Consider the following 57,671-nt stretch of genomic DNA (forward strand, 5'->3'; position numbering starts at 1 on the left):
TATATTTTGACCATAAAAGAAAATGATTTGTACAAATATTATTACAGTGTTACTAATTTTTCTTCCGTACGCGATAATAATTTAAAAACGGTAAAAGATGCAGGCTTTAGGAATGCCAGCTCCATCTCTTTCATTCCGAACCAAAGACTGGGAATTGGATATTACACGATAGAACTGGCTGTAAGCGATCAGAAACTGAGTTCTAACTCTTATATTTTGAATTCACTTAAAGAAGTGAACCGTATCAAGGAGAAAGGAAGGTTTTATTATACATATGGGAAGTTTGCAACCTTGGAAGAGGCTGTGAAAGTTCAGAAGGAACTGGATGATAAAGGAATTAAAAATACCGTAATTCAGAAAAATTCAAGATAAATGCAAAAGGGCCTTGCAGGATCAAAAGTAAATTAATATTTTTGCAGTCCTCAAAGCAAAGGCCTATTCGTCTAGTGGTAAGGACTCAAGATTTTCAGTCTTGCAACAGGGGTTCGATTCCCCTATAGGCTACTAAAAGAAAATTTTGAAAAGTTTTTAAAAAAAAAGTTTTGTAATTAAAAAAGATTTTTTATCTTTGCACCCAAGTTTTTAGAAAGATATGGCAAATCATAAATCAGCTCTGAAGAGAATCAGACAAAGCGAAAAGAAAAGAGTAATCAACAGATACTACCACAAAACTGCTAGAACAGCTTTGAGAGTGTTGAGAAGTGAGGAGGATAAAGCTGCAGCGACAGTTCAGTTGCCATCAGTAATCTCTTTGTTGGATAAATTGGTAAAGAAAAATATCATCCACAAAAATAAGGCAGCAAACCTTAAAAGTAAGTTGACTAAGCACGTTAACGCTCTAGCGTAACCTTATAAAAATACAAAGACGCACTGGCCCGTTCGTCTATCGGTTAGGACCTCAGGTTTTCATCCTGGTAAGAGGGGTTCGACTCCCCTACGGGCTACTACACACGCTGTAAATCAGTGATTTACGCATAGCGGGGACTAAAACAGGGACTTCAAGTCCCTGTTTTTTTATTATCTCTTTCTTCCATATTGTTGTATTTCTATTTTTTGTACATTTTCATTTTCAAAATTTTTATCAATTACTCTGATAATATTCGTCTTAAATAATTGTGAATTCTCCACCATTCTCTCCTCTAAATAACCCCTACTCTCATTAATTTTCAACTGCATTTCCTTCTCCTCCCTATACTTCTCAACCAATCCCTCCCGAACATTAGGCAAATCCTCCAACCTTTTATCCAATTCAGCAATCTTATCTTCAGTAATTTTTGTCTGCTGTTCAATCTCCGTCACATTCACGCCTTTTTGAGAAAGAATATCAATTTCCTCTTGGACTTTCTCCTTTGTCAAATCAATCGTTTTCTGATAAAATGGAAGCTGGTTTTTCCAGTATTCGGCATTGTCGCCCTCTTCCTTGGAATAGCCTAAGATTCGGTTGTAGTTATGTTGCGCTTTAGTTACTTCTTCCTGAATTTTAATAAAACTGTCATATTTTCGAAGCACAAAAGCAGAATCAGCCAAAAATTTATTTTTTTCGGTTTCAATTTGCTTTTTCATCAGTTCAATTTCTATATTCGCTCTGGTTTCGGGATTCGTGATGATGGCGGTTTTCATTTCCTGCGTGCTGATGTCAGAAATATCTAAAACATCGGCTCCCTTCTTCATTGCCTCCAAGTATCTTGCCTGTTTGGATTGCAATTTTTGAAGCATAAAGACATCAATGCTGTCATTGGTCAACATAAAGTTGATTCTTACATTTTCGTTCCTATTTCCTTGTCGCCAAGCACGACCTTCCACTTGCCGTAGAGAGGTAAAGTTGTACGGAAGAGAAAGCATGTAAATATCCGTCGTATTTTCCTGAAGGTTCATTCCTTCCTGAATCGCCTCGCTTCCGATGACCACCTTTATTTTTCCGGAATTGAAATCATCTTGAATCTTTAAACGGTTTGGTTTGCTGGTTGCTCCGGTGATGACTCCGACTTCTTCCGGTTTGTAGCCGACCTCCCGTACCAAATATTCCCTTAGTTTCGGAAATTCCGAAACAGCTAATTCAGAGTAGATAATCTGTCCCGAATCCGGAATGTCGTTTTTGTTCTGCCGAATCAAATCCATCGTTTGTTTTAGTTTCGGAGAATCCTCTATAAACTCTTCTAAAGACGGTTCTTCTCCTTCATAATAGGGAGAAAGATATGGTGAAATCGCAATCAAACGGGCATTAAGGATATGCGTAAGAATTGCCCCTTTTTGGGTTTCGGTAAAGTTTTCATTGAGCATTTCGTATTGCTCACTCGTTAAATAGTTCTGCTCAATCTTATATTCCTTGTTGATTCGGTTGGGCCGCACCAATTCTGGATTGTCTTCTTCGCCTTTGATATCAATAAATTCAGATAAAAGTTGCTGAAACAGCGAATTGTTTTTAAAACGTCGAACATTCGCCTTGAATTTCACATCACCTTTTGCGTCAATCTCCATGTCGTTGTCTGCCTCCATAAAGGTTTCAAAGAAGGTATTCACATTGAAGTAGCCCGATTCTTCTAATCTCTTGTTCGCAATCAAGGAGAGAATAGAATAATATTCCAGTGGTTTATTGGTAAATGGCGTTGCAGAAAGCAAGGTAACATTTCTACCGTCGTTCTTTTCTTGGATGTATTGCGCAGCCATCCAAGTATTGATACCCAACTTTGAAGTCTGCTGGTTTTGATTTCTAAAGTCTGAAGCAAATCGGCGGTCTTTTATTCTTACTTTTCCTACGATATGGTTCGCGTTGTGGACTTCGTCATAAGTCAGATGGTCAAAACCAAAGTCTTCCCAATCGTAAATCTTGCCACGCTTCATTTTACCCACCAGTTCTTTTTCTTTTTCCAGTTCTTTCTGAAAATCCCTTTCGCTGATGGTGTTTACACTTCTTAATTCATTTTCTGAAATATAGGAGAACTTGGAAGCCAGATTTTGGGTAATATTTTCAGAAAAACCGATATTGTTAAAACCCTCGTAAGTGACGATGGTGATTTCCCCATCCTTGTTGTCGAATTTTGAGAGGTCGAAGTCTTTTCCGAGATTTCCCAAGACATTCACTTTGGCTTCGGGAATGGTTTCAAAAATGGTTTCCACCCACTGTTTCAGAATGCTGTCATTGGGAACGACAATCAGCGGTCTTTTCGCATTTGCTCTTTCCATCGCTTCGTGCATTGACAGGATTCCAGACAATGTTTTTCCAAATCCCACTTCATGTGCAAGTAATCCGACACCTTTCGTGGTCTGCCTTCCGATTCCGGCTTTCTGAACTTCAGTTAATCTAAGTTCTCGACCTTTAAAATTCAAATGGATTTTTGAAAACAAAGGAAACTTTGAATAGTCCGGAACATAGATATTGTTGTAGTTTCGGTTAAAATCATTGACAAAACGCTTCCTTAAAGCGTCCGACAATTCTTCCCTCAAAAATTTTTGAAACAAGTCGTTGGCGGCGACTTTTCGTCTTTCGCGAACCAAGGCATTCCGTTCCTTGTCGCTTCCGGTAACGTTTTCGTTGTCTACAAAACTTCTTACTTCCCAAGATGAAGAACCTGCAAATGCCTCACTGGAAAGCGTTCCGACAAAATCCTTGAATTTTTCTGCAAGATTATAGGGAACCGTTACAGTTTCCGTCTGTCTTGTGTTTTGATTCCAGCGTTCCTTTTCTATGGATCCCAAATCAAACTGGTGGACAAATTCATGATTCGGACTGATTGAGATTTCGTCTAAAGTTTTTGGTTTTGGAAGAACATTGAGGAGTAAATCCTTTTGTTTCTCATATTGATTTTCTGTTCCGCCAACCGAGAACCTGTCCTTAAAGTCTATTTCCAGTTGTTCTAATTTGGCGTAGATATTCCCTTCGGCGTAATAAAAATCGTGAACCCAATTTCCGTCCATATAGTTGGCAAATTGGTAGTGCTTACCGTGATTGTTTAATGTGCCGTCGTAGGAAGTGTCCCGAAATGCCTCAATCTGTTCTTTAGTAATATCGGTACTGTTCTGAAGCGAGGCATTCACAATTTCATCGGCTTTGAAAAATTGGTATTTTAAAACCCCTTTCTTGATTTCCGGTTTGGTCTGAATTCGATATTCCGCATTTTTCTCTTTGTGGGACTGGATAATTTTATCCGCTTTACGATGAATTTCATCAATTTGGTCTTTCGAAAAATTTGGGGGATTATCAAAAATTTGGGTTTGGAGTTTGAAATACTTCTCAATCTCCTTTTCAATTGCGGGAGATTTGAATTTTACTTCATTAAGTCTGGAAAGAACTTGCTCAATTTTATCTTTCGTTTCTGCAAGGTCAATTTCTTCTGTTTTAGCGGGAATGGTGTTTTCTAAAGTTTTGCTTTTTGATTCTCCTTTAGGTTGATCAACCTCCAAAAACAAATCTTCAAAGAGGTTTCCAATTCTTTCGGTCTGCTTTTTATTTTTGAGTTGCTCAATCCTAGATAAGGCGTCCTCTAAATTTCCATAGACATAGTTTTCCAACCTCCCAAAACGGTTGGTTTTCTCTCGGGTTTCCCCTAAAATCCTGTCGGGATGTTTTTCAAAATAATTGGAAATATCTGTAGAAATTTTCTGGGAATTTTTTTGCAGAATAATAATGTCCGTTCCTACCTGAGTTCCGGCAAAAGCACCATTCGGCAGACGAAAACCTTCCAAAATATCTGCATTTTTTAGTTGGGCTTGTCGGTTCAACCAACCCGAAGGAAGCACCATTGCCAAAACTCCATTGGGTTTAAGAGAATCTAAAGACCTTTTGACAAAATAGTCCTCGTATTTGGAGATTTTGGGTTCTTCTCCCAAACCTTTGTATAATCCGCGATGGTCGCCGTAGGGTGGATTACCGATAACCAAATCGTATTTTTCGGCAAATTCCTTCTTGTTGCCTTTCTCTTCGATAAACTCGGTTTCAAAGGAGCGGAGATGGATGTGGGCTTCGGGATGAAGGATTTTCGCAATCTTTGCGGTGGTTTCGTTGATTTCAAAGGCAGTGATATTGGACTTGATTCCCAATTCTTTCACTGCATACAGAAAATTTCCCGTTCCAACGCTGGGTTCCAATACCGAAATTTCCTGCCTGTTCTTAAACTGGTCTTTGATTAAATTTCTGACGGCATCTACAATCCTTGAATCGGTGTAGTATTCATCCAAAATACCCCTGCCTTCTTTAGCTGTTCCGCCACTTTTGAATTGATGACAGATCTCTTTTAAATCCTCGGTAATGTTAAGACTTTCCTTGAGTTTAACTTGCTTATCGCTGGAAACAAAACAAGCTGCGGAAACAACTTCCGCAACTTGTTCATTGGTCAGTTTTTGACCTTTATATTTTGAAATAAGAACCCCTAATGCCTCATTGTTTTGAGTAGATGTTTTTACTATTTCTGCTATTCTATTGGATACATTTCTCCCGGATACGATTCCGCCCAAGGAATGTTCTGCTCCCTCATTTTTTGCAGCATTTTGCGGTTGTGTTCCGTCAACGGGTCCTCGCTCTGGTTTTCCGACCAGATGCTTCCAGATTGTGTCTTCAAGTCCATTTCCAGTATGGTTGCCGTCCACAGCTTGTCCTCCAAAGTGATTTCCGTTTTGCTTGGGTTTGCTTGTTTGGTTAGATTCTCCAGAATTTCGTTGAGAAAGTTCGGCTCCCAAGTGCTGAGTGTCGGAAATTCCTTCGGATTGAGTTCCATCGTCTTCATTTCTTATCGTTTTTTGTTCAACTAAAGTAGTATTTTTCTCTTGAACTTGGAGTTTATTTTTTAAATATTCTTCCAGGTTTTGGTTCCCATTTTCAGAAATTCCATACAGCAGGCGGATGTCCTTGATATTTTTATTTTGAAATTCATTGAGGATTTTTTGTGTAGACCTATTTCCGTCATCATCACCGGTTAGACACAGAAATATCTTTCCGTCGTAGTTTTTAAACCGTTCGACAAAGCTTCCAGTATTTTCATTATAATTGAGTGTTACAAGGGTTCTGCCGTTGTTTTGATTGTTTAGTTTCAAAAGTTCCAAAAACGAATCTTTGTCGTTATCGCTGTTAAAGACAATCAGTTCGTTTTTAGTTCCCTCAATAATGGAAATTTCTGAACTAGAATGATTTAAATAGGATGTCTCACTCACTTTTTCTGTTTTTTACGAAGTGGTTGAACTCAAAAATGTCTTTCGCCGTGTCGTCCCAGTTTTTTCTTGGAAGCAGTTGCAGGCTTACAAAGATGTCGGTCTTTTTATTGTAGGAATCGATGCGCTCCAATCTTCCGCCATAATCCTTTTCGGCGTGTCTGTAGAGGGAATACGGCAGAATCGTGTCTGTCGGATAGATGTAGAAACGGGTATAGTTCCAAGGCGAATTGATTTCGAAGCGTCTGTATTTTTTCTTGAATAACACCGTGTCGGAGAGTTTCCGCCTGTTATTATAGTTCGGAATCATTTCTTTTGAGAATATGGCGCCGTCCTTCTTGTTCCAAACCAATGCGGGTTTTTGTTTTTCAAGAATATCGGAAAGTATGATGTTGCCGTTTTCAGCATCCAATGGATAGCAGAAAGAATCTCTCACGAGATAGGCATTTTGATTCATTTCGGGAAAGGTGTGGTTTGGAACCAGTTCGATAATTTGGTTTTCCGAATAACTCATTTTCGAGATGTGGAAACTCTGCATCTTGTCCAATCCTCTGGAGGCATCAAAATAGACATTGGTAATGAGGTCGATTCCGCCTTTTTCGGATTTGATTTCCTTGTGGCAGGAATTTAGGATAAATACTGAAACGAAAACTAAAAATATGGATTTGATGTTCATAATGATTACATTTTAAAAAAAGCGGCAAATCAAAATTTGACTTACCGCCTTCGGATAATAGTCAGGTATTATTTATTATCGTTTGATGCTCTGTTCCTTCACATGGGCTTTCTCCTGTTTTTCTTCATTTTCCATTCCCTGCAAAGGTTTGTTGGTGTTGATGCGGTTCATGTCGTTGTCGTAAAGGTTCAGGTTCTTGTATTGCGGATTGAGCACTGCTTTTCCTTCCACCACCTTGTCGTCCATTTCAAATTTCACTTTCACCACATTTCCTTTTTCAAGTGACTTGATGGTGTTATCCCTGTATTCCGGCTTTTCGAAAACGAGGTTGGCTTTTTCCACGATTTTGTCGGTATCGACACCGTAGTTTTTGTAGAAATTCTGGAACATATAGTTTCCTTTCTCCGTCTTTGGCTCCTCAAAGTTGAACTGCACGAAGGCGGTTTCCGACTGGTCGCTTTTGGGGTTGTGGAACTCGATTTTCACGCTCCGTCCCTCCAAAAGATTTACGGCTTCTTTTGCGGTAAAGGTATTTTCTCTGTTTACCGAAAAATTGTGGGTGATTTCTTCGCCTTTCTCGTTCTTCAATTTGGCGTCGTAAGAGTTGAGGAAAACACCACCCGTTTCCGTCTTGTTGAATTTCAAGGCAAAATCAACCTTGTTTCCGGGCAGTGCCTTGTCCGAGGAAGTTTTGATTTCGAATTGCTGGTTTTTGGACTTGATGCCTTTTTCCAATTCTTTGTGAAGTTTTTCGTCTTCGCCGAAACCGAGGTATTTAAGCTGATTTTTTAGATAATCTACCTGGTTGAATTCTTTTTGTGTTTCCATAATGTTTGGGGTTTGATTGTTAAAATATTCTTTGTTTTTATTGAGGTGTTGTGTTAAGTCATCTCCGTTCATTTTGGCGTAATCTTTTATAGAAGGCTCTCCAATGATGTCGTCTATCGAAAATCCTGACCTTGTGGCATCCATTTCTTCTTTAAATCTCGAATGAAAATTACTTTGGCTGAATAAATTGCTCCGTTTTTTCTCATCGGGAAGAAAAAGACTTTTAAGGGAATCGATGATTTTTTCTGTTTCCTCATTTCCCTCGTAGGTAAGCAGTTCTCCGCCAACGAATAGCAAAACATGGTCTTCCGGCTTTCGATACAGCTGGATTTTTGAGGCAATCTGGCTGTAGTTCACTTTGTCGTCTTCCGTCAAGGAGATTTCAAATTCGTGCTTGGTATGACCTTCGGAATCGTCAATAAACAGTTTGACGTAATCCTTTTGTGGTGGTTCTTCCATATTTCTAAAATTTTTAGAGTAACTATTATTTAGGTTGTTTTCCGATACGCCGACAATGGGTTCCGCATTCAGATGGTTCTTGCTGAATTTGTCCAAAAGGTGGTCATAGACGTTGATTTTGGTCTTTTCGTAAAGGGAGTGGTAGTTTCCGCTTTCCAATAAAATCGCATCCAAAGCCGTGAACCCCATCAGTTCGAGTTTGTCGCGGTATTCCTTGTACATCTGCTCGTTTACATTGTTTCCATAAAGGATGACACCCGTTCCGGCGTGAATCGTCATCAGTTCGGTCAGTTTCTCGAACTGTCGATGCTGCGGAAGAATGAATTTCCCAACGATGTCGTTCGCATTGTTCAGGATGATGGCTTCCGTCTTGTCGGACAGTCCAAACTTTTGGCTTGAAATGTAGGCGGCGGAATCTTCGGGACTGTTGATTTTGAACGGCTGATAATTGGCGGCAAAAATCTGCTTGTTAAAGGAAAAGGTGCTGACTTTTCCCTGCTGTTGATTTTGCTCGGAAAGTTCCAGAACACGGTCGCTTCCCAAATCTCCGTTGAATACCAAATATTTCCCCGAACGCAGATTGATGACGATGCCGTCTTCCACCTTTATTCCTGTATGGTCGAAAATTTCGTGCAGTCTTTGCAACATGAGTCGGTCATGTTTGCTCGAAATCAGTTGTCCGCTCGGATGGTTGTGGACGAGCGTGATGCTTTCGGGCTGCATTTTGAAGACGTTTCCCGTCAACAACCGTAAATCCACAACGGTGGAAGTAATTCCGCCTGTCGAAAGATGTTGAACGAGATAACTGTCGTCCTTGAATTTGTAGAGTGCAAAGGTGTGTTCCACCGCCTCGTCTTCAAGCGCACGGAAAAGCCAAGCCACATCGTTCACATCAGAAATTTTGGTTCCCGCCATGAATGAAAGACTTTTGTTTTCCGAAAACTGCCGCTCTACGAGCGCAAAGTCATTGGCGTAACCTTGATTGTCCTTTTCCCGTAGGATGGCGGAATTTGGGTCAGCATCATTTCTCCCACTGAAGAGTTTGTACGGTAATATTTCGCCCGCCGACGTTTTGAGATATTGCGTATCCTCGTCCGTCGGAAATTGGAAATTCGTGTTCGGTCCATATTTGCTCTGGTAATTGATCGTTTCTGTTTCCATCTTTTCAAAAATTTATCTGCGGAATCCACGGCGTTTTTCCTGTTCCTGTTCGATTTCCTGTTCGATTTCTTCTTCCTGCTCTTCCCGGTTTCTGTTCGCGTCTTCGTACCTATCCCTGTCATTGACGTTCAGGTCAATTTCGGAATTGCCACCTTTTGAAATCTGCTTCTCATCGGGTGAGATGCTGTTTACGGTGTTGATTTCTCTGGAAACGATGTTCAAGTCGTTGGAAATTTCCTTGGCGATTTCGGGATATTGGTCGATTTTATCCATCAGGAAATTTTTCAGTTTCTGAAGTTCGTTTTTGTAGCGGTTCATTTCCGCGACATCCTTCTTGTCGGCAATGATTGCGGTGAGTTCGGTGGCATTTTTAATGAGGTCGAACTCGGCGACGATGTTGTTTTCCTTGTCGTAGATGAATGCCTTTTTTTCAAGCGAAAGTTTCTTCTCATTTTTGTTTGAAAGGTCTTGAATAGTGGAATACTCAATTCCATCCTTGCTGTTTCTGAGGATTTCGGAGATGCTTTTATCCCGCTCCAGAAAGATGACTTTCAGTCGGGTGTTGTTTTCCGTGAGTTGGAAAGTTGCCCTGTTTTTGTCGTTGTCTGCGACAATCGTGTAGCCCTGCAGAAATTTTTGGATGTCGTCCGCTTTCAGTTTTTTTGAAAATGACAAATCTTCATTGATGATTCCGAACTTTTTAAGTTCTTCGGTAGGTAGGTTTTCAGTTTGCATAGTAGGTTGCTATTAAATTGTTTGCTTTGTTTAGGTCGTTTAAGAAATGGTAGGGATTGATGCTTTGTCCAAACTCCTTTACTGCAAAATGCAGGTGCGGTCCGGTAGAGTTCCCTGTGTTTCCACTTTTCCCGATGATGAAGCCCGCCCTGACTTTTTCTCCGACTTTGTAGTAGATTTCGGAGAGGTGGAGATAGGAGGTTTCAAATCGGTTGAAATGTTTGATTTTGATGTAGTTTCCACCGCCTTTGGAATCCCAACCTGCTTCGGTAATGATTCCATCAAGCACGGCGTGAACATCTTCGTAGTTGGCTTTGAGGTCAATTCCGTTGTGCATTTTTGCAGTGCCGAAAATTGGATGCATCCTTGTTCCGTAAGGCGAAGTCACGCTAATTCTATTGCGCAAAGGCATTGAGATATTTTTCCGTAAACCTTCAAAGGTGGTTTCAAAATCCTTTTCCTGCTTTTTTTCGGGTTGAAAATTTTGCATCAGTTCAAATAGTGAATCTTTCATCTTTTTGTAGTCCACGTTACTTTGATTGTTTCCATTATGGTAGTTTTTAAGCATCGTCTTTAGAGAGTCGATTTGACTCGTTAACATCTTCATTGAACTTTCGGTTTCGTTTTTCAGTTCCGATTTTGGGGTGATGTTGAAGATTTCTTTCCACGATTTTTTCTCCTTTTTTTGGTTGGAATTCTCCTCTTTTGGGGTTTCCATAATTTTAAAGTCTTCCGTTTTGTGTGGTTTTGTCGGCATCAGCGTATTGAATTGAGCCATGGAATAACCGCCTGTTAAAAGGAGAATTGTTAATGTTATTATTGTCGTTCTATTTTTCATTTTTAGTAAATTCATTTACGATTAATTCAACCTCCTTATTGATTTTTCTGAAGTTGGTCATCAGGACATCGTTTTTCCTATTGTTTCCCATTTTGTCGACAAATGAGTAATAGGAAGGCATTTTCACATAGTTGTGTTCTTCCTGTTTGATGGCCTTCATATCCAAATTGATTTTGCCGTTCATCGCCGAAGTTTTGTATTCCTCGGTGTCGTTTTCCTCGCCCTGAGCAATCATTCCGACCATTTCGCCAGTTTTGAGCGTCGCAATTTTTCCTGCAGGAATCATAAAGTCCATTTTCTCGTTGATGCTGGTCGTCGTTCCTTGTTGGGAGATGGATTGGGAATAGGATTTTTGCTTGATTTTTCCGAACAGTTTCTCCAGCCATTCCAGAGTATTTTTGTCCCTTGCGGAACCTGAAAGGATATTTCCAACAATGGCGGAAATGGTGTCGGCAACTTCTTTTTTGTAAAACTGTCGGAGTTGTGGGATTTCCTGAAGTCCCAATAAGACCGCCACTTTGTTGCTCCTTGCGGTCGCCACCACGTTGTCGATTTTATGTATGTAGATGGTGGGAAACTCGTCAGCAATAATTCCTCCCGGCAAATTGTGTTTGGAGTTGATGAGTCGTAAAGTCCTGTTTAAAACCGATGAATAAAGGGCGGAATTGATGTCCTGCGTTCCTGGATCGGATGCCAAAATCAGGATGGAAGGATTCTCCCTGTTCGTAATTTTTAGTTCCACTTCGTCGCCCGAAAACACCCAGAAACTTTCCTTGGTCGCCAATCGTGAGAGAAATATCTTCAAGGTTCCGACCTGTCCCTCCAACTGGTCAAATGCCTTGTTTTCATACGCCGTCTTAAAGGGAGAAAGCAGTGAGAATATTTCCTCGTTGGTAAAAAGTGTGTCAAAAATCTCCTTGTAACTTCGGTTCATAAAGGACAGGATATGTGGTAAATCCGAATATTTTCCGTCCTCGTAGGTGGCAAAAAAGTAGATACTCGACGAAAGAAAGTTGATGGCAGATTGGGTGAAAAAAGCATCGGAGCCGCCTCCCGAACTTGAACCTCCCTTTTGGAGCGACGATACCATTGACTCCGCCATTTCCTGTGCTTCCGCCAAGGTTTGGATGTATTCTTTTTTCAATGGATTTACCCTTTTGGATTTTTCTACCTCGTTCAGATTGATGACATGAAAATCGTATTCATACCCTGAATCTTTGCTTTTCTTCAACAGATAATGGTAGTAGGCAATCTGCGCCAAATCGGGAAACTTGAAATCGTAAATACACAGGCAGAAGCCTTTCGCTATCATTTGCCTGATTGCGGGATTGATGATTCCGAAAGACTTTCCACTTCCAGGCGTTCCAATCACCATCGTCCCACGAAATGGATTGATATTGACCCATCCCTTGTTGATTTTTTTACTGTATCTGAAGAGATATGGGATATTGATCGAGGTGTCCGTTTCTACCAGTTCCTGATTTTGGGCAAAACTTTCTTCCTCTACATTCCATCGGTCTTTTCCCATTTTTTGTTGCATGAGTTTTGAGATGGCGTCTGCTCCCATTTGAAGGATTACTGCACCCAAAAAAGACAATACGGCATAGATGACCTGATAAAGATTCAGTGCAGGAAAAATTTTAGGGAGTTTGGAGTTTCCTGCCTCGTTTTGCCAAACGAGTGAAGAAAAAATCATCAACAAGCCCAATATCATGGGGATTACGATTTCCGTGGCGATGTTCAAATCCTTTTTCTTCTTCGCCTTTGTCCCGACAGCAACCAATCCAATCAGAATCAGGGTCGCAAACTTTGCGTTGATGGGTGGGTAAAAGAAACTCATCTTCGAGAAATTTTTCAATAGATTTGAAACTATAGGAATATCTGCATCGAGGTAGAAAAGCGACGCACAATCCAATGCCACGACCGCATAAACCGCCTTCTGAAGGAATCCGTAAATCTTAATTTGGTGTTGTTGTTCCTGCATTACTTCCTATAAATTGTAGTTTTTTAAAAACTCTTTCTCTTTTTCCTCAATACGGTCTTTACCATAAATCTTCACTGCAATCTCCTTATACCACGCTTTCAGATAAGCCATTTTTATAATTTCCTTTTCTATTTCCTTCTTTGCTTTTCTGAGACGGAATAAAAAAAATATGGATATGCAAGAAGCGATGAAAGCGATGAACGCCAGGAGAAGGACAATAATTAATTCTGTTGGTAATGGGTTCATAACTAAAATGTATCTGCTTTTAAAATATCTGAATAATTCACCTTCATCTCGATGGTTCTTCCCGAGAGTTGTTCCTCAATCAGGCGGATCATCATCACCTTGCTGTTCGGAAAAGTGAATTTTTTGAAGACATAGATGTTTCTGAAATTTTTCCTGAAATGTTTCGGGGCGTAAAGTCTAAAAATCGGTGTCATCTCGATGCTTTGATTGTTGGTCGCCTTGTAGATTTTTTTGTCCTCGATGGAAAATTTTAGGTCTTCGATATCGTAACTCAGGTTCGAGCTGTTTTTGAAGGTCATATCGAGAAAGATGTAGTCGCTGATAACGTACACATTGTTGAGCTGCATACTGAGTTTAAGGTCTTTTTGCTCCCTGATTGGATTTTCTTCCGTCTTCTTCTGGATGATGTCCATCGCAAACTTGGTCAGCTCCAAGTTGGAAAAACGGGTTTTGTCCAGTTCAATCGGCTGCATCTCTTCTGGCTGGATATGGATGTTGGTCACGGTGTTTTTATTTTCCGAATTTCTGTAAATAGCCTTATATTGGGCAATAAAAGACTGACCTACAACGGTTATTATTCCTATTTTGTCGCCATTCAATAAAGAGGTGGTTTTTGCCTTTTCCTTTGGGTCGACGTTGGTAGGAGCATCCGTGATCTTGATTCTCGCGATATTGATGTTCGGTAGATCACCCGTGAGTTTTTGGGTGGACAAATCCACATATTGGATGGGTTCCGGTGAGATGATGTGCAGGTTGACGCCCTCCGTAATCACTAGTTCGGGCAATTCCGAAATGACTTGTTCCTTGGTTGCGGTTTGGGCAATAAAAAGGTTGGATATAAGGAATAATAGGATATTGATTGCTGTTTTCATTTTTATTTCTTTTGTTGGTTTTGTGAGTCTTTAAGCTGTTTTTCGTCGATGAGAAATACATAGGAGTTGTATTTCAGTTTGGCTTTGTTGGTTTTAATGAGGTTGGCTATGGATTTGGAGGTGGAAGTGAACAATTTTGAGCCGATGCTCGTGAAAAATCCCTGTCCGCCCATATCCATCTGTGTTCCCTGTACGGAGTTGCTCCCCATTTCCCGAATCATGTCCCTGAAGACGCTTTCCGGAACATAAAGTCCCTTCAAACCGTCGATATCATAGATGGAAAGGTTGACGGGAAGAATTTCTCCCTTGGTAAATACCGAGACAATCTTGAGGTCAACCCGCTGCATGGAAAATCCCGAGATTTGCCCGTAAAGGATGGAGCCTTTCTCAATTTTTCTGTTGCCGACGAAGATGTCTTCCAATAATCGGAACCGGATTCTGCTTCCCAGAAATCCCTTGTTGTTTTCATCAATGACGGCTTTGATAAAACTGTTCTCATTTTCCCTGTAGAAGGCATTGAACTCGCTGTTGATTCCCGACTTGCCGACATTGAAGGTGGAATTGAGGAACTCGTCCATCTTTTCCTTGTTTGCCTTGAGTTTCTGTTCCGCCAAGAGTTTGGCTTGGTATTCGGGATCCCTCGCTTTTTCTAGGGAATCCATGACGAGCATCTGCTGTTTCAGATATTTTACGGGGTCTTGCTGTGCATTTTGATTACTAGATTTTTGATTTTCTGAAAGTTGCTCATTTTCCTGTTTCCCATTGGACTTGTCGTTCAGCATTCGGATGATTTCAGAAGACCTCTTGAAATCCTTGTCCTCATTTTGCTGTTTTGGATTGTAATAGGAAGAGTTGCCTCCTTTTGACGCCTGCTGATTTTGTCTGCTGGAGACCGCCTTCAGTGAATCGATCTTTCTTTTCTGGTCCAAAGACAACTGGTCTTCATAACTGAGCAGACTGTCCTCTTCCTTGTCCAATCCTCCGAGCATCGTCCTGTTGTCGTCCTTCTTGAAAAAGGCGTCGTAGGCATCGTTCTTCGTCATGATGGAGTCCCGTGTTTCTCCCAGAGACAGGGAAAGTTCTTTCGGCTTGTCCTTTTTAGAGGTGTCCTCTTTGGTAAATTGGGCACCTACATACACAAAGAGCAGCAGGAACGGCAATGCCAGAAGGGGCATCACATATTTTTTTTCCTTAAAGTTGATTTTCTTAATGTCCATGTTGCAGTTCTTGGTATTGGTTGTACAAATATTCTATTCTCAGGCTGTCTTCTTTTTGGAGTTCTTTTCGGTCCCTTTTCATTTTTAAAATTTTGAGTTCATTAACTATTTTCTCCATTTCTTTCTCTTGGTTTTTATTAATTTGCTGGGTCGTGTTGCTTTTGGAATAGAGGTTTGGGGGCTTGATTTTAAATGTCGACTGGCTCGGAAAGAAAATTCCCTGTATCAGCGATCCGATAAAAGACACGGAGAGAAAAACCATCGAATGGGTGAAAAACTTCTTCGGATTTTTTGCCGCCCATTCCAATCCCTTTTTTGCGGTTTGTTTTAGAAAATTTTTCATCTTTAATAGGAATTTTTGGTTTGGTTGGAGATTTCCTCGTTGTCGATAATCCTCCAATTTTTAAGCATCACACCGTGCGGATTGTTTGGACTTCGGATGATGTCCTCAAAGTATCCTTCGGTAATCAATTTTCTTGTAATCACGGCAGACTTTCTGGTAATCATCTGCTTTCCGAAAAAGGAGAATTTCTGTTGCTCCATATTGAGCGAGATGGAATCCGTATGAATACTGACCATGGAACTGGAGGCCACAATCTGGTTGTAGAAGCCTTTTTCCTTGAGATTGGTGTATTCTTTTTTTCCGCTGTCGTCAATGAGGTACAGTGATTTTTGAATATTCTCCTTGATGTAGGCATCATCGGGAGCCAAGGTGAAAAATAGTCGGTGGAACAGTTCAATTTGGGCTTTGTATTCTACGGGTCTGTTTAACAAGACATCGGTCTGCTTTGCCAGTACCGGAACCCCGTTGTCCAAAATGTAGATGGATTTTCTTGAATCCTGAATCATCCGATAGGCAAAGAAGAAGCCCGCCAATACGATAATTACGGCAAATGCTATTGTTCCCAGCGAAACTACCTTGTTGATTTTTATTCTTTGTTCGATATTTTTGATCAGCATCTTATTTATTTTTTGTTGTTATTCATCGCACTGTTGACCATTCCCGATGCGGAACCTGATGCAGCCGATTTTGCTGCTGCTCCCGCTACGGAAGCTCCACCGGTTTTGGCTGCCAATACCGTTGTTTTAGCGGCACTCGCCATTCTTCCAGCAGCACTCTTCATCTTGGTCATCGCACCTGCACCTCCCGCTGTAACAATGGTGTCGGCAATGGTGGGCGTCATCAATACCCCGATTCCCGTCACGATATAGGCGACACAGGTAAAGAGCTGGTTGTAGATCATTCCCGAATTGCTCACATAAACCATCAAGGCATCTAAATTGGTGATGGTTCCATTGGTTAAAAGCGTGTCATACCGCTCAATCTCCATTTCATAACCCGAAGCGATCAGTTGCTGACCAATATTGATGATGGTATAGGCTACAAAGGTGTATAGGTTGATGTTGATGAACTTGGAAACCCAGCTGTACAGCGAGTTTTCAAATCCTGGAACGAGCGCCATACCTACCGCAATAGGCCCCAAAATAATGAGGATGTAGGCCCAAATTTTTTGGATGAAGAAAATAAGGTAGACACAGATTCGAAGGATGGAAAGGCAAACGAACTCGATAATTTCTGCAACCAGTTTTTGGAGCTGGAACTCCATCCGTAACTGCCATTCCTTGATGGGTTGGATGAGTTTGTCCAGTCCCTCGCTGATGTCGAACCAAGAGTCGTCGGCATCTTTGCCGGTGTTGTTGATGACGTCCTGCTTCGCATCCTCGTCGGCTTTCAGTTTGATGACGGCATCGAGTAGCTGCTGCTGTTTCTTGAATCGTTGAATCCTCAAATCATTCACTTCGGACTCAATGTCGCTGAAAATGGCGATTCCCGGTTCTGCAATGGCTTCAAAGGGTGCCTGAATCAGATTGACAAAACCACTCCAATACACCAGGGTAAATCCAATGAGGATTGGTTTGAGCATCGGGGTGATTTCCCATTCCCGGTCGCCCGCCGCCATTTGCCAACCCATGTATCCGAGATACATCAACGCTCCCAGTCCTCCGATCGCCCTTCCAACCAAAGCGGATCCGACAGCACCGTCTTGAACGCTGTTGTCCAGTTTGGTAAAGACCTCCATAAACCATTTCTCAAATGCGCCGTCGCCCTTTAGAAATTGGAGCAGGTTGCTGTAGTCGCCGTCGGTTTGGGCAAAGCCGATTATCGGCAGCAATATTGCCAAGAGGCAAAATAAGGGTGTAGTATTTCTTTTCATCACTAAAATTTATGTTTGTACTGCTGCATCGTGTTGTGGATGATCTGCTTGTCGGAAGCGGGAGTCCAAGCCTGTGGCAATGCATAAGGCGAATGGTTTTTCAGAATATTTTTATAGTCCAAAAGAAGTGTCGTCTTATCGTTGTGTTTCCTTAATTCCTGCACGAACCTTCTCCATTTGATAAGGGTGTCATGGTACATCAAAAAGCGTTTTCCTCTCGGCATATCCATCGACCTCGACATTGAATATTTTTCCTTGATTAAGTCCAATTCCTCCTGAAGTCTTTTTAAAGTTCCCGTGGTATTGAGCGTTTCGTAGGTTTGCTGGTTCTTCAGCCTCCATTCGATAAAGTTTTGAGGATTGTCTGGAAATTCGGTAATGGGTCTGAGCATCCTTTTGTAGTAGAGCAACCAGAGCGGGTCTGCATCGACCGTCGCCGAAGTCCAATGGGCAAAGTCTTGGACGCTTCTTTTATAGATGGTGTCGGATGCCGCCTTTATCTTTTTTGCCTCTTCCTCTTGAAATTTCACTTGGGCAAAACGCTGGTTTTGAAGTCCCGTCGGTTTTAGCGGTCGGATATCTTCTCCATCCTTATAATCCCTGTTTCTGCTGGGAGCCCACATTCCCCAAACGGTGGCATACGCGAAGTTGGTCTGAATCCCCAAAAGGTATTTTGGATAGGGACGCCAATCGCCCCAACTCTGGAACACCATCCTTTTGTGCTGGGCTACGATGGAGGGGTCGTTCAAACGCTTTACGGTAAACTGCCCGAATACGCCGACTGCTGTCAGCAAAAGCGGAACGAGGGCAAATTTTTTAACTAATTTTTTCATCTTTTTAATTGAATATGTATTTGTATTTCTGGATAATGTCTCCGACAATCGCCCTGTCGATATTGAGGTAGTTTCTTAGCACTGGAACCTGGTACAGGTACGGAATCTTCTTGGCGTTTTCTAACCGCAATATGATGTAGAGGATGTTTCCATTGATGTTCCGAACTCGGGTAAACACCTTTTCAATAAGCATCTCCCTGTCCATCGGATCCATCAGGAAATCCTTGTTCTCGTTCAAAATATCCTGCGTGACTTCCTGCTTGAGTTTTAAGGTCTGTTTGCCGATTTCGACATAGTATTTGGAAACCAAGACGGCATATTCTGGATGTTGCGCCGACAAGTCCAGCATTTTGTTGGAGTTGTTCGCTACCTTTCCCAGATATTGGTACAGATAGATTAACTTTTTGCTCTGCGTGAGTGCCGAGTTGACATTTTTTAGTTGTTGGTAGATGTATTCCTGAATGGCGATGACCTGTGCAGTCTTGTTTTTAATGTCGTCGTACAGTTCCTTCTGTTTTTCATAAGAGTTTAGAAATGCCTGCTCGCTTCCCAGCCTTACGCCGTGGTTGGTGGTCATCTGCACCAAGAGTTTGTCGTTGATAACAATCTGCTGTCCGCTTACAAAACCAACAGAAAAAAACAAGATTCCTCCGATAAATAGTTTTCTCATTTTTAAAAGGATTTGATGTTTTTCATAATGTTCTCGACCACCTGTTTGTCCCGATTCACATAGTATTGAAAGGCTCTTTTGTTTCGTAAGACTTTTGCCTTGATGTCCCGAATCTTTAAAAGCATATGGGTAGAATTTCTGCTCAGCGTCTTGACTTCTCCCAAGGCATAATCCAATAAAATCTTGCGCTCCGACTTTTCCATCTGGTTCATTGCCCCATAGGAAACCACAATCCCGACAATCAGCCTCGTCACCATTTGCAGATCATCCACAAACTGAACCTGTGAAGGCAGAACCGCGATGATGGAATAAGGTGCGGTACTGATTTCATGGATAATGGCTTGCTGGTTTTGGGTGATTTTCGTAATCTCCCTGCTCATCGCAATTCCTGTGGGAATCGCTTGAATGGCGAACGATACGATTCGAAGTCTGTCCTGAATTTTGGTCACCTTGTCCTTGAAATTGTTCCACTGGGTTTTGTTGGCAGTTTCCACCGTGGCATTGGCAATTTGGTTTTTCCGCATCTCCTTCTGCCTCTCGTTTTCATCCATCGTCGCCTTGATTTCTAGGTTCATCATCGGAAAGGATACGTTTTCCTGCTGCCAAGACGGCGTGGAGCCGCCACTGGATGAAGTGAGCACAAAATAAATCAGCAAGCCCCCAAACCCCCGAAGGGGGCTTTTTAAAGCGTTAATTATGGGATGTTTCATTTTCATCTTATTTTTTTACATTGTTCCCCTTTGGGGACAGGGGCTAGAAATTTCTTTTGTATCGGTTCATAATATTTTCTACAATTCCCTTGTCGGTATTGATGTATCCTGCAAATGGATTGATGGAGTTCCAGAATCCCAAACGATTGGCTTTTTCCAGTCTTAACTTGATTGCCAGAAGCCAAAGCTTTAGGTTTTTGACATTCTCGGAAATGTTGTGCAATATCTTGTATCGGTCTCCCGCAGTGGCAAGGTTCAGCTCTCCCGAGGCGAGGATGTCGGAGACATCAGTCACTATTTTTATACTCTGTTCATAGGTTTTCTGTGAAGCCTTTACCCCGAAAATGGCATATTGTGGATGTGCCGATGCCAACTGAACTACCTGCGATGAATAATTGTAGCATTTGTTGAGTTCCGAATAAATCTCCTTCACCTGGATTCCGTTCTGCAAGGTTCCCGAAACTTCCTTCAGACCTTTCAGAATCTTATTCTGAATATCGTTGGCAACCACCATCTGGGTTCCCACCCACGCTTGGGCATCCTTCAGTTTGGAGGTTTCATCAATCACATCGTTCTGCTTGGCTTTCAAGTTTTCTGAATAGAGGATCATCGCCGCCGTTACCGTCGGGTCGATGTAGGTGTTTTGGGAGAAGCCCCATGTCCCCCAAAGGGGGAGAATCAACAGGAAAAGCCTCCTCCAAACCCTCCAAGAGAGGGAATTTATTGAAAGTCCCCTTTGGGGATTTTGGGGCTTATACTTTTTCATATTCCTCGTGTTTTTGGTTGATTAATTCTGAAAAATGGATATTTCGGTTTTCCAATTCCTGCGAGATGATTTTGAAGATATTTTGCCCTTTGTGCGTCTTCTTCATCATCCTGTAATAGGAAACCACCTTTTTGTCCAATGGCTTTTGATAAAGGTTGACGAGCGATACCAAGTTTTCAAGGCTGTCTCCGAAATTTTTCAAATCGCCTACAATTTTTTGCAAAGCCTCGTCGTAGTTTCCGTATTGTTGGACATAGTATTCGACTGCGGATTTTTCTGGTTTTTCCGTGGTGTAGGTTAAATACTGCTCCAAGGAAACCTCATTGCCGTGCACTTCTCCTTTGGAACCCCGCTTCAGATAAAATTCCTTGAAACGGCTTCTTCCAAATTTGTTGTTCAAATTATTGATGGTGAAAATCTTGTTTTGTTCCACCTTGTTCAATGAAAGCAGTGATGCAATCTTGTCGAAGTTGTCCTTGAACTTGGTCTGATCCAGCAATATGAAGGTGTCCGAGTTATTAATAATACTGTCTTTTACGACGGCATTTCCGATGATGTCGTCCAATTCCTGGGTAACAACCACTGCTTCTCCCCAAAATTTCCGAACCGTCTTGTAGAGATAGAGAATATATCCGCCCATCAGTTTGCTGGCAATCGCCTTCCATGCTTCCTCGATGATGAGCGCCTTTCTTCGGTCTTTTCGGAGACGCATTTTCTGGATGAAGGTATCCATGATAATGAGTGTCACGATCGGAAACAGTTTCGGGTTGTCTTTCACATTGTCGATTTCAAAGACGATGAATGGTTCGTCAAAGAGCGTGTTGTCTGCACTTTCGTTGAGTGTCGTTCCATATCTTCCGCCTTTGTAGAAATCCTTCAGCACGAACAAGAATGTCCTTAGATTAAATTCCTTTTCGGTGATGTGGTGTTTCTTATTGTTCAGGTAAAGGGGCAGAAATTTATCGCAGTAGTCATAGAATCCGTTGAAGGAAAGTTCTTTTGCCTCCAATTTTTCTTCGAGCTCCTTAATTTTCTTGATGATGGTTTTTCGGAAGGACTCGTTCCATTCTTCCGCCGTTTTCGGCTGCCTGATAATCTCGTTGGACTTGATGAGGATGAGTTGCGTCTCATTGTAGATTTTTCTCTTATCTTCATCGTTCAAGGTTTCATAAGCTTCGTAAACCTTGTAGAATTTTTCGCTGTCGTAATTCGGGTTGTTCATATTTTTGTCCGGATGATATTCGATGGCGAGTTTTCGGAAAGCCTCCTTAATCTCGTCAGAACCTGCATCGAAAGCGATTCCCAAAATATCGTAATAGTTGTACTGTCCGTTCGACTGGTTCTCAAAATCTGAAATAATGTCTTCCTCGTGGATGTTGTATTTGTTCAGATAGAGAATGAGTTCCTCCGAGGTCTTATGCTCATACCACCTGGTTCCCGAATTGAAATATTGGTGGTAATACGACATCAGCACATTGTCCAAAATAGATTTTTGTGCGGACGACATCGTGGCATCGGGACCTTGCCAAATCAGGAAAATCAAATTGGTCAAAAATTCTATTTTTTCGATGTTGAACTCTTTCTTGTTCATCAAAAAAGGATTCATGGTGATTGGTTTTTCTTCAGTGTATTGGATGTATCTCCCGCCTTTGTATTTGCAGGTTCCCGAATAGGAATCTCCCGTGTCCACAATGACCACGTCATAATTGTAGGTCAGGTATTGCTCAACGATATTGTTCATCAGGAAGGACTTTCCAGAACCTGACGGACCGAGGACAAACTTGTTTCGGTTGTTGATTCTTCCTGTCTTCATCGGCAAGTCCGCCGGATCAACTTTCAATGGAACGCCTTGTCGGTCGGTAAAACGCAGATAAAAATTGGATTCCTCGTTCACGGGGTAACTTTCTTTAAAAAAAAAACACAAGGCCGCTTCGCTTGTCGTCATAAATAAATCGTATTCCCGAAGTTCCGTGGCATTGCCTGGAATGGCGGAGCGAAATAGTTCGAGCTGGTTGTAGGCGTTCTTGGAGACGATAATTCCTTTCGTAAAAAGCTTGTTCTCGATCATCGACTGTATTCCTTCCATTTTTTCCAGTGTATGTGTTGAAAATATTAGGGAGAAATGGGCATTGACCACGAGTTGTCCGTCGATGGCGATATTGTGGAGAAGCGTTTGGATTTCTTCCGCAATAATGGCGTTGGATGGAGAGTTGTTTGCCGCCCCCTCGTGCTTCTTTTTCTTTTTGTCGAGTTCCCGCTGTTGTTGCGCCTGCAGAGGAATGGTGATGACCTGATTGTAGATGATGGTTTCGTAATCCTCCAATTCGTTGATGAAGGTGAAGTTGTCCACCGCCGTTTCCGAGGCTGCTCCGTTTCCTCCCAATATGGAAAAAGGATCTATTTCTGAAGGCAGGTCGATATTTTCGACATCCACATAGGAAATATTTTTGACGAAGCGGTTTCCGATTTGGAGATATTCGTTGGTACTTTTGATATTGTCAAAAACCGGGGTTTCCGTAAACTGCATCGACAATACACCCGAAATGTAGTATTCAAAATCTTTCTCATATAAAAATTGGGGTTCGCAACCGCTCTGCTTCAAGAGCATCAACACCTTTTGGCATTTGTCGCGAAGTTCCTTGTAACTTTTTTCGGAAAACTGGTAGTGCTTGTTTTTCTTCTTGAGTTTGTCGTCCACAATGTCCGTAAACAGGAGTACCGTTTCGATGGTTTTAAATAGTCTTCCGTCAAAATGCTCGGAGTATTTCTGCTGGAGGAACTGGTTGGAGGATTCGGCGGTATATCTCTTTTTGGAAAAGATGTCGAGTTTTTGAACGATTCTTCCTTCGCCAATAATGGATACGACTTGATTCAGCACGGTATGGAAGTTCAGGTAGTTGTCTGGGTCGGCGGAATACTGTTCCACAATGTTCTTAATTCTGATGCCGATAATCGGATTCCCGTACTGTCCGAAGAGGACATCAAAATCCCATCCAAAATCCTTTCCGTAATCGTAGCCGATGAAGGGAATGTCAAATGCCTGTTTCTTTGTCTTTACCATCTTTTAAAAATCTTTTGTTGTTGAGTTTTTTTGGAAAAATGAATATCTGGTCAAAATTTTTGGTCTTGTCGTAGAGTCCGTTTTTGTCCTGCTTCTTGAAAATGAGGTAGACACCTCCTGCGGTTACCAATAAACCTAATAATGAACCCAGCAATCCGAATTTGGATAAGATGAGTGCCGCAACCACACCTGCGCCGATGACGGCTACCGCATAAATGATGTATTTGCCTTTGAGTCCGAAGAATACAAGGGGTTTTTTGAGCCCCTTGTACAGGTAGTATCCCATCTTAAGCAAAGAATGCGGTTACAAATTCCGGAACCACGATAAGGAAGATCATCGCACCGCCGTAGCCGAGGATTTCTTTGTTGACATCCTGGTCGCCGTTCGTCCATTTGTTGTACACCCTCAATCCTCCGATAAATCCTACGAGTCCACCGACTGCCTTTAATATCAGCTTGATGGGGTCCCAATAGTCCTTAATGTCGGAAGCGGCATTGGAGATGGCGGTCGCTCCGCCCTGCGCAAGCATCGGGGTCATTGCCAGCATCACCAAGGCAAGGGTTAGAACTTTCTTTTTTGTCACGTTTTTTCTGATAAAATTTTTCATCATTTTTAAAATTTAGGTTAGTTATGTATGGTAAATTGGTTAAATCGTCGAGTGGTAAACCTTTTGTCCCTCAATATTGTCCACCAGTTTTACGTTGGTTTCAGAAAGGTTGACAAATTCTTTCCATTGGTCTTTCTTGCTCTGTGCATCATTTTTTTTCTTGGAAACTATTGGCTCAATAATTTCTGGCTTTTTGCTGATTTCCGTTTGCTGTGGCGGATTTTCATGGTGTTTGGTTTCGGGCTGTTTTGAGCTGGTCCCATCCAAATCCTCTTCCTCTTCAAATCGTTTCCTCAATTCTTCCAAACTGGGATTGTCTTCAAAATTGTTCTGTCTTTGAATCGGAATGGGTTCGCTTTTTAGGAATGATTTCGGGGTTTTGAGATTTTCCACATCCTCGATGCCGATCAAGGTGGGTTCCTCATTCTCCGCCTGTGCAAAGTCGCCGAGTGAGTATTCTTCTGCAACATCGGTCTGAACGGTTTTCTCTTTTTTTAGGAAAAGGTCGTAGACGATATTTCCGGCATAGTACAGAAAGTAGGCTCCTAAAAGGATGAGTGAGTATTTTAACATAATGTATTGATTTGAGGTTTGTGGTTTATGGATTATTTTTTTCTTGTCTCTTTTGTCTCTCGTTAAAGCGCAACTTTTTTGACCTCGCTGATCTGCTGTATAATTTCGTCGAACGGCTTCTTTACGGCGTATTTTTGCTCGTAGGTGAGTTTTCTCGTGTCGATGGTTTGGAGGCAGTTTCTCTTGAACACGGGATTTTCTAGTAGAGTTCCGTATTTTGCCAACTCGATATCCATTTCCTTTTGGTTGAGATATTTGTAGCCCTTGTCGTATTTGGAGCGGATGAAGATTCTTTCCGCCTCGCTTTCCAACAAACCCAGAAGATTTTTGAATACCAAGGTTGATTTTACGGACACATCGGAATACTCAAAGGGAATGATGATGAAGTCGCTGTACACCAAAACATCGCTGTATCTCTGGTCCAGTGTTCCCGCCAGATCGAACAGGAACAGGTCTTTGCTTTCTTTCAGGTCGACAACCTGTTCCAAGTCCTCGAAAGGCGGCTCATCGTCATCTTCGCCAATGACTTCCACCTCGTAGAGTTTGGGCAGTTCCGAGTCCGCATCCTCCCTCCATTTGTTGAAGAAGGATTTTTGGTAGTCGAAATCAAACACCTTGATCTTCCTTGTAGAAATTCTGGAGAGATAGTTGGCGAATGCGATGGCGAGGGTGGTTTTCCCTGTTCCGCCTTTTTGGGTGGCAAATGTGATGATCATTCTTATGTTCTTTTTTTATTTTTGCGTCTTTTTCTTAACTCTTCTTCGGCAGGGTCTCTCCCTGTTCCTCCCGACGGTTTGGTGAATTGGAAAATCAGGTCGTCTATGGTTCTATCCAGTTCCTTGGAAAGATTTTCATCTCTACTTTCCGGTGTCAATTCTTTGCTTGGATTGAGGAATTTTTGATAGGCATTCTCTCCAATTAAGTTTTCCAATGAACCCACATAATGCAGTTTGGAGTGGACGGCATAATATTTTCCATCTTCCGATTTTATGAGGTGGACATCCTTGTTATTCTGTGTTTCGACATAATCCTTTACCTCGTTTTTTATGGCGTTGAAAACCTCCCTGTTCTTTATTTTCTTAGACTCGAAAAGCATAAATTCTATTATAGCGTTTTCGGGATTCTGGCGTTTCAGATGCTCCATTAATATTTGTTTTGAAAAACTGTCCGCCAGATTATAGTCCTTTAGACTTTCAAAAAGTTTCTTGTCAATTTTCTCATCGGTCATCTCAAACAGGTCGTCCATCTTCATGATCTCACTTCCCTTGAACACCTTTCCCGATTTGTGGTCGATGATGCTGTATCCGAAGGGTTTCTGTCCGTCCTTGTGGTGGAAGACCACATCCAGTCCGTAGATGTCCCGCAATTTTTTCTGGAGCTCGCTCTCGAACTCTATCTTGGGTTTCCAATGGTCGCTGTGCCTTTCTTCCGGTAGCAGTGATTCCTGCGCCCTTCTGTCCTCTACCTTGAAGACTTTATTGGAACAGAGGTCTTTGTATTTGCTCAAAATGGCTTTCAGCTGTCTCATTCGTCCGTTGTCCGAATTGGGGGTAAAACTGATTTGGTTACCGTGGATGGTTTTAAGTTTTACCCCGTTCTTCAGAATGGAAAAGTCATTTTCATCATTTGTGTCTTTAGTTAGTTTGAACCCGCTTCTTTCAAGCAGGAGTTCCAGTTGGCTGAGTGAAGCAATTTGATAGTTTAGCAGTTTTTCTAATTTTTCCTCGGAACTTACTCCGTATCGTTTTTCTAGTGTATCTGCCAATGCTTTTTGGGCTTTCAAGCGTTCGTAACTGTCGTTGATTTTCTTTCCGGTCTGCTTGTCAACCCTTGTGGAGACGATATGGACGTGGTTGTTCTCGGTGTCGCTGTGGTAAACAACTATGAACGGCTGTTTTCCGTAGCCCATTTCCTGCATGAAGTCTTTGGCGATTTCGGTGATTTCTTCCTTGCCATGATTCTGATATTTTGCAGAAATGACGGCGTGGAACTGTGGTTTCTTTACCTTCTCATTTTTTGAAATGGATTTGAAGTAGTCCCGAACCTGCTCCGGACTGCTTTCCCCATTGATGAAGGAGGGAAAGTTTTTCATCAGCATCAGTTCTCCTGTTCCTTTCTCCATCTTTTTGTCGTTGTACTGAACGCCGTGAAAATCCGAGCCTGAAGCAGGAATAATCTTGACAATCATTTTGCGAGCATTTCATAGATCTTTTCGAAGATTTGGTTTTGCTGCTTCTTCAATTTGGCGATTTCTGAAAGCTTTGCGGTGAAGTTTTTCAGTTCTGATTCCGAAATAAACTTTTGTCCGTTTGCAATTTTCGCTACCTGGTTGATGTTGGTCTCTATCTTGATGAAGACGTTGTCTTGTTTTTCAATGAACGCCAGTATCTGTCTTCTTTCGTTGTCTAAAATTCTGTTCTCAACTGATGCCGTCAGTAAGTCGGTCAATGTGAGGTTTCTGTCTTTGCATATTTTTTTCCAGTCCTGTTTTTTGGTTTTGGATATTCTGAATTTTATGTAGTCTTCTTTTTCCATTAAGGACTTTGTTGAATCATCAATTAGGGCAGATAAGGCTTGATCCAGTTGGAATATCCTTGAACTTCTCCGTAGGTGTAGTAGGATGTGGACATTGCGTTTAGGGAGGTTTGCGGAATCTGGATGCTGTAATTCTCCAGCAGGGCTGGAAAATATTGCGTGGAATTTTCCGTATGCAGTAAGACAATCTGGTTGGGAATGTATCCGATGTCGCTGTAGATGCTCGCAATGCTGATGAAGGCGTTTCCCGTAATCGGTGCGGAATCAGAAGACCTGTACATCTGAAACCATACATTTACAATTCCCTGTACTTTTCTGAACAAAACCGCTCCCTTTAGTCCTCCGAAATTTTTGGTTCCGATGGTGTAATATTTTGAGGAGGTAAGATAGGCGTGGCTATTTCCCGAATAGTTTACAGGGGCGGACCAAGTTGAAGTTGCTGTCAGTGCGGCGGTGCTGTTGGGATCGAAGGTGAGTACAATTCTGTATTCGACAGGCTGTTTCTCCTTTGCGAAATTCTGCCATACGTTGCCGTCAAAATAATACATTCCTGATTCTGAAATATTGATGACCTGCCCCGAAAGATTGGAAGCCGGAGCGGTGGCAAATACAACCGCACCTTTTTTTGCCTGTGTGTAAAACTTGTTCGCCAACTGGTCGCCCGTTATCCTTGGAGGAATAATCCCGTCATGATGTGAGGTGTCGTTTGGTTTTCCTACTACATCAAAAGTAGTTTCGGGTGTCTGTGTGTTTATTCCGACCTGCGCATTGAGGTTGATGGCAAAAAGTGTCAGGAGAACATAGAGGGTTGCTTTCATTTTTTTGATTAAAATTTCTGTTGCAAAATTGGGACATCAAATCCGTGAAAACAATAGTGTTCATGGGGCGTGGGCTAAATAAGAACAATTTAGACGAGTTTAGATTCTCCGAAGATTAAAAAAGAATAATTTAGACGAGTTTAGATGCTTGAACCAGATTTGGTGATTAAAAAAAACAAGTTCCGCCGTTTTTTCCCCTTTTGCAAAAAGGCAAGACCGTCTTTGTCCCAAAACTTGAAAAGTTTGTGGGTACAAAGACACATCTTGCAACAAAAGTTTACTGATTTTTTTAGAGGTCTGAAAAGGTTCCTCGAATGCTTATATTAGGGTTGTTTTGCGGTTTTTTATGATAAAGTTGCTTTGGAAGGAAAAAAACATGGAAAACGGGGAGAATTGAGGTGTAACTTTTCTACCCACGTTTGCGAGTAGGATGTGGCTGATTTACGCAGGTTGCATGATAACCTGTAGCTAAATTACCCAACTTATTGAAAAAGATAAGTTTATTTGGTGCAGGTTTTGAAGGAAGGTGTGTCTTTTTATCATTGAAATTTTTGTCAGAATGCTTATCATTTAGGAAAATGTAGGGTGGGTCTATTTTACCCAGGTTGATTTTGAACTTGTGTCTATTTTTCGCAGGTGGTTACTTTGGGAGTGCATATTTAACAAAAGAATCGGAAGGACTGAAAATTCTGTAGATGATTATTTCAGAGTTATTTTTTAGATTTTAGTTTAGATAATCTTGGAATTAAAAATAATGAAAAAGATTCTCTTGGAAATGGGCTTTTTTACGCGGCTTTGTGATTGGGATGTGCCCAATTTACGCAGGTTGAAAAATTGCCTGTGGTTAAATCAGGCAGGTTTTTGAAAAAGATGACTTTATTTGTTGAGAATTTGCACTAATAATGCACGGAAATCCCTCGTTTCTGTAAGAAATCTTAGCATTAACAATTATTTTTTTAAAAAAAACATCAAGCTTGATACCCCAACAATTTCCTAATTTGATAGAAAAACCTTTCAATTAGCCTTAAATCCTCGGTGACAATCTCGGCACTTCCTTTGAGCTCTCTGTCAAATGGCAACTTTTTCCCAAAAGAAGTCCGCAATCCTTTTGGAAGCAAAACGTCAACATAATAGTTCCCTTTATCATCTGGAGTAAGAGAAATGTTTTGGACCTTGCCTTCAACGATTCCATATTCTTGGTATCGGTAATTATCAAGCTTTACTAAAACCTTTTGATTTGGTTTAACTTTACCGGAATTCACTGATGGAATCAACATCCGACCAACAACTAATTCCTTATCATTGGGTAGAACAGACATCACAATATCACCGGGTTTTACAAATTGGTTCTCGCCCCAAAATTGTTGGAAACTAACTACTCCTTCAGTAGAAGAAATAATGAGATAATTTTGTTCCCATTGTCTCAGTGATTTTCTTAGCTGTTCAAATAATTGGAGCGTTTGGGAGCTGTATGTAATCTTATCTTTCTCAGTATTTATTGATGCACCGCTTTTGGTTTTATTTAGATTTGAAACCGCTTCCTGCATCTGTGACAATGTTATATTGATATTTTTCAAATTTTGTTCTGCCTGTAGAAATTTTGTTTTTTCATTTTCTAGTTCCATCGCGGCAATTACACCTTGATTGAACAATTCTTGGGAGCGCAAGTATTTTTTTTGGTAAGGTCAAATTTTGTAACTTCTAAGTTCCGCTGCTGTTGTAATGTAGCAATCCTTGCCCTGTATTCCCCAAGACTTTGGTTTGCTGCAATATTTTCAGGAGCATAGGGCTTAAGACGAGTAAAAAGTTTTTCATCCTGCAATGCTTTTGCAAAACTATTGTATTCTCCCTGTATTTCGCCAAGTTTGAAGGTTGATGCCTGTTGAGTAGGGAAGTAGAGAACTTGTGATGATGACATTGAATCAACTATATCTTTTAGAGCTAGAATATCCTTGTAATCAGCAGCTGACTGAAGCACCATCATGACTTGATTTTTATTTACAGACTGATGATCTTTCACTAAAATTTTTTCAATTTTAGAATTTGTTCTTGCTTCAAGTTTTTCAGGTGGATTTTTGGAAGTTACGACTATGGGGGCAGGTATAAACTCAGGATATTTAATTACATAACTCATCAAGAGAACCATCAGGAGAATGACGAAAATTACCGTGTTTCCCCATCGAATCATCCAATGTGGCGGCTGCGTGAGAATATCCTGCACGTTTTCTGAACGTAGTTCAAGATTGTCTAATATGTCTTTTTCCTTTTCCAATTTATTATTAAATTTACTGATTATCCGTTTATGCACCTGTTATATTCGCAATTACTAGTCTGTCAAAGAGTTTGTCTCCAAAATACCGTCTGTTTAATTTGTAAATAAACTCGTTGAGATACAACTGTAAGTATTTCCTTTTGATTTTATGGTAGTTGCCCAGCAATGTCCGTTTTGCATTACTGATTGCGATATGCACCCATTTGAGTGTTTCCTTGGTGGTTTTGGCGTCTGATTTCTCGGTGACGTGCAATTCCACCAGATCGGAGATGTCAACGTAAGAAGTGCTTTTGTCCGAAAATACGATGGCATCATCCTCCATGCAGTCCCTGACCACGCCGTTGATTCCTTCACTTTGATGGCTATCCAGTACCCTGGCCTTGAAATAACGCACATGCTTCTCCTTTTTGCCCGTTTCGATATCTTCCAACGGGGTGCTTTCGGCCATCACCGCAACGTTCTGCTTTCCCTCGGCTCCCCGGCCACGTGTACCCTTGCCTCGCTCGATTTCCTTACTGGCCACCGAAAAGTTAACGAATTCTTGCGGTTTCTTTCAGCGCCGCCAATACCGCCAGCCCGTCGCGCAAGGGGCGCGGCTCGTGTGTGCGGATGAAGTCAGCTCCACCTGCGGCGGCGGCAAGCTCTGCAGCGAGTGTCGCGGCCCCGACATCCCCCGGACCACGGCCTGTGAGCGCGCGCAGAAAGGATTTGCGCGAAACAGACAGAAGCACCGGCAAATCGAAGCGCAGCCGCAATTCATCGAACCGCGCCAGCACCGAGAGCGAGGTTTCGGGAGCAGCCCCCAGAAAAAACCCCATGCCGGGATCAAGGACAAGGCGGTTGCGTTTGATACCGGCACCCGTCAGCGCCGCGATGCGCGCGTCAAAGAACGCCGCAATGTGATCCATGATGTCGCCAGCGGGTGCCTCGCGCCGATCTGCCTGCCCGTCTTGCACCGAATGCATAACGACGAGTTTGGCAGATGATTTCGCCAATTGCGGATAGAACGCAGCGTCTGGAAAACCGCGAATATCATTGAGATAGGCCACACCACGCGACAAGGCATAGGCTTGCGTCGCGGGTTGATAACTGTCGAGCGAGACGGGAATGCCATCTGCCTTGAGCGCGTCCAGCACCGGCGCGATACGCGCGATTTCTGTGTCGGACGAAACAGGCGCGGCGTCGGGATTGCTGGATGCCGGACCGAGGTCGATCACATCTGCCCCCTCGGCCATCAGCTTACGCGCCTGCGCAATGGCTGCGTCTGGCGCCAGATACCGGCCTCCATCGGAGAAACTGTCCGAGGTTATGTTGACGATGCCGAAAATGATGAGCGATTTATTCATGGGGGCTTCTATAATAATACCTAAAATCCGCAGGTAGTTAATTAGGATGTTTAAAGATTCTGATTATCCGTTTATGCACCTGTTATATTCGCAATTACTATTCTGTCAAAGAGTTTGTCTCCAAAATACCGTCTGTTTAATTTGTAAATAAACTCGTTGAGATACAACTGTAAGTATTTCCTTTTGATTTTATGGTAGTTGCCCAGCAATGTCCGTTTTGCATTACTGATTGCGATATGCACCCATTTGAGTGTTTCCTTGGTGGTTTTGGCGTCTGATTTCTCGGTGACGTGCAATTCCACCAGATCGGAGATGTCAACGTAAGAAGTGCTTTTGTCCGAAAATACGATGGCATCATCCTCCATGCAGTCCCTGACCACGCCGTTGATTCCTTCACTTTGATGGCTATCCAGTACCCTGGCCTTGAAATAACGCACATGCTTCTCCTTTTTGCCCGTTTCGATATCTTCCAACGGGGTGCTTTCGGCCATCACCGCAACGTTCTGCTTTCCCTCGGCTCCCCGGCCACGTGTACCCTTGCCTCGCTCGATTTCCTTACTGGCCACCGAAAAGTAACCCTCATCCAGTTCTATCATCCCTTCCAGTGTATACCTTGCATCCCGGTTGCCCATCGCCCTGCGGAGTTTGTGTACCATCGCCCATACCGGTTCGTAACGCTTCAATCCTAATTGCTTCTGGAGTTCGTTGGTGGAGAATCCCTTTTTTGTGCAACTCATCAGGAACATCGTTTTGTACCACACCAGAAACGGCAGCTTGGAGCTCTCCATGATCGTACCGCTGCGCAACGAGGTGCGGAAACGGCAACCTTTGCATTCATAACTCCATTTACCCTGTAACCAATAATGGGAAGTGCCCCCGCATCGCTTGCAGACAACCCCTTCCTTATCACGCTGCTCCTTGAAATGCAAACGACAATCTTCCTCCGAACCGAAATGAGCCGTAAAACTGAATATGTTCATAATCCCTGCTTTTTGAGCGCTAATATACTAAAAATATTAGGTGTGTTTGCGGAGAATCAGATTAAATTTTAAAATGTCCCAAATACGTCATAACAATATCCAAACTCTTTGTATTAACTGTGGAGCCATCATGAATACAATTATCTGTTGGAGCTATATAGTTGGTCCTTAAATCCTCCGTAGATTTTTTTTTTTAGCCATTTCATGAGTTTTTAAAAGGTTAATAAAAACAAAGTTACTAAAACGGCAAATGGGAAAAGCTACCGGAGGTTTAGTTCAACAGCTAAGTTCTTGTTGCGTGCGAATAACGAACAGTGATACCCTATTTAACGGAAGCTTCGGGAGTTTTTTTTCAGCATTATGGGTTTATCGGCGAAGGATTTTAGAGATTTACAGGGGATTTCTGAAAGAGTCTCTTTTTTGGGCGGTTTACCCGTTTTTAGTTAATTTTACAAAGTTACAGATTTAGGCGGTTGTTAAAGCTGCCGAAGCTTTAGTTCAGCGGATCTTTAAGTTATTAATTTCTTTAAAAAAATAGAAAAATCTATAATAAATCTGTTATTTCTCCAATTTATTTTTGGTTTTAAATTGGATCTATACTGTGGAAGAAGTGATGTAAGCAGGGAAGAACAGTCGATTTAAAAAAATCTATAAATGTAATTGTCCGGCAAATGAGTAAAAAAAACTTGGTTGATATCATAGAATTTTCAGAAGAGTTATCTGAACCAATTAAGACACTGAATTACGAGTGGCTTGAAAAATATTTTCGTATAGAAGAAGGTGATGTTGCATCACTTTCAGATCCCCAAAAGCATATCATAGACAAAGGCGGCCATATTTATTATGCTAAACTCAATGGTGAAATTGTTGGTACAGCCTCACTGTTAAAGAAAAGTGAAACGGTTTACGAATTAGGTAAATTGGCTGTCAGCGACAAAGCACAGGGACACGGTATTGGGACAATATTGATTGAACATTGCTTAAATATTGCCAAACAAAAACAAATAACGATACTTATTTTATACTCAAACACAACGTTGCAATCGGCTATTCATTTATTTAGAAAATATGGGTTTGAAGAAGTTGAACTTGAAAGTGGAGTTTACGAAAGAGCAAATATCAAAATGGAGAAACACTTTTAAACAGGAAAGAACAGCCGTTTTAGAAAAAAATTATAAAGAATCCAGCGGACTTTTTATCCTGGACTTTGAAAGGTCTGTCACATGCGTGTAGATTTGGGTGGTTTTAATGGAATTATGCCCAAGGAGCTCCTGAATAAAGCGGATATCGGTTCCTGTTTCCATTAAGTGAGTGGCAAAACTGTGGCGCAATCCGTGAATACCGACTTTCTTGCGAATGCCTGCCTTTTCCATCGCCTTCCTAAATACCGCCTGCGCAGACCGTACAGAATATGCCTCGCCTTCTTTACCCTCGAAAAGGTAAACCTTTGGGCGGTAGCTCAGGTAATATTCCCGCAATTCGGGCAGTAAGCTTTGGGGAAGTACGGCGATGCGGTCTTTTTTACCTTTCCCCTGTTCGATGCGCACCAGCATTTCCGCACTGTCGATATCGGAAAGTTTTAACGCTACCACTTCACTCACACGGAGCCCCATGCCGTAACACACTTTCAGAACAAGTGAATGTTTGAGATTTAGTGTGGCAGCTATTATTTTCTTGATTTCAGCTTTGCTGAGCATTTTGGGAAGCAGCAGCTTTTTCTTTGGGCGCGGAATGTCGAAAAACATTTTTTGGCGGTGGAGCACTTGCTCAAAATAAAACTTTACGGCATTCATGCGGCTGTGGATTTCGCTTTCCGAGAGTTTCAGTTTTTCGTGGCAGTAGAGGAAATAAGACCGCAAACGTTCGGGAGAAAGCTCCTGCACGGGATAACTTTTTAGGATGTAGAGCAACTGTGCAAATTCTATGCTGTAAGTGCGTAAGGTATTTTGACTGTACCGCTTCAGCAGGAGATGTTCCTGGAAACGCTGGAACTCCGGCAAATTGACAAGGTGAATTTTGGAGAGTACTGCCTTGCCGGTTATTTTCTCGGGCAGCCCAAAAAGTTTGCGGTAGTGCCTGTTATCGGTAACATACCATTTTTTTTGTGAGGCGGACCACCGTGCTTTTGTGTGTTCGCGCAGAAAGGAAATGAGCTGCCGGTCTTTTTCAAACTGCACCCAAATAACGTTGGAGCCGTTGTGAGTTCCGGAGGAAAACTGAAATCTTTTGTCTGAAAAATCCATACCACCACTGCGTATTTTTTATATATTAAAAAAAGCTAAAATCAGATGGCGTTGGATGTTATCCGCCGCCAATAATTTAAAATACGCAATCCAAATATAGCTATAAAATATTAATATACAAATACTTAATAAAGATTCAAAAAAAATTACGATTTTATGATGCTTGATTCATAAATATTCATATATTTGAGTGTTGGCGGTAATTTGAAGAAACAATTAACAACGAAAAACATTCAAGAAAATGAAGCTATAAGTAACTGTAAGATAGAATAAGAATTGAAATATCCTTTAATACGCAAAGTAGAAAGGGCGATTGTTAATATTAAAAAATTAGAAAATGACACAGTTACAAATGATTGACAAAACAAAGTCAATAGCTCAAAATGATAAAAATATTTCTGCCGTATTTATGTACGGGTCATTTACCAAAAATGAAGGGGACAAATATTCAGATATTGAATTCTACATCTTCTTGAAGGATAAAGAAAATTTTTCCGCTGAAAATTGGGTAAGCCAAATTCATCCTTTGGCATTATATTTTACCAACGAGTATGGAAGTGAAGTTGCCATTTTTGAAAATATGATAAGGGGGGAGTTTCATTTTTTGACAAACGACCAAATGGAAGTTATCAAATCGTGGGACGGTTTGGTAGAGTTTAGCGACTTTGACAAGATGATTTTAGTAGATAAAGAAGATTTATTGACTAACACGCTCAAAGAAATAAAAACTAAAGTACCTGATCGAACAACAAATGAAAATATCCTGTGGTTGAGCCAATCATTGTTGAATGTTTTACTTACAACAAGCAACTTAATTAAACGACAGGAATTTGCTCACGCTTACCAAAGCTTATCAAATGTTCAAAAATATTTACTTTGGTTAATAAGAATTGAAACATACCAAACCAAACATTGGGAAAGTCCAACAAAAAGCTTGGAAAAAGACATAGACCCAGATTGGTATTCGTTATTTCAGGAGACAACATCAGAATTAGATCCGACAGATATTAAAACAGCTTTCAAGAAGACATTAACATTGACTGAAAAACTTTTTGATAATCTTGGAGTTGAAGCAAAATTAAAGGGGGTATTAAGGAGAATTGAATAAAAAAAACTACCGCCAACATTGTATAAGCGTAATGCGGGCTGAACTGCTAAATTTGAGCATTTTTGCTCCTAAGAAACTTTGTGGTGGGCGGACAGTGAATTGCTCCGAAATCCCGCACTACGCTTATACTTGACCGTTATGTGCCATTTTTGAATGACAATGCGAATAGATACAGACAAACAAATGAATTTACTTAGTGATAAGAACGTTGCAATAATTGGTGGTGGACCCGTTGGACTGACTATGGCAAAATTATTACAGCAAAACGGCATAGACGTTTCAGTTTACGAAAGAGACAACGACCGAGAGGCAAGAATTTTTGGTGGAACCCTTGACCTACACAAAGGTTCAGGTCAGGAAGCAATGAAAAAAGCGGGATTGTTACAAACTTATTATGACTTAGCCTTACCAATGGGTGTAAATATTGCTGATGAAAAAGGCAATATTTTATCCACAAAAAATGTAAAGCCCGAAAATCGATTTGACAATCCTGAAATAAACAGAAATGACTTAAGGGCTATCTTGTTGAATAGTTTAGAAAACGACACGGTTATTTGGGATAGAAAACTTGTTATGCTTGAACCTGGTAAGAAGAAGTGGACACTAACTTTTGAGAATAAACCGAGTGAAACAGCAGATTTGGTTATTCTTGCCAATGGCGGGATGTCCAAGGTAAGAAAATTTGTTACCGACACGGAAGTTGAAGAAACAGGTACTTTCAATATACAAGCCGATATTCATCAACCAGAGATAAACTGTCCTGGATTTTTTCAGCTATGCAATGGAAACCGGCTAATGGCATCTCACCAAGGTAATTTATTATTTGCTAACCCCAATAATAATGGTGCATTGCATTTTGGAATAAGTTTTAAAACACCTGATGAATGGAAAAACCAAACGCAGGTAGATTTTCAAAACAGAAATAGTGTCGTTGATTTTCTTCTGAAAGAATTTTCCGATTGGGACGAACGCTACAAAGAATTGATTCATACGACGTTGTCATTTGTAGGATTGGCTACACGGATATTTCCTTTAGAAAAGCCTTGGAAAAGCAAGCGCCCATTACCCATAACAATGATTGGGGATGCCGCACATTTGATGCCGCCTTTTGCAGGGCAGGGAGTAAATAGTGGGTTGGTGGATGCCTTGATATTGTCTGATAATCTAGCCGATGGAAAATTTAATAGCATTGAAGAGGCTGTTAAAAATTATGAACAGCAAATGTTTATCTATGGCAAAGAAGCACAAGAAGAATCAACTCAAAACGAAATTGAAATGTTTAAACCCGACTTTACGTTTCAGCAATTGTTAAATGTATAAAATGGAATAAAACGGCACATAACAAACAAATTGGCAATAGAGCCGGTGAAGTACTTCTATTGAACTTTTGTGCAATGTTGAAGATTAGTAATTCTATTCAACATTTGTGCTAAAAGTCGGCTCCATCGCCAATTTGCCAAACGTTACCTGCAAGCATAAAAAACCAAACCGTAAATTCAAGAAACTAATGAAATCAAAAAGTTTATTTTCTTTTATTGTAACACTTTTCCTTATTTATGGATGTTCGTCTAACAGACAAGCAGATGGAAAATCAAATATTTTGGCTAAGAACGACATAAATATACGGGGCGACTTCCAAAATTATTTTGACAGTTGCGGAGTTGAAGGCACAATTGCTATTTATGACATTAGAAATGATAAATGGATTGTATCGGACACAGTTGGATTAGAAATTGAAACGCTTCCAGCATCTACATTCAAGATTATAAATTTATTGATTGCTCTTGAAACTAATACTATCAAAGATGAAAACGAAATAATAAAATGGGTTGGTAGTACAGATACAGTTAAGTATGGTTATAGACCCGAAATTTATCACGATATGCCAGTCAAAGAAGCCTTTGAATTATCAGCAGGTTGGGTTTTTGTAGAACTTGCAAAGAAAATCGGAAAAGATACCTATAGAAAACACCTCGCAGAGAGCAAGTATGGAAACAATAATTTATCCCAAACTGAAGCCGATTTTTGGAATTTTGGAGACTTTGCAATTTCGCCTAAAAATCAGGTCGAATTTGTAAAATCTTTTTATGAAGAAAAATTACCCTTTTCTAAGCGAAATATTGACATTGTTAAAAACGTAATGATTACGGAACAAAATGAAGAATATACTATAAGGGCTAAGACAGGTTGGACAAGGGAAAATAACATCAATACAGGTTGGTGGACAGGGTACATTGAGACCAAAAATGGGACTTATATTTTTGCAACAAGACTTTTACAAGACAGAAAAATGAAAAGGTCTGATTTCGGAAGTTGCAGAAAAGAAATTACCAAAAAAGTATTTAAAGACTTGAATATAATTTAAAAGAATGCCAGCAGGTAACAGGCGTTTGGCTCAATGGCGGGTGACGTGGTTAATTGAACATTCTACCTCGCATCAACTTTTGTGGTGTATTGACAGTTTTGTGCTCCAAAATCCGCCACTGCGCCAAGCGCCAAACCGTTATGTGAAAGAATAAAACGGCACCTCCAAAAAGAAAGTGCCGTTTCGAAATTAAATTTATAAATTCTCAATCCACTACTTCTGAAACAGTTGATTTTTCTATTAGAAAAATTCCGTCAAAAGCTTCTTCTATTTCAGTTTTTAGGCACATCGAATCAAATCGAATCTTATTACAATTTTTTAATTCCGTACTTCTGTTCATTAGTAAACAGCATTCTTTTCCTCCAAATTCTTGCATAATAAATTCAACAGAATCCGACTCTGGAAAATCAAGTGGAAATTTATCAACCCTAAAGCCAAATTGATAATCATTATCAGGATACAATGCCGCAGTTTCTCCACGTAGATTAGTTATTGCAAATGCTTTATATTTTTCTCCAAAAGTCATCGAAAGTCTTTGCCCCATTGGATAACAACTAATAAATCCATCAAAATCTACCGGAGTTTTTTGAATGTGAGCATTGTGGGCAACCAAAATAATCTTTTTACCAAGTGAATTTTTCAAAAACCAATCAATGCTTTCTGCCATATACTGGTCTTTTGCTCCCATATCTCCTTCAATTCCCCTTTCAGTAATGAAACTTTCCATAGCATCAGCATTATAATTCATATAAATCAAGCCTTTAACTTGATGAACTATCGATTGAAATTCTAAACTTTCTAATTTTGGTTGAAGAGTAATCAAACGAATGTAAACTTTTAATAGCAATGCTTTTAATTCATTATGTTCAGCTTCATCAAAAAGCGATAAATTTAACGCAAGCTGAGAAGTCGAATAGAAATCAAATTTCTCAGCAAGATTTAAAATCTTCTGTAAGACATCAGAAGAAACGATTGAAAGTCTTTGCAAATAATCAGATACAATACGAAAGTTTGGAAAATAAGAACCTCCATTTTTAGGAATATCCACACCTAAAAAGGTAATTTGATTATTATTGTCTTGATTATACCGACGAAGCCATAGCAAAGTATCTTTAAACTCATTTGGATAATAAAAGTGTGACAGTAACTTATCCAAATCGTCGAATGGAATTTGTGATTTTATCCACTTATCAACTTCTAATCCTTCAGAAAAACCAAACTCAAATGCCAAGGTGTCAAAATCACATTCAGTTACTAAAAACTCAATAACTTGATGCCTGAATGTAAAAAACTCTTTTATGAAATGTGAGTTTTCGCCTAAACCAACAATTGTAGAAGAATCAAAATATTCTCGAAATCGAAAAAGACTTTGTTTTATGGATGTATTATTTTCCGAATTAAACGGAAAAGTTAAGGGTTTTATATTTTTCATTATTACCTTATTTTAAATTAAAAATTAACGTACCAAATAGCAACCGTCTCAAAAAGACGATTTAATAATTTACTTTAATTTTTAATTACCAAGGCTTGCTGAAATACATAAAATGTGAATTATTTGAATACAAAGATACTAAAAATTCCTTCACATAATAACTAAGCTTTCGTTTTGTCTGCAAGACAAGAAATGAAAGCCCGTTGAACGGAAGCTCCAGTGGCTTTTCAACAGCATTTTGGTCCTCTTATGGGGATGTCGTTTTTAGGATTTAGAGGTACAAAGCAGTTTTTTTAGAAGGACTGCTTTTTTTTGTGGCGTTGGGTAGCCTTTGGAAGTGGTTTTCTGCGTTTTTTCTTCGCTGCAAAACACAGTTTCCCTTACCCGCAAAGTTTATTTCGCAGACAAAGGTTGGGTGACGAAAAGAAAGTCCTGCGGCGGACCGCGCTGCCCGAAAACAGCAATGGTCACCAGGTTTCCCTCCTTGCAGCACCGGCATTTATTGAGCAGCGTTTTGGGTGTTACCTCCGGGATCTTGATCTTTAAACCGGATTGCAGAGCCCGGAGTTTCCCACGTTTCCAGCTGCTGCTCAAAATCCCGTAATGGCGGATTCGCACAAACCTTCTGGGCAGAATATGAAGACTGAAGCGCCTGATAAACTCCACATGGGATAGGGTCATCTCCTTTTTTTCGCCACCTTTCCGGTAATCTTTGTAGCCAAAACGCACTTCTTTATCGGTAACTTCTTTGATGCGGTGGTTGCTGATGGCGACTTTGTGGGTGTATCTGCCTAAATATTCGATCACCTGTTTCGGGCCGCCAAAAGGCCGCTTGGCATATACGACCCAGTTTTTGGTGAAGAGCCTGTCCATGAGGTGGGCATCTTTAATTCCACAAGCCTTTAATGAAGCCACAAACTTCGCGCGGAAGACTTTGCTCATCGCTTTTACGGAGAACAGATATTTATCGGTTCGTACTTTCTTTTTCCATCTGCCCTGCCTGTTGATGCCACCACCCGGAACAATACAGTGCAGGTGCGGATGCAGGCTCAGGTTTTGTCCCCAAGTGTGTAGAATGGCAATCATTCCCAGTTGGATTCCTTCGGTGTTACCGAATTGGTTTAAAGTCGCCCAGGCGGCTTCAAATAAGGTTTTGTAAACAAGGGTGGGATTGGCAATGGACAAACCGTTCAGTTCTTCAGGAAGCGTAAAAACCAGATGATAATAGCTGCACGGCAGCAAGTCCGCTTCACGTTTCCGGATCCATTCTTCCTTTTTGTGTCCCTGACACTGGGGACAGTGACGGTTTCTGCAGGAGTTGTAACTGATGCTCATATTTCCGCATTCGTCACACGCATCGATATGACCACCCAAAGCTGAAGTGCGGCAATATGATAGAGCCCGAAGCGTTTTTTCCTGATGAACCGTAAAATTCCGGGCCGATAGATTGAGTTTACGAAGAACATCTGCAACGCCTCCGTTTTGATGCTTTGCCTTACTTCGGGATTCCATTTTTGCGGCATAAAGCGAAAACGGTATCCAGAGGGCTGTGCGGCTGCTGATCCGATAGCTGGCAGACATGGAGGTATTCCATCGTCGATTCAATTCTTTCATGACCCATAAGTTTCTGAACCATGATGATCGGAACGCCGTCTTCCAGCAGATGCGTGGCGTAGCTGTGGCGCAAAGTGTGGGTGTGGACTTCTTTGGTGATGCCGGCTTTTTTAGAAATGGTTTTGATCACCCACTGAACGCCGCGCTGGCTGTAGCGGGAATCAAAATCCGGTTTCTGTAAAGCGTTTTGATGTGTTTTTAAATCAATCTCCTCAATATTCCTGTTATGGTTCCCATTGAATAAATACTGATCCGGATTTTCAATACTGATGAAGGTTTTCAAGCCTCTGATTAAATGTTCGGACAGGGGAACATACCGGTCTTTGCCGCCTTTACCCTGCACGATATGCAGCATCTTCCGGTCGAAATCCAAATGCTGAAGCTTGATATTTCTTACTTCCATACAGCGCAGTCCGCAACCGTAGATCAGGCCGATGAGCAGTTTGTGTTTCAGGAGTTCGGCACTTTGAAGCATTCGCCAGATTTCTTCACGGCTTAAAATAGTGGGAAGTTTTTTCACTTTTGGAATCGCGGGAAGATGGAGGTAGCTGTAAGGCAAGCCTTCGGTTTTCAGCAAAAACCGCAGTCCGTAAACGGTATGTTTAAAGTACGACTGAGAAGGGGTTTTTGATCGCTTTTGAAGTTCAAAAAGGTAATCTTTAATGTCTTCCGGGTCTAATTCGGTAGGGACTTTACCGAAATGAAGCGCTAAGGCTGCAACGTGACGGGAATAATTGTCGAAGGTACGCTTGCTTCTGCCCAGGATGGAGATATTTCTTTCGAAGCGTTGCAGAAGTTCGGCAAAACCGTTAACTTCGCTCGAGGCACGATTCAGGAATTTGTTGGTCCTTAAATCCTCCGGAGATTTTTTTTTGTAGCCATTTGATGAGTTTTTTAAGGGTTAATAAAAACAAAGTTACTAAAACGGCGAATGGGAAAAGCTACCGGAGGTTTAGTTCAACATCGCATTGGCAAAATGGCAGGTTAAGTGCTAAATTGAAAGTTTCTGCATTTTATTCCGCCGAATGTGTTCCACATTCGCTTTTTATTTGTAAGTTAGCTCTGTGGAAACACATCGGCTACGTTCTCGCTAAATTGAACTTTTTGTCCAATTTATCCGCCACTTCGCCAATGCGTTTCCCGTTATGTGTAATTTTAGCCGCAAACGCAGTTAAAACAAAAAGGCTCCGAATTCCGGAACCTTCTTTTTATCATTTCATTTTTCTAAAAAACTTGTACAACAAATCGATTTTATTTGAACAAAGAATTGGCATTGCTTCAAAAAGATTTTCCTCATCCCATTCCCACCATTTCATTTCCTGCAACTTTTGGATGTCATCATCGCTAAATCTCTTTTTTATTAATTTGGCTGGATTTCCCCCTACAATTGAATAAGGTTCAACATCTTTTGTAACCAAAGCACGACTGCCAATAACAGCTCCATCTCCTATCTGAACTCCTGGCATTATCATAGCTTCACTACCAATCCAAACATCATTCCCAACAACTGTATCTCCTGCTTTTTGAAATCCATCTTGGCTTTTACTGAAAACATCAAATTCAGACATATAAAAAAATGGAAAACTGGAAATCCAATCATATTTATGACCTTGATTACCTGCCATTATGAAACTTGCACCACTCCCTATTGAGCAGTAAGAACCGATAATTAGTTTATCGACATCATTCCTGTCCGGAAACAGATAACGAGCACAATCATCAAATGAATGACCGTGATAATAACCGGAATAATAAGAATATTTACCCGAAATTATATTGGGATTAGTTATGTGGTCTTTGATTATTTTTCCTTTAAAAGGACTTTCGAAGAAATTTTTCATTATTTAACATATTTAATTTACAATAAGACAATAAGGAGACAAAGAATAGTACTAAACTATTCTCTTCCTATACGTTGCGTAAAGTAAATATGCTAATCTGATAATTTCATCTGACAAATATACAAAAAAACTACACATAATAACTAAGCTTTCGTTTTGTCTGCAAGACAAGAAATGAAAGCCCGTTGAACGGAAGCTCCAGTGGCTTTTCAACAGCATTTTGGTCCTCTTATGGGGATGTCGTTTTTAGGATTTAGAGGTACAAAGCAGTTTTTTTAGAAGGACTGCTTTTTTTTGTGGCGTTGGGTAGCCTTTGGAAGTGGTTTTCTGCGTTTTTTCTTCGCTGCAAAACACAGTTTCCCTTACCCGCAAAGTTTATTTCGCAGACAAAGGTTGGGTGACGAAAAGAAAGTCCTGCGGCGGACCGCGCTGCCCGAAAACAGCAATGGTCACCAGGTTTCCCTCCTTGCAGCACCGGCATTTATTGAGCAGCGTTTTGGGTGTTACCTCCGGGATCTTGATCTTTAAACCGGATTGCAGAGCCCGGAGTTTCCCACGTTTCCAGCTGCTGCTCAAAATCCCGTAATGGCGGATTCGCACAAACCTTCTGGGCAGAATATGAAGACTGAAGCGCCTGATAAACTCCACATGGGATAGGGTCATCTCCTTTTTTTCGCCACCTTTCCGGTAATCTTTGTAGCCAAAACGCACTTCTTTATCGGTAACTTCTTTGATGCGGTGGTTGCTGATGGCGACTTTGTGGGTGTATCTGCCTAAATATTCGATCACCTGTTTCGGGCCGCCAAAAGGCCGCTTGGCATATACGACCCAGTTTTTGGTGAAGAGCCTGTCCATGAGGTGGGCATCTTTAATTCCACAAGCCTTTAATGAAGCCACAAACTTCGCGCGGAAGACTTTGCTCATCGCTTTTACGGAGAACAGATATTTATCGGTTCGTACTTTCTTTTTCCATCTGCCCTGCCTGTTGATGCCACCACCCGGAACAATACAGTGCAGGTGCGGATGCAGGCTCAGGTTTTGTCCCCAAGTGTGTAGAATGGCAATCATTCCCAGTTGGATTCCTTCGGTGTTACCGAATTGGTTTAAAGTCGCCCAGGCGGCTTCAAATAAGGTTTTGTAAACAAGGGTGGGATTGGCAATGGACAAACCGTTCAGTTCTTCAGGAAGCGTAAAAACCAGATGATAATAGCTGCACGGCAGCAAGTCCGCTTCACGTTTCCGGATCCATTCTTCCTTTTTGTGTCCCTGACACTGGGGACAGTGACGGTTTCTGCAGGAGTTGTAACTGATGCTCATATTTCCGCATTCGTCACACGCATCGATATGACCACCCAAAGCTGAAGTGCGGCAATATGATAGAGCCCGAAGCGTTTTTTCCTGATGAACCGTAAAATTCCGGGCCGATAGATTGAGTTTACGAAGAACATCTGCAACGCCTCCGTTTTGATGCTTTGCCTTACTTCGGGATTCCATTTTTGCGGCATAAAGCGAAAACGGTATCCAGAGGGCTGTGCGGCTGCTGATCCGATAGCTGGCAGACATGGAGGTATTCCATCGTCGATTCAATTCTTTCATGACCCATAAGTTTCTGAACCATGATGATCGGAACGCCGTCTTCCAGCAGATGCGTGGCGTAGCTGTGGCGCAAAGTGTGGGTGTGGACTTCTTTGGTGATGCCGGCTTTTTTAGAAATGGTTTTGATCACCCACTGAACGCCGCGCTGGCTGTAGCGGGAATCAAAATCCGGTTTCTGTAAAGCGTTTTGATGTGTTTTTAAATCAATCTCCTCAATATTCCTGTTATGGTTCCCATTGAATAAATACTGATCCGGATTTTCAATACTGATGAAGGTTTTCAAGCCTCTGATTAAATGTTCGGACAGGGGAACATACCGGTCTTTGCCGCCTTTACCCTGCACGATATGCAGCATCTTCCGGTCGAAATCCAAATGCTGAAGCTTGATATTTCTTACTTCCATACAGCGCAGTCCGCAACCGTAGATCAGGCCGATGAGCAGTTTGTGTTTCAGGAGTTCGGCACTTTGAAGCATTCGCCAGATTTCTTCACGGCTTAAAATAGTGGGAAGTTTTTTCACTTTTGGAATCGCGGGAAGATGGAGGTAGCTGTAAGGCAAGCCTTCGGTTTTCAGCAAAAACCGCAGTCCGTAAACGGTATGTTTAAAGTACGACTGAGAAGGGGTTTTTGATCGCTTTTGAAGTTCAAAAAGGTAATCTTTAATGTCTTCCGGGTCTAATTCGGTAGGGACTTTACCGAAATGAAGCGCTAAGGCTGCAACGTGACGGGAATAATTGTCGAAGGTACGCTTGCTTCTGCCCAGGATGGAGATATTTCTTTCGAAGCGTTGCAGAAGTTCGGCAAAACCGTTAACTTCGCTCGAGGCACGATTCAGGAATTTGTTGGTCCTTAAATCCTCCGGAGATTTTTTTTTGTAGCCATTTGATGAGTTTTTTAAGGGTTAATAAAAACAAAGTTACTAAAACGGCGAATGGGAAAAGCTACCGGAGGTTTAGTTCAACATCGCATTGGCAAAATGGCGGGTTAAGTGCAAAACTGAACTTTCGTGCTTTTTTATCCGCCGAATGTGTTCCACATTCAGCTTTTTTTTAATAAATTAGCTTCTTTGGAAACACATCGGCTACGTTATTGCTAAATTGAACTTTCGGCTCAATTTATCCGCCACTTCGCCAATGCGTTTCCCGTTGTACGACATAGTAAAACCGAACCAAACAAAATGAAAGTCAGAGAAGAAAAGTTAAGAACAATTATAGAATGGTCGGAGAAAAACGAAGATGTAAGAGTTCTTCTTCTGACAAGTTCACTTGTAAATCCTTTAGCACTTGTTGACGAATTTAGTGATTTAGACATTGAATTTGTTTTTGAGGATAATACAAATTACATTTCAGACAAAAGCTGGACGCTTAAATTCGGAAATCCAATTGCTATGATTGAAGAAGACGAAAGTTGTTTTAACCATAAACACGCAATGAAAATGCTACTTTATGAAGACGGTGTGAAAGTAGATTTTAAACTTTACAGCAAATCAAAATTTATAAAGGAAACGCAAGAGAAAGAATTACCAGAAGATTGGGATATTGGTTATAAAATTTTAATTGATAAAGATGGTATTACAAAGCAAATGCTGAAACCAACTTATCAAATTTCCATTATCAAAAAACCGTCTGAAAAAGAGTTTCAAAATCTAATAAACGATTTTTGGTGGGACACAACTTACGTGGCAAAGTGTCTTGTGAGAGATGAAATATTCTATGCGAAATTTATGTCGGAAACCGTTATTCGCACAGAATATCTAATTCCTTTAATTGAATGGCACATTGCAAGTGAACACAATTGGAACATAACGACCAATAAATATGGACGACTTTTCAAAAAGTATCTTAACCAGGAAATGTGGGCTAAAACAGAACAAACATTTTCAGGGAGCGATATAAAGGAAAATTGGACTGCTCTATTTTCAATGACTGATTTAGTTTCAGAAATAGGAACTGAATTGTCAAAAAAATTAGAGTACAAATACCCGGATAAATTAGAAAATGACATACGAAAATATTTAGCTGGACTAAAACCCAAAACATAACTACGTCGTACAACATCGTATTGGCAATAGGCGGGCTGAACGGCTTCGTATCAACGGAAGTGCAAAATTCAACTTCTGTTCTTCGATTAAAGTTCAGTGCTAAAAATCCCGCCCATCGCCAATACGCGGCACGTTATCTGTCATTTTAAAAAAAAGTATGAAAAGAACAATTTTTACAATTTTAGCAACTTTACTTATTAGTTTCTCTTTTGCTCAAAATTATGAACAACAAATAGCGAAAGCAGAAGAATTTGTAAGCAAAAAAGATTTTTGTAACGCTTATGAAATATTTAAACCTCTATTAATAGATAGTAATCAAGGTACCATATACGACTATTACTATGCTTCTCTTTCTGCTGTCAATTGTAAAAAAGACGAAGATGCTTTAAACTGGCTTAATGTTGCTGCTGAAAAAGGTTTAGGATTAAAAGATGGAGAAATAGATTTTATTAAAAAAGATAAAAATTTCAAGGAATTAAAAAGCACAGAAAAATGGGCTTCAATTATCAACACTATGCAAAATAAATTTGCAGATAAAAAATTAATTGAAGAAGCAAAATCTAAAAAATGGGTTTCCACTATAACAAAGAATGCTATTCAAAAAAAAAGATCAAAATTTAATACCGCCAATTCTGGCTTTGCATTATATTATTCAAGCGCGGAAAATATCAATGTTCCATATTTAGTCTTTGTTCCCAAAAATTACAACGCTAATAAACCTACAAAAGCGATAATATATCTACACGGAGGAATTAATTCGACAGAAAATTTCAATTTTGATAAACCTGAAATAACGCAAGAACCAATTTTTAAAGTTGCAGACCATTTTAATTCCATAATTATTTATCCATTTGGTAAGAAAGATTTTGGCTGGATGAATCAAAAAAAGGCTTTTCAGAACATCTATAAAATTCTGACTCAAGTTAAATCTACTTATAATATAGATAAAAAAAATATTTATTTGGGAGGAATGTCAAATGGTGGCACAGCAACTTTTTGGTTTGCTTCTCAAAGACCAAGTATTTTTACAGGTTTTTATGCGATTTCTGCTAATCCTAAATTAGAGATTGGAAATATTAATTTCAATTTCGATAAACCTTTTTATGAAATCCATACAAAAGATGATTCTGTTTTTAAGTTTGATGATGTAGAAAAAATATATAACACAAACAAGTCAAGGAATTGGCATTTTGAATCTATAGCAAATGGTGACCACGGAATTATCTATCAACAAAACGGAAATGAAGTTCTAGAAAACTTGCTGAAAGAATTAATTGAAAATAAAAACGCCAGATAACATCGTATTGGCAATAGCGCGGAGGAATCGCAATTTTAATTATTTTTGATATTCCGCAGATTATTTTATAATAAGAAAAAGTCCGCGTTAAAGCCGCACCATCGCCAATACGTAACCGTTATCTGCCATATTATGAAGAGATTCGCTGTAGTAATTCTGATATTTTTATTTAACACTGTAAGTTCACAAAATAGGATTTATGAAATATCATTTTGTGGAAGAGAGCAAAATGTAATATTAAGAGAAAAAAATAATAAAAAATTTTCTGGAACTATCAATTCAAAATTTCATAAACAAAAAAGTAAAAGGGACATAACCAAAACAAAGAGAATAAATAAGAATATTGCGAAAATAATTATAAATGACCTTAAGAATAATGGAATATTACAATTGAAAAATGAGGATGACAAAATTAATTGTGGTGACTTTTATCTAGATGGCGATATACTAAATTTTACAGTGACAGAAAATAAAATCATTCTTAACAAGGGTTTTGATGAAGTCTATCCAGAAAGTGAATCAAAAACAATTGAACCAAATGAATGTCGAAGAAAGGCTCAATTTTTAGCCACAATTATTGACAAACAATTAAATCTTAAAAAATTACATTCGCAACAGTTCAAAAAACTTGGTTCTGGAACTTGCTACTGGACAGGAATTTCACAAGTATGTATTAAAAAGAAATGAAAAATACGGCAGATAATAGCTAAGTTTTCGTTGCGTGCGCAGCACGAACAATGAAAACCCTGTTGAACGGAACCTTCGGCAGCTTTTGGTTGGGTATTTTCCCACACTATGGGTTTATCGACAAAAGATTTTTAGAGATACAAGAGACTTTGAGAAGAGTCTCTTTTTTTGTGGGTGATTTTGGCGAGTTTTTCTTGGTTTTATCGTGCTTTCCTTCACGTTAGGTTAACATTTCCCTTACCCAAATCCGCTAAAATGCAGATTTAGGAGCAGGTAAATTTCGGCTCATCTCCAAAAACCAACTTGGCGGACCTCGTAGATCGAACGTGGCAATCGTCACAAGATTTCCATCTTTACAACACGTACATTTCGGCTGAAAAGCTTTTGGCGGAAGCTTTTCTTTGGGCTGGATGCCTAAATTTTGTTGTAGATTTTTAAGTTTGATACGCTTCCAGGTGCTGCTCAAAAAACCATAATGACGGATTTTTACAAATCTTTTCGGTAAAATATGCATCACAAAACGGCGGATAAACTCTTCATGGCTCAAAACCATCTGCTTTTTGATGCCTTTTTGGCGGTAATCTTTGTAAGAAAAAGTTACCGTTTCCGCGTCAATTTTCCTGATTCTCTGGTTGCTGATGGCGATTTTATGCGTGTATCTGCCCAAATATTCTACCACAGATTTTGGGCTTCCAAAAGGCTTTTTGGCGTAAACAACCCAAGACTTTTCCCACAGATTTTGCCTGATTTTGGTATACTCTTCAAAGTTTTTATCTTTTAATTTCTCACAAAATTTAGCCCTGAAAACTTTACTCAAAGCCTTTACCGGAAACAAAAATTTGCCGTCTGAACGTAGATTTTTCCAAGCTCCGCTTTCATCCACTCCACCGCCCGGAACAATGCAGTGCAAATGCGGATGAAGGCTCAGATTCTGCCCCCAAGTGTGCAAAACAGCAATCATTCCCATTTTTAAACCTCGATTTTCACCAAACGTTTGAAGCGTTTCCCAGGCAGATTCAAATAAAAAATCGTACAACATTTTGGGCTCGTGAAGCGCGGTTTTGTTCAATACATCAGGAAGCGTAAAAACCACGTGGAAATAAGGTACCGGAAGCAGTTCGGTTTCCCGATTTTCAATCCATTGCTCTCGGTTTTTGCTCTGACATTTTGGGCAATGACGGTTTCGGCAGGAGTTGTAACTGATGCTTACATTTCCACATTCATCACAAGCGTCAATATGACCACCCAAAGCAGAGGTACGGCATTTTTTCAACGCTGAAAGTGTTCGTAATTGCCAAGAATTAAGTCCTAAATCTTCCAATTTTGAACCTAATTTGTTTAAAACATCGGCGACTTCGTATTGAGGTTGAGATTGAGGTTGAACTGACTGTTTTTTTGAGGTTTTTAAACCGCTCATTTTTTCCCAAATTCTGAAAAAAGGGTATCGAGCGGTGAAAAGAGTTTTTGGGTTGAAAGCTGGGCAATTTGAAGATAAACCAGCGTGGTATCGATACTTTCGTGACCGAGAAGATTTTTGATGCTCAAAATATCCATCCCATCTTCCAGAAGATGCGTCGCAAAACTGTGCCGAAGCGTATGGACACTCACTTCTTTCAGGATATTTGCCGTTTTTGATGCCTGCTTTACCGCCCACTGAACGCCGCGCTGGGAGTAACGGGAATCGAAATCGCCACCAGCACGCCCTCCACGAGGTTCTCCAAAGAGATAATCTTCCGGTTTTTCCGCTTCGATATACTTTTTGAGCCCACGAATCAGATGTTCGGAAAGTGGTAAATAGCGGTCTTTTTTGCCTTTTCCCTGAACCACTTTGAGTTGTTTTCGACCAAAATCTAAGTCGCACAAACGGAGATTTCGAACTTCCATACAGCGCAATCCGCAGCCGTAAAGAATGCCGATCAAAATTTTATGTTTTAAAAGTTTACAGCCGGACAACATCTGCCAAACCTCCTGTTTACTAAGCACTACAGGCAGTTTTTTCTCTCTTTTAATTTCCGGAAGACTCAAATAATCATAGCTCAAACCTTCCGATTTAAGCAGAAATCGAAGTCCGTAAACGGTGTGTTTAAAATACGACTGTGAAGGTGATTTTGATTTTTTCTGAAGGTAAAAAAGGTAATCGTGAATTTGCTCGGGATCCAATTCTGTAGGAATTTTTCCGAAATGTAGCGACACCGCAGCGACGTGTCTGGAGTAATTTTGAAAGGTACTTTGGCTTCTTCCCAATACAGAAACCGTACGTTCAAACCTATGCAAAAGCTCCGCAAATCCCGGAACTTCGCGCTTTGCCTGATTGATGATCTTGTTTTCTCTAAGCTCTTCTACACTCTTTTTTTTGTTGCCATTTTACTGATTTTTAATTAGTTTTACAAAGTAACTAAATATAGCGCTGAGAAAGCTACCGAAGGTTTAGTTCAACATTGTATTGGCAAAATGCGGGATGAAGTCTTGAATTGAAAAGCCTAAATATTTAGCCGCATATGCTTTTCAATTCCACTTTTTTTAGTAATTTAGTCATTGGGTGCTACCGAAAAGTTTACGACCTGTTTATCGTTTTTCAAGGTGTTGATTTCTGCATTTTTGGTAATTCTACCTACGATTGTGTTCATAATCTTAAATTTTAAAATGTTAATATTTTGTTAATTTTTGTTTTGTCAAAGGTCAAATGTTGGGAGTGAATTGATTTGGTATCGAGGACACTCGGCATTTTTCTTTTTTTATATTAAGTTAGAAAACAGTATTTTTTGCTGGATTTTTATTGTTTTTCCGTTGATTTCAAAGAACGTCTATGGTTGATTTGATTCGTACAACTGAGGTTCCGGCTTTTTCTTTGCCCATGAACATAGGACGGCACCATCCATACAAAACCCGATTCGGTTCCGCTGGATAAAGGCAGAAAATTCCGAATCGGGCTTGAAATCTTTTTGTCCGAAGGATTTAGGAGTGTCTGGAAAAATTGTTGGAGCTTGTGGAAAGAATTTTTTTAGAAACCCAAAAAGATTTTTTTGTGTGGGTGGTGCCGTCCTACATTTGCAAACGTAAAAGCCCAACCGCAGTTGGGAAACTTAATCAATGGACGTGGTTGTTAATGGAAAACTAAAGGAAATTCATTGGAAAATGGTTTCTCCAATGATTTAAACTGATCAAATATTACAAAACCACTCGTTCAAGTCCTTAAAATTATGATAAATTAAAGAGCAATCCTCTACATTTTTGTATTGACTTTTAATTTTTAATTTAACCGATTTCCCATTCTTATCATTGTCTAGAAAAAGTGAAATTTTCTCATATTGTTTCAGTTTTTCTTCCACCTTGAAAAACATTGCAGTTGAATTTAAAGTCAAGTAATCACAGTTTGAATTATCTGATTTGTCTAAATTTCGGTAGGTCAGATAATCGAAAAAGCCCTCAAATATGAGAATCTCGTTCTTGAGATTGTTATCATTAACAATCAACGTCACATCCTTTTTTCCCAAACATATTTTTGACTGTGGATTGCGAATCTCAAAACCTCCGGACTTATTCTGAAATCCAATTCCGAAATATTTTCTTCCTTTCAATTCGTAGTGAATTTCCTTAACCCTATGCTTTTGCTCAAAAACTCTTCGGGACTTCAGATACTGAATTAATGCAGGATGCTGGATTTCTTTGATTTCTAAAATCTGATTGCATGTTTGACCAGTAGTTTCGTGATATTTTATTTCATTTTGAACTCTAAAATCCAATGTTGAAAGGCATTTCAATGCTTCTGAAACGGAACATTTCTTTATCTGTTGGACAATTGAAATCACATCGTAACTTTTTCCATTTCCAAAATCGAACGCCTTGTTTTTGACAAAATCGACCGCCAGACTTGGAATTTTTTCCTCCCGGTCCAACGCAAAATAAAACGCAGTTTTCGGATTTTCTTTGACCGGAAACAGCCCGAACGACTCCAAAACCGCCCGAATTCCGACGTTTTGCTTGACTTTTTCGCAATTCATTTTTTTTCTTTTAATGCAAATTACTTATCCACATTTCCCTTTTAAATAAAAAAGACTTTTAATTTATTTTTATATTACTTTTAGCAAACGGCATTCTTCTTTTGCCACAAAGGATTTAATGGTGTTTTTCGGTGAGTTCAATTCCGAAAACTAGTGAGTTCAATTCCGAAATTTGGGTGAGTGCAATTCCGAAATAAAGCCTGTTTTGGGGTGAGTGCAATTCCGAATCGATTTTTCCATTTATTCTGATAACCGTAGTTATCCACAAAACAGCTAGGTTATCCACAATTTTTGTGTTTTCTAAATCTTCGGGTGAGTGCAATTCCGAATTCGATGCTGTTATTTTGTTCATTTTTAACATTTCTTTAACTTTAGTGAGTGCAATTCCGAATTGGTGGTGAGTGCAATTCCGAAATCAGACAATCATCGGATAGCCATTAGGGAATATTTCTCCCATTTTTGTATTTCTATACAAATGCTTGATGTGTGCCTGAATTTCAATAAGAAATTTTTGACCTTTAAAGTCGGTCGATGCTATCTTTCTCATTCTGCAGTTCCTAATAAATTCCTTGAAGGCTCTTTCAATCAGTTCCCTTGTCTGCGGTATATTTTCGTATTGATGGAAAAACTGGACTGTTTCGGCTTCGTCTAATCTATATCGTTTTTTGAAATAGAGCAATCTTCGGTTAATTTTATGACTTTGGTTAAAATTCTCTTGGTTTGATTCTATAAGTTTTTTTGCTTCTTCAAATGGATGAGAAAATCCTTTGGTTAAGATAGGAACAATAAATATGGAATCCTTTTCATACCTGTATTGGAAAGAAAAACTATTGTATCTGTCGAGATTGATTTTGATGGGCTTTAGAAATTTGAAGCAGAAATCTTTGGTATTTTTATAATTTAACCCAAACTTTTTATTGAAATTACCCAGCTTCAGCATTGTTCCCGATTCGGGAATTTTTGAAAGCCAGATGGAGAAAATAATGTGTTTGTTGTTTCTGATATTATACACCAGATGATAGAGTACATAATTATATTCGGGAATAACCAATAATTTTTTCAGCCAGTAACTGCTAATTAGAAATGTGGTAAAACCTCTTTGGTCATAGGTTGGCGTAGAAATAAGTCCGCCAAATGTTTTGATTTCTTTCCCTTTTGAATTAAGCGATTTGTACCATCCCATCTTAAATTTGGCGAGAAACTCATAGGCATCCACAACCTGCTTTGTGGAACCACTCGGAGAAATTTTACTGTTCCGGATTTTGATGGAGGCGAAAATGTTATTTTCTGTTTCAAATTCTTCATCAAATAGGGAAAGTTGCTTCGGACGGTCTTCGGGACGAAACTGTTCATTGCCGATAATTGCAACGATATTGAAAATGACTCGAAGCGCATTGATTGGGATGTCCGCCGCTTGTTGGTCATCAAAAATAAAGTCGTCCACGAAATGGTTTCCCAGCCGAATCTTGTCGGGAACTTTTTCTCCCTTGTCCTCAAACTTCTTTCGGACATGGCGCAAATCTTTTTCAGATAAAGACATTTTCTATTCTTAATGTTCCTGATTTCTTATTTCCTGATTTCAGATGGTAATTATTTGGTTCGAACAGTTTTCTTTACTAGTTTTATTTTCTCACTTTTCAGTGTTTTGTCTCCATCAATGAGATTGTAGTGTTTGTAGGAATCAACACCAGTTGCTTTGAACACCCTTTTTTCGGCTTCTCCTATATTGGGGATCCTCACTTTCTGGATACCCAGATATTCGTAAGATATTTTATTGATGGTTACTTTTTGACCAGGTTTTAAGTCAGATATTTTCATTGTTTTAAGTTTTTACGATTTGTTAGAAATGAAATCGACTTTTTATTGATTTCATGATGTTTTCGGTCGTTTGATATTTGGAATGGAATCGACGGAAACTGTATCATCATTTTGACTATTCTTCAAATAGGGCAGGATACTTTTTAATGAGGATTTCCAGTTGGAAATGGGTCTTCCAGAACTATTCCGCCAGTCGTTTTCTAACCACGAATGATATTTTTCTTCAATTACAGAGTCCAAAAGAGGCTGATAATCCTCTAAAGTTGTTGCAAACTGAATAAATTCTTCCAATTCGGGAATAATTTTTGACTTGCTGCTTTTGGAAGTATCAGTAATGGAAACTTTATCACTAGATTTACTGATTTTGGGAACAACTTCCTTGGACGAATCGCTTCTCTTTAAAGTTTCATGTTTTTCAACAATTTCCAAACTTGGTACTTTTTCGATTTTTTCCTTCTCTATTTTCTCCAGTATGGGAATATCAGATAAGTAATTTAACAGAATTCTGTAATTACAAGGAAATCCACTTTTGGACTCAAATTCAACAAGACCCAACTCGCGAAGTTTATCTTTGGTCGGTTTTACGGTTTTTCTAGTTATTCCCAATGCATTACCGAGTGCAACATCGGAAATAACGACCTTATAACTATCGTTGTCCTTTCCTAATTTCAAAAGGTACAGATAGAGCGAAATTGCCGAAGAGCCAAGTCTTGCCTTGTGATTGAAGTCCCAAAATCGGTCGATAAGTTCCAAGTAATACATTTCTAACTGCTTGCAAAAAGTTCTATAGCCTTTTTCTTGTCGATGATGATGATGTTTCCTTTCTGAATGATGGCTTCATCCAAAATTCCTGAAGATTTAATCTTGGATGCTTTTGAAATGGAACAGCCCAGAATTTTTGCCAAACCTTTTAAACCGTATTCATACATATTTTCAGAATTTAAATTTTTAGATATCTCTAAAAATTCTTTTACGGTCAGATTGCAAAGAGGTGTTTGTGGGGTTATGTTTTCCATCAGCTGTTATCTTTAAAAAGTTCTAATGCTTTTTCCGAATCAATGATAATTTTTCTCCCATTTTGAATGATGGCTTCATCAAAAATTCCCTTACTTTTCAATTTTCCTGCATGATTTTTAGAGCATCCCAATATTCTTGCTAATCCAGAAAGACCGTAAACATACTTTTCATTAAATACCTTTTCTTGTGTGGGGTTTTCTGATGATTCTTGTTTTCTGGCATCTAAAATTTCCACAAATTCACCTATGGTCAATTGCCAAATTGGTCTATTATAATCTTCCATTTTGAAATTTTTATTGTAATTTGTTCTAAAAAAATACTTATTTGTATATATTTTACTATATTTGTATTGCAAATATAAAATAAATATTGAAATATATCTATATTTTAATCTCAAAAACAAAAAAAAAATTAAAGATGACTATAACTGAAAGATTGCAAAGTTACATGACCTACAAAGGGTTAAACCCCAATAAAATCACTGTTGAAGCTGGTTTGTCTGTTGGTTTAATTGGCAGAGCTATAAAAAACAACTCGGGACTCAACTCAGATACTATTGAAAAAATACTATACACTTATACCGATTTGAATCCAGAGTGGTTTATTTCGGAATCAGGTGAAATGCTAAAAACCAACAACCAAAACATTAATAATAATGGCTCAGGAAATAATGTAAACAGCAACATTAATGGAAATATTAGTGGAAATGTTACTATTTCGCATAGCGAGTTTTCTAATATGATAGAACTTCAAAAAGGCTATCAAGAAATACAAAAAGAACTAACAGAAAGATTGAAAACCAGTCAAGAGCAACTATCGGATAGCATGAGACAGGTTACTATACTTCTTGAAATTTTAAAAAAATAACTATGAAAAGGATTTTGATAATTAGTGCTATTTTATTTGGGGGAATCGTGATTGCTCAGCAGAAGAAAAATGCTTTGAATAATTGGAAAAGTAGAGATGCAGAAATCGCACAAAAGGTTTTTTCAAAATATCAGGAAAAAGAAAATAAGAAATTAGAAGATGAAAAAGCAGATTTAATAAAAATTCAAAAAAAGTTGAAAATTGAGATAATAAACGAAGGGGACATTGAGAAATACAATCAAAATATATGGCTTCGTATTGTAAAAGTGAATAATGGAAATTTAGAACAGATTGTTGATACGAGAGATAAGGATATTTCAGTTGTTACAAATACAATGGGAACGAACAATTGGAAAGATGAAGCAGGAGGGTTTAATTATACATCTTTCACTGACTTAATGAAGATTTCCCAGGAGCTTACAAGTAATAGAAATGAAACAGGAATATTAGCAAACTCATTAAAGCCCATTGAATCTTTTGAAACCCGCGAACCTGTTTTATATTTTTCTTTAAAAATCTACACACATAAAAACAGTTCAGAACAAACAACTTTACCAACCTTGTCCAAAACAATAAATATTTATGCTGACAACCAACTGATAAAGACTTTAAAATACTCTTTAGATGACTTTATAAAAGCAGAAGGAGTGTCAATACGGGACTTTAAATTGGGTTCTATTGAAAATCGATAATCAATTTTTCTAATATGAATATAAAGTATCACGCTCAATTTCTTCTTGACAGGGAAAAAGACAATCCTACTGCAAAACTGCGATATCGCATTAAGTGGGATGGCAATATTGTGGCTTTCAATTTGGGATATAGAGTAGAAATACAAAAATGGAGCAAGGAAACACAACGCTGTAAGGCCAATACAACTCACGGCGATAAGAAAATTTTCGCAAGCATTATCAACAGGAAAATTCAAGAATTTGAATCGGCTTGTCAAAGAACTTTTCAAAAATTTGAAGTTGATGTAATGTCTCCATGCTCAAAACAATTCCGTGAATCTTTTAATTGCGAAGTTGGGAGAACTTCGAAAACTGAAATTGTAGAAGAAAAGTCTTTTTTTGATGTTTTTGACCTATTTACTCAAGAAGAATCAAGAAACTCATATTGGAAAGATAAAACCTTGATGAAGATGAATACGCTAAAAAACAAGTTAACAGAATTTAATCCCAATTTAAAATTTGACAACT

Annotated in this window: 57 protein-coding genes, 2 tRNA genes and 3 pseudogenes (2 of these 62 cut by a window edge); 14 read left to right on the top strand and 48 right to left on the bottom strand. The window is 39.8% G+C overall.

The window, feature by feature from the left end; translation table 11 throughout:
- The 4 genes from FNJ88_RS08815 to FNJ88_RS08830 form a co-directional block, all read left to right on the top strand.
- Window positions 1-372, top strand: partial view of an N-acetylmuramoyl-L-alanine amidase gene (locus FNJ88_RS08815; protein ID WP_143853902.1) — the end only. 924 nt of this gene lie to the left of the window's left edge; only the last 372 of its 1,296 coding nucleotides appear in the window; its start codon lies beyond the left edge, outside the window; the stop codon is at window positions 370-372.
- Window positions 373-432: 60 nt separating this feature from the next.
- Window positions 433-504 (top strand) — tRNA-Glu (locus FNJ88_RS08820).
- An 88-nt stretch (window positions 505-592) separates the two neighbouring features.
- Complete coding sequence (gene rpsT / locus FNJ88_RS08825) at window positions 593-847, top strand: 30S ribosomal protein S20 (RefSeq protein ID WP_143852825.1); 255 nt, start codon at window positions 593-595, stop codon at window positions 845-847.
- A gap of 25 nt (window positions 848-872) precedes the next feature.
- Window positions 873-944, top strand: a tRNA-Glu gene (locus FNJ88_RS08830).
- 73 nt (window positions 945-1,017) lie between these two features.
- Here FNJ88_RS08830 and FNJ88_RS08835 read toward each other — a convergent pair.
- From FNJ88_RS08835 to FNJ88_RS08970, 29 genes and pseudogenes are all read right to left on the bottom strand, one after another.
- Complete coding sequence (locus FNJ88_RS08835; RefSeq protein WP_024567399.1) at window positions 1,018-6,144, bottom strand: helicase-related protein; 5,127 nt, start codon at window positions 6,142-6,144, stop codon at window positions 1,018-1,020.
- Window positions 6,137-6,817 (bottom strand): hypothetical protein, encoded by a 681-nt coding sequence (locus FNJ88_RS08840; RefSeq protein ID WP_024565606.1) that lies wholly within the window; start codon window positions 6,815-6,817, stop codon window positions 6,137-6,139. The genes FNJ88_RS08835 and FNJ88_RS08840 overlap by 8 nt, the downstream gene beginning before the upstream one ends.
- 75 nt (window positions 6,818-6,892) lie before the next feature.
- Window positions 6,893-9,265: a JAB domain-containing protein gene (locus tag FNJ88_RS08845; protein ID WP_024565605.1), complete on the bottom strand. Its 2,373-nt coding sequence runs from the start codon at window positions 9,263-9,265 to the stop codon at window positions 6,893-6,895.
- 12 nt (window positions 9,266-9,277) lie between these two features.
- Window positions 9,278-10,000, bottom strand: a complete 723-nt coding sequence (locus tag FNJ88_RS08850; RefSeq protein ID WP_024565604.1) for a hypothetical protein — start codon at window positions 9,998-10,000, stop codon at window positions 9,278-9,280.
- Window positions 9,990-10,838: a M23 family metallopeptidase gene (locus FNJ88_RS08855; protein ID WP_024565603.1), complete on the bottom strand. Its 849-nt coding sequence runs from the start codon at window positions 10,836-10,838 to the stop codon at window positions 9,990-9,992. Before FNJ88_RS08855 ends, FNJ88_RS08850 begins: the two co-directional genes overlap by 11 nt.
- Window positions 10,828-12,822 carry a type IV secretion system DNA-binding domain-containing protein gene (locus FNJ88_RS08860; RefSeq protein WP_024565602.1) on the bottom strand — a complete coding sequence of 665 codons (1,995 nt, stop codon included), beginning with the start codon at window positions 12,820-12,822 and terminating at the stop codon, window positions 10,828-10,830. Before FNJ88_RS08860 ends, FNJ88_RS08855 begins: the two co-directional genes overlap by 11 nt.
- Window positions 12,823-12,828: 6 nt before the next feature.
- Complete coding sequence (locus FNJ88_RS08865) at window positions 12,829-13,068, bottom strand: hypothetical protein (RefSeq protein WP_024565601.1); 240 nt, start codon at window positions 13,066-13,068, stop codon at window positions 12,829-12,831.
- A 2-nt stretch (window positions 13,069-13,070) separates the two neighbouring features.
- Window positions 13,071-13,940 carry a DUF4138 domain-containing protein gene (locus FNJ88_RS08870; RefSeq protein ID WP_024565600.1) on the bottom strand — a complete coding sequence of 290 codons (870 nt, stop codon included), beginning with the start codon at window positions 13,938-13,940 and terminating at the stop codon, window positions 13,071-13,073.
- A 2-nt stretch (window positions 13,941-13,942) separates the two neighbouring features.
- Entirely contained in the window at window positions 13,943-15,151 is a 1,209-nt protein-coding gene (gene traM, locus FNJ88_RS08875; protein WP_024565599.1) for a conjugative transposon protein TraM, read from the bottom strand.
- On the bottom strand, window positions 15,147-15,500 hold the full coding sequence (locus FNJ88_RS08880) for a hypothetical protein (RefSeq protein WP_024565598.1): 354 nt from the start codon (window positions 15,498-15,500) through the stop codon (window positions 15,147-15,149). Before FNJ88_RS08880 ends, traM begins: the two co-directional genes overlap by 5 nt.
- Window positions 15,501-15,502: 2 nt before the next feature.
- Window positions 15,503-16,117, bottom strand: coding sequence for a conjugative transposon protein TraK (gene traK / locus FNJ88_RS08885; RefSeq protein WP_024565597.1), 615 nt, complete (start codon window positions 16,115-16,117; stop codon window positions 15,503-15,505).
- Window positions 16,118-16,122: 5 nt separating this feature from the next.
- The gene (locus FNJ88_RS08890) at window positions 16,123-17,373 is read right to left on the bottom strand and encodes a type IV secretion system protein (protein ID WP_029738611.1); all 1,251 of its coding nucleotides are present in this window, start codon (window positions 17,371-17,373) and stop codon (window positions 16,123-16,125) included.
- Window positions 17,374-17,375: 2 nt separating this feature from the next.
- Window positions 17,376-18,086: a hypothetical protein gene (locus FNJ88_RS08895; protein WP_228414504.1), complete on the bottom strand. Its 711-nt coding sequence runs from the start codon at window positions 18,084-18,086 to the stop codon at window positions 17,376-17,378.
- Window positions 18,087-18,210: 124 nt separating this feature from the next.
- Complete coding sequence (locus FNJ88_RS08900; protein WP_024567401.1) at window positions 18,211-18,876, bottom strand: hypothetical protein; 666 nt, start codon at window positions 18,874-18,876, stop codon at window positions 18,211-18,213.
- Between the two features lie 2 nt (window positions 18,877-18,878).
- Window positions 18,879-19,586: a hypothetical protein gene (locus FNJ88_RS08905; RefSeq protein WP_024567402.1), complete on the bottom strand. Its 708-nt coding sequence runs from the start codon at window positions 19,584-19,586 to the stop codon at window positions 18,879-18,881.
- A gap of 43 nt (window positions 19,587-19,629) precedes the next feature.
- Entirely contained in the window at window positions 19,630-20,196 is a 567-nt protein-coding gene (locus FNJ88_RS08910; RefSeq protein WP_228414505.1) for a hypothetical protein, read from the bottom strand.
- Window positions 20,197-20,338: 142 nt separating this feature from the next.
- On the bottom strand, window positions 20,339-23,413 hold the full coding sequence (locus tag FNJ88_RS08915; protein WP_024567404.1) for a TraG family conjugative transposon ATPase: 3,075 nt from the start codon (window positions 23,411-23,413) through the stop codon (window positions 20,339-20,341).
- Window positions 23,385-23,699 carry a hypothetical protein gene (locus tag FNJ88_RS08920; RefSeq protein WP_024567405.1) on the bottom strand — a complete coding sequence of 105 codons (315 nt, stop codon included), beginning with the start codon at window positions 23,697-23,699 and terminating at the stop codon, window positions 23,385-23,387. The genes FNJ88_RS08915 and FNJ88_RS08920 overlap by 29 nt, the downstream gene beginning before the upstream one ends.
- 1 nt (window position 23,700) lies before the next feature.
- Entirely contained in the window at window positions 23,701-24,024 is a 324-nt protein-coding gene (locus FNJ88_RS08925) for a DUF4134 domain-containing protein (RefSeq protein WP_024567406.1), read from the bottom strand.
- 36 nt (window positions 24,025-24,060) lie between these two features.
- On the bottom strand, window positions 24,061-24,594 hold the full coding sequence (locus FNJ88_RS08930; protein WP_024567407.1) for a hypothetical protein: 534 nt from the start codon (window positions 24,592-24,594) through the stop codon (window positions 24,061-24,063).
- A 62-nt stretch (window positions 24,595-24,656) separates the two neighbouring features.
- The gene (locus tag FNJ88_RS08935) at window positions 24,657-25,310 is read right to left on the bottom strand and encodes a ParA family protein (protein WP_024567408.1); all 654 of its coding nucleotides are present in this window, start codon (window positions 25,308-25,310) and stop codon (window positions 24,657-24,659) included.
- Window positions 25,311-25,312: 2 nt separating this feature from the next.
- The gene (locus FNJ88_RS08940; protein WP_024565586.1) at window positions 25,313-26,782 is read right to left on the bottom strand and encodes a relaxase/mobilization nuclease domain-containing protein; all 1,470 of its coding nucleotides are present in this window, start codon (window positions 26,780-26,782) and stop codon (window positions 25,313-25,315) included.
- The gene (locus FNJ88_RS08945; RefSeq protein ID WP_024565585.1) at window positions 26,779-27,129 is read right to left on the bottom strand and encodes a hypothetical protein; all 351 of its coding nucleotides are present in this window, start codon (window positions 27,127-27,129) and stop codon (window positions 26,779-26,781) included. Before FNJ88_RS08945 ends, FNJ88_RS08940 begins: the two co-directional genes overlap by 4 nt.
- A gap of 23 nt (window positions 27,130-27,152) precedes the next feature.
- The gene (locus tag FNJ88_RS08950; RefSeq protein WP_024565584.1) at window positions 27,153-27,947 is read right to left on the bottom strand and encodes a hypothetical protein; all 795 of its coding nucleotides are present in this window, start codon (window positions 27,945-27,947) and stop codon (window positions 27,153-27,155) included.
- 968 nt (window positions 27,948-28,915) lie between these two features.
- Entirely contained in the window at window positions 28,916-29,614 is a 699-nt protein-coding gene (locus tag FNJ88_RS14445; RefSeq protein WP_228414506.1) for an HlyD family efflux transporter periplasmic adaptor subunit, read from the bottom strand.
- On the bottom strand, window positions 29,581-30,219 hold the full coding sequence (locus tag FNJ88_RS14450; RefSeq protein ID WP_214649541.1) for a hypothetical protein: 639 nt from the start codon (window positions 30,217-30,219) through the stop codon (window positions 29,581-29,583). The genes FNJ88_RS14445 and FNJ88_RS14450 overlap by 34 nt, the downstream gene beginning before the upstream one ends.
- 28 nt (window positions 30,220-30,247) lie before the next feature.
- A pseudogene (locus FNJ88_RS08960) lies at window positions 30,248-30,748 on the bottom strand (IS1595-like element ISBbi1 family transposase); the annotation flags it as partial.
- A gap of 1 nt (window position 30,749) precedes the next feature.
- Complete coding sequence (gene sul2 / locus FNJ88_RS08965; protein ID WP_001043260.1) at window positions 30,750-31,565, bottom strand: sulfonamide-resistant dihydropteroate synthase Sul2; 816 nt, start codon at window positions 31,563-31,565, stop codon at window positions 30,750-30,752.
- Window positions 31,566-31,636: 71 nt separating this feature from the next.
- The gene (locus tag FNJ88_RS08970) at window positions 31,637-32,545 is read right to left on the bottom strand and encodes an IS1595-like element ISBbi1 family transposase (RefSeq protein ID WP_095073168.1); all 909 of its coding nucleotides are present in this window, start codon (window positions 32,543-32,545) and stop codon (window positions 31,637-31,639) included.
- A 671-nt stretch (window positions 32,546-33,216) separates the two neighbouring features.
- Here FNJ88_RS08970 and FNJ88_RS08975 point away from each other — a divergent pair.
- Window positions 33,217-33,687, top strand: a complete 471-nt coding sequence (locus tag FNJ88_RS08975; protein ID WP_024565583.1) for a GNAT family N-acetyltransferase — start codon at window positions 33,217-33,219, stop codon at window positions 33,685-33,687.
- A 30-nt stretch (window positions 33,688-33,717) separates the two neighbouring features.
- Here FNJ88_RS08975 and FNJ88_RS08980 read toward each other — a convergent pair whose 3' ends face one another.
- On the bottom strand, window positions 33,718-34,788 hold the full coding sequence (locus FNJ88_RS08980; RefSeq protein ID WP_024567409.1) for a tyrosine-type recombinase/integrase: 1,071 nt from the start codon (window positions 34,786-34,788) through the stop codon (window positions 33,718-33,720).
- Window positions 34,789-35,125: 337 nt separating this feature from the next.
- On the opposite strand from FNJ88_RS08980, the gene lnu(I) reads away from it, so the two are divergent.
- The 3 genes from lnu(I) (at window position 35,126) to blaOXA (ending at window position 38,261) form a co-directional block, all read left to right on the top strand.
- Window positions 35,126-35,896, top strand: a complete 771-nt coding sequence (gene lnu(I), locus FNJ88_RS08985; RefSeq protein WP_008992950.1) for a lincosamide nucleotidyltransferase Lnu(I) — start codon at window positions 35,126-35,128, stop codon at window positions 35,894-35,896.
- A 153-nt stretch (window positions 35,897-36,049) separates the two neighbouring features.
- Entirely contained in the window at window positions 36,050-37,216 is a 1,167-nt protein-coding gene (locus FNJ88_RS08990; RefSeq protein WP_008651082.1) for a tetracycline-inactivating monooxygenase Tet(X2), read from the top strand.
- 187 nt (window positions 37,217-37,403) lie between these two features.
- The gene (gene blaOXA / locus FNJ88_RS08995) at window positions 37,404-38,261 is read left to right on the top strand and encodes an OXA-1327 family class D beta-lactamase (RefSeq protein ID WP_005938297.1); all 858 of its coding nucleotides are present in this window, start codon (window positions 37,404-37,406) and stop codon (window positions 38,259-38,261) included.
- Between the two features lie 205 nt (window positions 38,262-38,466).
- Here the strand turns inward: blaOXA and ere(D) are convergent, their stop codons facing one another.
- From ere(D) to FNJ88_RS14570, 8 genes and pseudogenes are all read right to left on the bottom strand, one after another.
- Complete coding sequence (gene ere(D), locus FNJ88_RS09000) at window positions 38,467-39,693, bottom strand: EreD family erythromycin esterase (RefSeq protein WP_095073170.1); 1,227 nt, start codon at window positions 39,691-39,693, stop codon at window positions 38,467-38,469.
- 393 nt (window positions 39,694-40,086) lie between these two features.
- On the bottom strand, window positions 40,087-41,274 hold the full coding sequence (locus FNJ88_RS09005; RefSeq protein ID WP_410495265.1) for an IS91 family transposase: 1,188 nt from the start codon (window positions 41,272-41,274) through the stop codon (window positions 40,087-40,089).
- The gene (locus FNJ88_RS09010) at window positions 41,189-41,884 is read right to left on the bottom strand and encodes a tyrosine-type recombinase/integrase (RefSeq protein WP_262711455.1); all 696 of its coding nucleotides are present in this window, start codon (window positions 41,882-41,884) and stop codon (window positions 41,189-41,191) included. Before FNJ88_RS09010 ends, FNJ88_RS09005 begins: the two co-directional genes overlap by 86 nt.
- Before the next feature lie 57 nt (window positions 41,885-41,941).
- Window positions 41,942-42,142 (bottom strand): annotated as a pseudogene (locus FNJ88_RS14565) (phage integrase N-terminal SAM-like domain-containing protein); the annotation flags it as partial.
- 376 nt (window positions 42,143-42,518) lie between these two features.
- Window positions 42,519-43,148, bottom strand: coding sequence for a type B chloramphenicol O-acetyltransferase (gene catB, locus FNJ88_RS09015; RefSeq protein ID WP_035589996.1), 630 nt, complete (start codon window positions 43,146-43,148; stop codon window positions 42,519-42,521).
- Window positions 43,149-43,523: 375 nt separating this feature from the next.
- Complete coding sequence (locus FNJ88_RS09020; protein ID WP_410495265.1) at window positions 43,524-44,711, bottom strand: IS91 family transposase; 1,188 nt, start codon at window positions 44,709-44,711, stop codon at window positions 43,524-43,526.
- Window positions 44,626-45,321: a tyrosine-type recombinase/integrase gene (locus FNJ88_RS09025; RefSeq protein WP_262711455.1), complete on the bottom strand. Its 696-nt coding sequence runs from the start codon at window positions 45,319-45,321 to the stop codon at window positions 44,626-44,628. The genes FNJ88_RS09020 and FNJ88_RS09025 overlap by 86 nt, the downstream gene beginning before the upstream one ends.
- A 57-nt stretch (window positions 45,322-45,378) precedes the next feature.
- Window positions 45,379-45,579: pseudogene (locus tag FNJ88_RS14570) on the bottom strand (phage integrase N-terminal SAM-like domain-containing protein); the annotation flags it as partial.
- Between the two features lie 342 nt (window positions 45,580-45,921).
- Between FNJ88_RS14570 and FNJ88_RS09030 the strand changes: the two are divergent.
- From FNJ88_RS09030 to FNJ88_RS09040, 3 genes are all read left to right on the top strand, one after another.
- Complete coding sequence (locus FNJ88_RS09030) at window positions 45,922-46,785, top strand: aminoglycoside 6-adenylyltransferase AadS (protein ID WP_003013318.1); 864 nt, start codon at window positions 45,922-45,924, stop codon at window positions 46,783-46,785.
- A gap of 157 nt (window positions 46,786-46,942) precedes the next feature.
- Entirely contained in the window at window positions 46,943-48,082 is a 1,140-nt protein-coding gene (locus tag FNJ88_RS09035; RefSeq protein WP_069148669.1) for a prolyl oligopeptidase family serine peptidase, read from the top strand.
- 132 nt (window positions 48,083-48,214) lie between these two features.
- Window positions 48,215-48,769 carry a hypothetical protein gene (locus tag FNJ88_RS09040; RefSeq protein ID WP_024566454.1) on the top strand — a complete coding sequence of 185 codons (555 nt, stop codon included), beginning with the start codon at window positions 48,215-48,217 and terminating at the stop codon, window positions 48,767-48,769.
- A gap of 250 nt (window positions 48,770-49,019) precedes the next feature.
- On the opposite strand, the gene FNJ88_RS09045 is transcribed toward FNJ88_RS09040, so the two are convergent.
- The 10 genes from FNJ88_RS09045 to FNJ88_RS09090 form a co-directional block, all read right to left on the bottom strand.
- Window positions 49,020-50,186: an IS91 family transposase gene (locus FNJ88_RS09045; RefSeq protein WP_024564049.1), complete on the bottom strand. Its 1,167-nt coding sequence runs from the start codon at window positions 50,184-50,186 to the stop codon at window positions 49,020-49,022.
- A complete protein-coding gene (locus tag FNJ88_RS09050) occupies window positions 50,183-51,013 on the bottom strand; it encodes a tyrosine-type recombinase/integrase (protein ID WP_024564048.1) in 831 nt (276 codons plus the stop codon). The genes FNJ88_RS09045 and FNJ88_RS09050 overlap by 4 nt, the downstream gene beginning before the upstream one ends.
- Before the next feature lie 284 nt (window positions 51,014-51,297).
- Window positions 51,298-51,396, bottom strand: a complete 99-nt coding sequence (locus FNJ88_RS09055; protein ID WP_228460372.1) for a single-stranded DNA-binding protein — start codon at window positions 51,394-51,396, stop codon at window positions 51,298-51,300.
- Window positions 51,397-51,930: 534 nt separating this feature from the next.
- Entirely contained in the window at window positions 51,931-52,770 is an 840-nt protein-coding gene (locus tag FNJ88_RS09060; protein ID WP_024564046.1) for a toprim domain-containing protein, read from the bottom strand.
- Window positions 52,771-52,885: 115 nt separating this feature from the next.
- A complete protein-coding gene (locus FNJ88_RS09065) occupies window positions 52,886-53,122 on the bottom strand; it encodes a hypothetical protein (protein WP_123903502.1) in 237 nt (78 codons plus the stop codon).
- 63 nt (window positions 53,123-53,185) lie between these two features.
- Window positions 53,186-54,310: a hypothetical protein gene (locus FNJ88_RS09070; RefSeq protein ID WP_024564044.1), complete on the bottom strand. Its 1,125-nt coding sequence runs from the start codon at window positions 54,308-54,310 to the stop codon at window positions 53,186-53,188.
- A gap of 50 nt (window positions 54,311-54,360) precedes the next feature.
- On the bottom strand, window positions 54,361-54,588 hold the full coding sequence (locus FNJ88_RS09075) for a hypothetical protein (RefSeq protein ID WP_024564043.1): 228 nt from the start codon (window positions 54,586-54,588) through the stop codon (window positions 54,361-54,363).
- A 51-nt stretch (window positions 54,589-54,639) separates the two neighbouring features.
- Window positions 54,640-55,350 (bottom strand): hypothetical protein, encoded by a 711-nt coding sequence (locus FNJ88_RS09080; RefSeq protein WP_024564042.1) that lies wholly within the window; start codon window positions 55,348-55,350, stop codon window positions 54,640-54,642.
- A 2-nt stretch (window positions 55,351-55,352) separates the two neighbouring features.
- Window positions 55,353-55,604: a DUF3853 family protein gene (locus tag FNJ88_RS09085; protein ID WP_024564041.1), complete on the bottom strand. Its 252-nt coding sequence runs from the start codon at window positions 55,602-55,604 to the stop codon at window positions 55,353-55,355.
- On the bottom strand, window positions 55,604-55,888 hold the full coding sequence (locus tag FNJ88_RS09090) for a DUF3853 family protein (protein WP_024564040.1): 285 nt from the start codon (window positions 55,886-55,888) through the stop codon (window positions 55,604-55,606). The genes FNJ88_RS09085 and FNJ88_RS09090 overlap by 1 nt, the downstream gene beginning before the upstream one ends.
- Window positions 55,889-56,022: 134 nt before the next feature.
- On the opposite strand from FNJ88_RS09090, the gene FNJ88_RS09095 reads away from it, so the two are divergent.
- The 3 genes in view from FNJ88_RS09095 to FNJ88_RS09105 are tightly spaced (at most 14 nt apart) and all read left to right on the top strand, a layout consistent with a single transcriptional unit that may run on beyond the window.
- Complete coding sequence (locus FNJ88_RS09095; RefSeq protein ID WP_133159943.1) at window positions 56,023-56,472, top strand: hypothetical protein; 450 nt, start codon at window positions 56,023-56,025, stop codon at window positions 56,470-56,472.
- A gap of 2 nt (window positions 56,473-56,474) precedes the next feature.
- The gene (locus FNJ88_RS09100) at window positions 56,475-57,164 is read left to right on the top strand and encodes a hypothetical protein (RefSeq protein ID WP_024564038.1); all 690 of its coding nucleotides are present in this window, start codon (window positions 56,475-56,477) and stop codon (window positions 57,162-57,164) included.
- A 14-nt stretch (window positions 57,165-57,178) separates the two neighbouring features.
- Window positions 57,179-57,671, top strand: partial view of a site-specific integrase gene (locus FNJ88_RS09105; protein WP_024564037.1) — the start only. Its footprint extends 776 nt past the window's final position; only the first 493 of its 1,269 coding nucleotides appear in the window; it begins with the start codon at window positions 57,179-57,181; its stop codon lies beyond the right edge, outside the window.

This window comes from Chryseobacterium sp. SNU WT5 (assembly GCF_007362475.1).
Taxonomy (GTDB): Bacteria; Bacteroidota; Bacteroidia; order Flavobacteriales; family Weeksellaceae; genus Kaistella.

Bases quoted from the DNA above. Each gene is read 5' to 3' on its own strand.
- blaOXA (WP_005938297.1), top strand. From the start codon at position 37,404: ATGAAATCAAAAAGTTTATTTTCTTTTATTGTAACACTTTTCCTTATT.
- FNJ88_RS08935 (WP_024567408.1), bottom strand. From the start codon at position 25,310: ATGATCATCACATTTGCCACCCAAAAAGGCGGAACAGGGAAAACCACC.
- FNJ88_RS08920 (WP_024567405.1), bottom strand. From the start codon at position 23,699: ATGGGATACTACCTGTACAAGGGGCTCAAAAAACCCCTTGTATTCTTC.
- FNJ88_RS09095 (WP_133159943.1), top strand. From the start codon at position 56,023: ATGACTATAACTGAAAGATTGCAAAGTTACATGACCTACAAAGGGTTA.
- FNJ88_RS08890 (WP_029738611.1), bottom strand. From the start codon at position 17,373: ATGAAAAGAAATACTACACCCTTATTTTGCCTCTTGGCAATATTGCTG.
- FNJ88_RS08870 (WP_024565600.1), bottom strand. From the start codon at position 13,940: ATGAAAACAGCAATCAATATCCTATTATTCCTTATATCCAACCTTTTT.
- FNJ88_RS08930 (WP_024567407.1), bottom strand. From the start codon at position 24,594: ATGTTAAAATACTCACTCATCCTTTTAGGAGCCTACTTTCTGTACTAT.
- FNJ88_RS08860 (WP_024565602.1), bottom strand. From the start codon at position 12,822: ATGCAGGAACAACAACACCAAATTAAGATTTACGGATTCCTTCAGAAG.
- FNJ88_RS09100 (WP_024564038.1), top strand. From the start codon at position 56,475: ATGAAAAGGATTTTGATAATTAGTGCTATTTTATTTGGGGGAATCGTG.
- sul2 (WP_001043260.1), bottom strand. From the start codon at position 31,565: ATGAATAAATCGCTCATCATTTTCGGCATCGTCAACATAACCTCGGAC.
- FNJ88_RS09035 (WP_069148669.1), top strand. From the start codon at position 46,943: ATGAAAAGAACAATTTTTACAATTTTAGCAACTTTACTTATTAGTTTC.
- FNJ88_RS08940 (WP_024565586.1), bottom strand. From the start codon at position 26,782: ATGATTGTCAAGATTATTCCTGCTTCAGGCTCGGATTTTCACGGCGTT.
- FNJ88_RS08840 (WP_024565606.1), bottom strand. From the start codon at position 6,817: ATGAACATCAAATCCATATTTTTAGTTTTCGTTTCAGTATTTATCCTA.
- FNJ88_RS08990 (WP_008651082.1), top strand. From the start codon at position 36,050: ATGACAATGCGAATAGATACAGACAAACAAATGAATTTACTTAGTGAT.
- catB (WP_035589996.1), bottom strand. From the start codon at position 43,148: ATGAAAAATTTCTTCGAAAGTCCTTTTAAAGGAAAAATAATCAAAGAC.
- FNJ88_RS08880 (WP_024565598.1), bottom strand. From the start codon at position 15,500: ATGAAAAATTTTCTAAAACAAACCGCAAAAAAGGGATTGGAATGGGCG.
- FNJ88_RS08910 (WP_228414505.1), bottom strand. From the start codon at position 20,196: ATGATCCTCTATTCAGAAAACTTGAAAGCCAAGCAGAACGATGTGATT.
- FNJ88_RS08975 (WP_024565583.1), top strand. From the start codon at position 33,217: ATGAGTAAAAAAAACTTGGTTGATATCATAGAATTTTCAGAAGAGTTA.
- FNJ88_RS08900 (WP_024567401.1), bottom strand. From the start codon at position 18,876: ATGAGAAAACTATTTATCGGAGGAATCTTGTTTTTTTCTGTTGGTTTT.
- rpsT (WP_143852825.1), top strand. From the start codon at position 593: ATGGCAAATCATAAATCAGCTCTGAAGAGAATCAGACAAAGCGAAAAG.
- FNJ88_RS09065 (WP_123903502.1), bottom strand. From the start codon at position 53,122: ATGAACAAAATAACAGCATCGAATTCGGAATTGCACTCACCCGAAGAT.
- FNJ88_RS09085 (WP_024564041.1), bottom strand. From the start codon at position 55,604: ATGGAAAACATAACCCCACAAACACCTCTTTGCAATCTGACCGTAAAA.
- FNJ88_RS08905 (WP_024567402.1), bottom strand. From the start codon at position 19,586: ATGAAACATCCCATAATTAACGCTTTAAAAAGCCCCCTTCGGGGGTTT.
- FNJ88_RS08865 (WP_024565601.1), bottom strand. From the start codon at position 13,068: ATGAACCCATTACCAACAGAATTAATTATTGTCCTTCTCCTGGCGTTC.
- FNJ88_RS09045 (WP_024564049.1), bottom strand. From the start codon at position 50,186: ATGAGCGGTTTAAAAACCTCAAAAAAACAGTCAGTTCAACCTCAATCT.
- FNJ88_RS08970 (WP_095073168.1), bottom strand. From the start codon at position 32,545: ATGAACATATTCAGTTTTACGGCTCATTTCGGTTCGGAGGAAGATTGT.
- FNJ88_RS09070 (WP_024564044.1), bottom strand. From the start codon at position 54,310: ATGTCTTTATCTGAAAAAGATTTGCGCCATGTCCGAAAGAAGTTTGAG.
- FNJ88_RS08850 (WP_024565604.1), bottom strand. From the start codon at position 10,000: ATGCAAACTGAAAACCTACCTACCGAAGAACTTAAAAAGTTCGGAATC.
- FNJ88_RS08895 (WP_228414504.1), bottom strand. From the start codon at position 18,086: ATGGTGTTCCAGAGTTGGGGCGATTGGCGTCCCTATCCAAAATACCTT.
- FNJ88_RS09055 (WP_228460372.1), bottom strand. From the start codon at position 51,396: ATGAACACAATCGTAGGTAGAATTACCAAAAATGCAGAAATCAACACC.
- FNJ88_RS09075 (WP_024564043.1), bottom strand. From the start codon at position 54,588: ATGAAAATATCTGACTTAAAACCTGGTCAAAAAGTAACCATCAATAAA.
- FNJ88_RS08915 (WP_024567404.1), bottom strand. From the start codon at position 23,413: ATGGTAAAGACAAAGAAACAGGCATTTGACATTCCCTTCATCGGCTAC.
- FNJ88_RS08945 (WP_024565585.1), bottom strand. From the start codon at position 27,129: ATGGAAAAAGAAGACTACATAAAATTCAGAATATCCAAAACCAAAAAA.
- FNJ88_RS09080 (WP_024564042.1), bottom strand. From the start codon at position 55,350: ATGTATTACTTGGAACTTATCGACCGATTTTGGGACTTCAATCACAAG.
- FNJ88_RS08925 (WP_024567406.1), bottom strand. From the start codon at position 24,024: ATGATGAAAAATTTTATCAGAAAAAACGTGACAAAAAAGAAAGTTCTA.
- FNJ88_RS08950 (WP_024565584.1), bottom strand. From the start codon at position 27,947: ATGAAAGCAACCCTCTATGTTCTCCTGACACTTTTTGCCATCAACCTC.
- FNJ88_RS08980 (WP_024567409.1), bottom strand. From the start codon at position 34,788: ATGGATTTTTCAGACAAAAGATTTCAGTTTTCCTCCGGAACTCACAAC.
- FNJ88_RS09090 (WP_024564040.1), bottom strand. From the start codon at position 55,888: ATGGAAGATTATAATAGACCAATTTGGCAATTGACCATAGGTGAATTT.
- FNJ88_RS09005 (WP_410495265.1), bottom strand. From the start codon at position 41,274: ATGTCTGCCAGCTATCGGATCAGCAGCCGCACAGCCCTCTGGATACCG.
- FNJ88_RS08855 (WP_024565603.1), bottom strand. From the start codon at position 10,838: ATGAAAAATAGAACGACAATAATAACATTAACAATTCTCCTTTTAACA.
- FNJ88_RS08845 (WP_024565605.1), bottom strand. From the start codon at position 9,265: ATGGAAACAGAAACGATCAATTACCAGAGCAAATATGGACCGAACACG.
- traK (WP_024565597.1), bottom strand. From the start codon at position 16,117: ATGCTGATCAAAAATATCGAACAAAGAATAAAAATCAACAAGGTAGTT.
- FNJ88_RS09030 (WP_003013318.1), top strand. From the start codon at position 45,922: ATGAAAGTCAGAGAAGAAAAGTTAAGAACAATTATAGAATGGTCGGAG.
- FNJ88_RS09060 (WP_024564046.1), bottom strand. From the start codon at position 52,770: ATGAATTGCGAAAAAGTCAAGCAAAACGTCGGAATTCGGGCGGTTTTG.
- FNJ88_RS09040 (WP_024566454.1), top strand. From the start codon at position 48,215: ATGAAGAGATTCGCTGTAGTAATTCTGATATTTTTATTTAACACTGTA.
- FNJ88_RS09020 (WP_410495265.1), bottom strand. From the start codon at position 44,711: ATGTCTGCCAGCTATCGGATCAGCAGCCGCACAGCCCTCTGGATACCG.